The 52,878-nt window shown below is 69.2% G+C and carries 59 protein-coding genes (2 of these 59 running past the window's edge); 19 read left to right on the forward strand and 40 right to left on the reverse strand.

Annotated elements, in window-relative coordinates; genetic code table 11:
- A protein-coding gene (locus B043_RS0101225) for a S1C family serine protease (RefSeq protein WP_018460648.1) crosses the window boundary here: on the forward strand, window positions 1-142 show its 3' end. 1,076 nt of this gene lie to the left of the window's left edge; the window shows 142 of its 1,218 coding nt (coding positions 1,077-1,218); its start codon lies off the left edge, out of view; it ends in the stop codon at window positions 140-142.
- 32 nt (window positions 143-174) lie between these two features.
- Here B043_RS0101225 and B043_RS0101230 read toward each other — a convergent pair whose 3' ends face one another.
- From B043_RS0101230 to B043_RS0101245, 4 genes are read right to left on the reverse strand one after another with little or no spacing between them, the layout of a single operon-like run.
- On the reverse strand, window positions 175-567 hold the full coding sequence (locus B043_RS0101230; RefSeq protein ID WP_018460649.1) for a hypothetical protein: 393 nt from the start codon (window positions 565-567) through the stop codon (window positions 175-177).
- Window positions 568-572: 5 nt separating this feature from the next.
- Window positions 573-1,550 (reverse strand): TAXI family TRAP transporter solute-binding subunit, encoded by a 978-nt coding sequence (locus B043_RS0101235; RefSeq protein ID WP_016328785.1) that lies wholly within the window; start codon window positions 1,548-1,550, stop codon window positions 573-575.
- Between the two features lie 28 nt (window positions 1,551-1,578).
- Window positions 1,579-3,699 (reverse strand): TRAP transporter permease, encoded by a 2,121-nt coding sequence (locus B043_RS0101240; protein ID WP_026234069.1) that lies wholly within the window; start codon window positions 3,697-3,699, stop codon window positions 1,579-1,581.
- Window positions 3,700-3,754: 55 nt separating this feature from the next.
- A complete protein-coding gene (locus B043_RS0101245) occupies window positions 3,755-4,744 on the reverse strand; it encodes a TAXI family TRAP transporter solute-binding subunit (protein WP_018460652.1) in 990 nt (329 codons plus the stop codon).
- Window positions 4,745-4,841: 97 nt separating this feature from the next.
- Between B043_RS0101245 and B043_RS0101250 the strand changes: the two genes are divergently transcribed.
- Complete coding sequence (locus B043_RS0101250; RefSeq protein WP_018460653.1) at window positions 4,842-6,041, forward strand: MFS transporter; 1,200 nt, start codon at window positions 4,842-4,844, stop codon at window positions 6,039-6,041.
- Here B043_RS0101250 and wecB read toward each other — a convergent pair.
- The 4 genes from wecB to B043_RS0101270 are packed head-to-tail and all read right to left on the reverse strand — an operon-like array spanning window position 6,016 to window position 9,672.
- A complete protein-coding gene (gene wecB / locus B043_RS0101255; RefSeq protein ID WP_018460654.1) occupies window positions 6,016-7,134 on the reverse strand; it encodes a non-hydrolyzing UDP-N-acetylglucosamine 2-epimerase in 1,119 nt (372 codons plus the stop codon). The two genes, B043_RS0101250 and wecB, sit on opposite strands and share 26 nt — an antisense overlap.
- A gap of 3 nt (window positions 7,135-7,137) precedes the next feature.
- Entirely contained in the window at window positions 7,138-8,220 is a 1,083-nt protein-coding gene (locus B043_RS0101260) for a glycosyltransferase family 4 protein (protein WP_016328790.1), read from the reverse strand.
- Window positions 8,217-8,843 carry a uracil phosphoribosyltransferase gene (gene upp, locus B043_RS0101265; protein ID WP_018460655.1) on the reverse strand — a complete coding sequence of 209 codons (627 nt, stop codon included), beginning with the start codon at window positions 8,841-8,843 and terminating at the stop codon, window positions 8,217-8,219. Before upp ends, B043_RS0101260 begins: the two co-directional genes overlap by 4 nt.
- 10 nt (window positions 8,844-8,853) lie before the next feature.
- On the reverse strand, window positions 8,854-9,672 hold the full coding sequence (locus B043_RS0101270) for a phosphotransferase family protein (protein ID WP_155987377.1): 819 nt from the start codon (window positions 9,670-9,672) through the stop codon (window positions 8,854-8,856).
- 18 nt (window positions 9,673-9,690) lie between these two features.
- Between B043_RS0101270 and B043_RS0101275 the strand changes: the two genes are divergently transcribed.
- On the forward strand, window positions 9,691-10,764 hold the full coding sequence (locus B043_RS0101275) for a radical SAM protein (protein WP_018460657.1): 1,074 nt from the start codon (window positions 9,691-9,693) through the stop codon (window positions 10,762-10,764).
- On the opposite strand, the gene B043_RS0101280 is transcribed toward B043_RS0101275, so the two are convergent.
- Entirely contained in the window at window positions 10,717-10,959 is a 243-nt protein-coding gene (locus B043_RS0101280) for a CDGSH iron-sulfur domain-containing protein (RefSeq protein ID WP_016328794.1), read from the reverse strand. The genes B043_RS0101275 and B043_RS0101280 overlap by 48 nt on opposite strands.
- Window positions 10,960-11,027: 68 nt before the next feature.
- Between B043_RS0101280 and miaB the strand changes: the two genes are divergently transcribed.
- The 5 genes from miaB to B043_RS0101305 all read left to right on the forward strand — a co-directional run bounded on the left by miaB (window position 11,028) and on the right by B043_RS0101305 (window position 16,169).
- The gene (gene miaB / locus B043_RS0101285) at window positions 11,028-12,350 is read left to right on the forward strand and encodes a tRNA (N6-isopentenyl adenosine(37)-C2)-methylthiotransferase MiaB (protein WP_026234071.1); all 1,323 of its coding nucleotides are present in this window, start codon (window positions 11,028-11,030) and stop codon (window positions 12,348-12,350) included.
- Complete coding sequence (locus tag B043_RS0101290; RefSeq protein WP_018460659.1) at window positions 12,347-12,679, forward strand: hypothetical protein; 333 nt, start codon at window positions 12,347-12,349, stop codon at window positions 12,677-12,679. Before miaB ends, B043_RS0101290 begins: the two co-directional genes overlap by 4 nt.
- 48 nt (window positions 12,680-12,727) lie before the next feature.
- Window positions 12,728-13,594, forward strand: coding sequence for an FAD-dependent oxidoreductase (locus B043_RS0101295; RefSeq protein WP_026234072.1), 867 nt, complete (start codon window positions 12,728-12,730; stop codon window positions 13,592-13,594).
- A 4-nt stretch (window positions 13,595-13,598) separates the two neighbouring features.
- Window positions 13,599-14,156: a molybdenum cofactor guanylyltransferase gene (locus tag B043_RS0101300; RefSeq protein WP_018460661.1), complete on the forward strand. Its 558-nt coding sequence runs from the start codon at window positions 13,599-13,601 to the stop codon at window positions 14,154-14,156.
- Between the two features lie 231 nt (window positions 14,157-14,387).
- Window positions 14,388-16,169 carry a hypothetical protein gene (locus tag B043_RS0101305; protein ID WP_018460662.1) on the forward strand — a complete coding sequence of 594 codons (1,782 nt, stop codon included), beginning with the start codon at window positions 14,388-14,390 and terminating at the stop codon, window positions 16,167-16,169.
- Here the strand turns inward: B043_RS0101305 and lon are convergent.
- Together lon and B043_RS0101315 are read right to left on the reverse strand one after the other, a co-directional pair.
- Window positions 16,095-18,476, reverse strand: a complete 2,382-nt coding sequence (lon, locus tag B043_RS0101310) for an endopeptidase La (RefSeq protein ID WP_018460663.1) — start codon at window positions 18,474-18,476, stop codon at window positions 16,095-16,097. The genes B043_RS0101305 and lon overlap by 75 nt on opposite strands.
- Window positions 18,477-18,535: 59 nt before the next feature.
- Window positions 18,536-19,042 carry a hypothetical protein gene (locus B043_RS0101315; protein WP_018460664.1) on the reverse strand — a complete coding sequence of 169 codons (507 nt, stop codon included), beginning with the start codon at window positions 19,040-19,042 and terminating at the stop codon, window positions 18,536-18,538.
- Between the two features lie 23 nt (window positions 19,043-19,065).
- Between B043_RS0101315 and B043_RS0101320 the strand changes: the two genes are divergently transcribed.
- Window positions 19,066-20,106 (forward strand): quinone-dependent dihydroorotate dehydrogenase, encoded by a 1,041-nt coding sequence (locus B043_RS0101320; protein ID WP_026234073.1) that lies wholly within the window; start codon window positions 19,066-19,068, stop codon window positions 20,104-20,106.
- Here B043_RS0101320 and B043_RS0101325 read toward each other — a convergent pair.
- The 16 genes from B043_RS0101325 to B043_RS0101400 all read right to left on the reverse strand — a co-directional run bounded on the left by B043_RS0101325 (window position 20,096) and on the right by B043_RS0101400 (window position 32,399).
- Entirely contained in the window at window positions 20,096-20,572 is a 477-nt protein-coding gene (locus B043_RS0101325; RefSeq protein WP_018460666.1) for a Uma2 family endonuclease, read from the reverse strand. The two genes, B043_RS0101320 and B043_RS0101325, sit on opposite strands and share 11 nt — an antisense overlap.
- A 4-nt stretch (window positions 20,573-20,576) precedes the next feature.
- Window positions 20,577-21,860, reverse strand: a complete 1,284-nt coding sequence (locus B043_RS0101330) for a dihydroorotase (RefSeq protein WP_018460667.1) — start codon at window positions 21,858-21,860, stop codon at window positions 20,577-20,579.
- 12 nt (window positions 21,861-21,872) lie between these two features.
- A complete protein-coding gene (locus B043_RS0101335) occupies window positions 21,873-22,349 on the reverse strand; it encodes a PIN domain-containing protein (protein WP_018460668.1) in 477 nt (158 codons plus the stop codon).
- Window positions 22,321-22,470: a hypothetical protein gene (locus B043_RS12880; protein WP_016328812.1), complete on the reverse strand. Its 150-nt coding sequence runs from the start codon at window positions 22,468-22,470 to the stop codon at window positions 22,321-22,323. Before B043_RS12880 ends, B043_RS0101335 begins: the two co-directional genes overlap by 29 nt.
- Window positions 22,471-22,484: 14 nt before the next feature.
- Window positions 22,485-23,390 (reverse strand): aspartate carbamoyltransferase catalytic subunit, encoded by a 906-nt coding sequence (locus tag B043_RS0101345; protein ID WP_018460669.1) that lies wholly within the window; start codon window positions 23,388-23,390, stop codon window positions 22,485-22,487.
- Window positions 23,387-23,932, reverse strand: a complete 546-nt coding sequence (gene pyrR / locus B043_RS0101350; protein ID WP_026234074.1) for a bifunctional pyr operon transcriptional regulator/uracil phosphoribosyltransferase PyrR — start codon at window positions 23,930-23,932, stop codon at window positions 23,387-23,389. The genes B043_RS0101345 and pyrR overlap by 4 nt, the downstream gene beginning before the upstream one ends.
- Before the next feature lie 162 nt (window positions 23,933-24,094).
- Window positions 24,095-24,424, reverse strand: coding sequence for an SPW repeat protein (locus B043_RS0101355; protein ID WP_016328815.1), 330 nt, complete (start codon window positions 24,422-24,424; stop codon window positions 24,095-24,097).
- Between the two features lie 64 nt (window positions 24,425-24,488).
- Complete coding sequence (locus B043_RS0101360) at window positions 24,489-25,226, reverse strand: sulfite exporter TauE/SafE family protein (RefSeq protein ID WP_026234075.1); 738 nt, start codon at window positions 25,224-25,226, stop codon at window positions 24,489-24,491.
- Between the two features lie 5 nt (window positions 25,227-25,231).
- Window positions 25,232-26,170 carry a 2-hydroxyacid dehydrogenase gene (locus tag B043_RS0101365; RefSeq protein ID WP_018460672.1) on the reverse strand — a complete coding sequence of 313 codons (939 nt, stop codon included), beginning with the start codon at window positions 26,168-26,170 and terminating at the stop codon, window positions 25,232-25,234.
- Window positions 26,167-26,565: a type II toxin-antitoxin system VapC family toxin gene (locus B043_RS0101370; protein ID WP_016328818.1), complete on the reverse strand. Its 399-nt coding sequence runs from the start codon at window positions 26,563-26,565 to the stop codon at window positions 26,167-26,169. Before B043_RS0101370 ends, B043_RS0101365 begins: the two co-directional genes overlap by 4 nt.
- Window positions 26,562-26,816, reverse strand: a complete 255-nt coding sequence (locus B043_RS0101375; protein ID WP_016328819.1) for an AbrB/MazE/SpoVT family DNA-binding domain-containing protein — start codon at window positions 26,814-26,816, stop codon at window positions 26,562-26,564. Before B043_RS0101375 ends, B043_RS0101370 begins: the two co-directional genes overlap by 4 nt.
- A gap of 28 nt (window positions 26,817-26,844) precedes the next feature.
- Complete coding sequence (locus B043_RS0101380) at window positions 26,845-28,155, reverse strand: TldD/PmbA family protein (RefSeq protein ID WP_018460673.1); 1,311 nt, start codon at window positions 28,153-28,155, stop codon at window positions 26,845-26,847.
- Window positions 28,152-29,546, reverse strand: a complete 1,395-nt coding sequence (locus tag B043_RS0101385; RefSeq protein ID WP_018460674.1) for a TldD/PmbA family protein — start codon at window positions 29,544-29,546, stop codon at window positions 28,152-28,154. Before B043_RS0101385 ends, B043_RS0101380 begins: the two co-directional genes overlap by 4 nt.
- A gap of 9 nt (window positions 29,547-29,555) precedes the next feature.
- Complete coding sequence (holA, locus tag B043_RS0101390) at window positions 29,556-30,452, reverse strand: DNA polymerase III subunit delta (protein WP_018460675.1); 897 nt, start codon at window positions 30,450-30,452, stop codon at window positions 29,556-29,558.
- 122 nt (window positions 30,453-30,574) lie between these two features.
- Window positions 30,575-31,732 (reverse strand): acyl-CoA dehydrogenase family protein, encoded by a 1,158-nt coding sequence (locus B043_RS0101395; RefSeq protein ID WP_018460676.1) that lies wholly within the window; start codon window positions 31,730-31,732, stop codon window positions 30,575-30,577.
- Window positions 31,733-31,775: 43 nt separating this feature from the next.
- A complete protein-coding gene (locus B043_RS0101400; protein ID WP_018460677.1) occupies window positions 31,776-32,399 on the reverse strand; it encodes a GNAT family N-acetyltransferase in 624 nt (207 codons plus the stop codon).
- Window positions 32,400-32,420: 21 nt separating this feature from the next.
- On the opposite strand from B043_RS0101400, the gene B043_RS0101405 reads away from it, so the two are divergent.
- Window positions 32,421-33,491 carry a PIG-L deacetylase family protein gene (locus B043_RS0101405; RefSeq protein ID WP_018460678.1) on the forward strand — a complete coding sequence of 357 codons (1,071 nt, stop codon included), beginning with the start codon at window positions 32,421-32,423 and terminating at the stop codon, window positions 33,489-33,491.
- Here the strand turns inward: B043_RS0101405 and scpB are convergent.
- Both scpB and B043_RS0101415 read right to left on the reverse strand, forming a co-directional pair.
- Window positions 33,438-33,965 (reverse strand): SMC-Scp complex subunit ScpB, encoded by a 528-nt coding sequence (gene scpB, locus B043_RS0101410; protein WP_016328826.1) that lies wholly within the window; start codon window positions 33,963-33,965, stop codon window positions 33,438-33,440. The genes B043_RS0101405 and scpB overlap by 54 nt on opposite strands.
- Window positions 33,953-34,549, reverse strand: a complete 597-nt coding sequence (locus B043_RS0101415) for an L-threonylcarbamoyladenylate synthase (RefSeq protein ID WP_018460679.1) — start codon at window positions 34,547-34,549, stop codon at window positions 33,953-33,955. Before B043_RS0101415 ends, scpB begins: the two co-directional genes overlap by 13 nt.
- Here B043_RS0101415 and pilC point away from each other — a divergent pair.
- On the forward strand, window positions 34,548-35,768 hold the full coding sequence (gene pilC, locus B043_RS0101420; RefSeq protein ID WP_016328828.1) for a type IV pilus assembly protein PilC: 1,221 nt from the start codon (window positions 34,548-34,550) through the stop codon (window positions 35,766-35,768). The genes B043_RS0101415 and pilC overlap by 2 nt on opposite strands.
- Here the strand turns inward: pilC and B043_RS0101425 are convergent.
- Window positions 35,743-36,195, reverse strand: a complete 453-nt coding sequence (locus tag B043_RS0101425; RefSeq protein WP_016328829.1) for an EVE domain-containing protein — start codon at window positions 36,193-36,195, stop codon at window positions 35,743-35,745. The two genes, pilC and B043_RS0101425, sit on opposite strands and share 26 nt — an antisense overlap.
- Before the next feature lie 70 nt (window positions 36,196-36,265).
- Here B043_RS0101425 and B043_RS0101430 point away from each other — a divergent pair, with 70 nt between their 5' ends.
- Genes B043_RS0101430 through B043_RS0101440 form a run of 3 tightly spaced genes read left to right on the forward strand, consistent with a single transcriptional unit; the run spans window position 36,266 to window position 39,062 of the window.
- On the forward strand, window positions 36,266-36,718 hold the full coding sequence (locus B043_RS0101430; RefSeq protein ID WP_018460682.1) for a hypothetical protein: 453 nt from the start codon (window positions 36,266-36,268) through the stop codon (window positions 36,716-36,718).
- 9 nt (window positions 36,719-36,727) lie between these two features.
- Window positions 36,728-38,068: an FAD-binding oxidoreductase gene (locus B043_RS0101435; RefSeq protein WP_018460683.1), complete on the forward strand. Its 1,341-nt coding sequence runs from the start codon at window positions 36,728-36,730 to the stop codon at window positions 38,066-38,068.
- Between the two features lie 52 nt (window positions 38,069-38,120).
- Window positions 38,121-39,062, forward strand: a complete 942-nt coding sequence (locus tag B043_RS0101440; protein WP_018460684.1) for a GGDEF domain-containing protein — start codon at window positions 38,121-38,123, stop codon at window positions 39,060-39,062.
- On the opposite strand, the gene B043_RS0101445 is transcribed toward B043_RS0101440, so the two are convergent.
- The 9 genes from B043_RS0101445 to B043_RS0101485 form a co-directional block, all read right to left on the reverse strand.
- On the reverse strand, window positions 39,059-40,138 hold the full coding sequence (locus B043_RS0101445) for a prephenate dehydrogenase/arogenate dehydrogenase family protein (RefSeq protein WP_018460685.1): 1,080 nt from the start codon (window positions 40,136-40,138) through the stop codon (window positions 39,059-39,061). The genes B043_RS0101440 and B043_RS0101445 overlap by 4 nt on opposite strands.
- Window positions 40,135-41,169, reverse strand: coding sequence for a 3-deoxy-7-phosphoheptulonate synthase (gene aroF / locus B043_RS0101450; RefSeq protein ID WP_016328834.1), 1,035 nt, complete (start codon window positions 41,167-41,169; stop codon window positions 40,135-40,137). Before aroF ends, B043_RS0101445 begins: the two co-directional genes overlap by 4 nt.
- A 141-nt stretch (window positions 41,170-41,310) precedes the next feature.
- Window positions 41,311-42,084 (reverse strand): VOC family protein, encoded by a 774-nt coding sequence (locus B043_RS0101455; RefSeq protein WP_018460686.1) that lies wholly within the window; start codon window positions 42,082-42,084, stop codon window positions 41,311-41,313.
- 3 nt (window positions 42,085-42,087) lie between these two features.
- Window positions 42,088-42,624 (reverse strand): YceI family protein, encoded by a 537-nt coding sequence (locus B043_RS0101460; RefSeq protein WP_018460687.1) that lies wholly within the window; start codon window positions 42,622-42,624, stop codon window positions 42,088-42,090.
- A 58-nt stretch (window positions 42,625-42,682) separates the two neighbouring features.
- On the reverse strand, window positions 42,683-43,495 hold the full coding sequence (locus B043_RS0101465; protein WP_018460688.1) for a menaquinone biosynthetic enzyme MqnA/MqnD family protein: 813 nt from the start codon (window positions 43,493-43,495) through the stop codon (window positions 42,683-42,685).
- Entirely contained in the window at window positions 43,492-44,610 is a 1,119-nt protein-coding gene (gene mqnE, locus B043_RS0101470; protein WP_018460689.1) for an aminofutalosine synthase MqnE, read from the reverse strand. Before mqnE ends, B043_RS0101465 begins: the two co-directional genes overlap by 4 nt.
- A gap of 10 nt (window positions 44,611-44,620) precedes the next feature.
- Complete coding sequence (locus tag B043_RS0101475) at window positions 44,621-45,286, reverse strand: hypothetical protein (RefSeq protein WP_018460690.1); 666 nt, start codon at window positions 45,284-45,286, stop codon at window positions 44,621-44,623.
- Window positions 45,286-45,735, reverse strand: coding sequence for a YqhA family protein (locus tag B043_RS0101480; protein WP_018460691.1), 450 nt, complete (start codon window positions 45,733-45,735; stop codon window positions 45,286-45,288). Before B043_RS0101480 ends, B043_RS0101475 begins: the two co-directional genes overlap by 1 nt.
- Entirely contained in the window at window positions 45,725-46,756 is a 1,032-nt protein-coding gene (locus B043_RS0101485; RefSeq protein WP_016328840.1) for a LacI family DNA-binding transcriptional regulator, read from the reverse strand. Before B043_RS0101485 ends, B043_RS0101480 begins: the two co-directional genes overlap by 11 nt.
- 91 nt (window positions 46,757-46,847) lie before the next feature.
- Here B043_RS0101485 and B043_RS0101490 point away from each other — a divergent pair, with 91 nt between their 5' ends.
- Genes B043_RS0101490 through purD form a run of 5 tightly spaced genes read left to right on the forward strand, consistent with a single transcriptional unit; the run spans window position 46,848 to window position 51,204 of the window.
- Entirely contained in the window at window positions 46,848-47,378 is a 531-nt protein-coding gene (locus tag B043_RS0101490) for a glycerol-3-phosphate acyltransferase (RefSeq protein WP_018460692.1), read from the forward strand.
- 9 nt (window positions 47,379-47,387) lie between these two features.
- Entirely contained in the window at window positions 47,388-48,173 is a 786-nt protein-coding gene (locus B043_RS0101495) for a fumarylacetoacetate hydrolase family protein (RefSeq protein ID WP_018460693.1), read from the forward strand.
- A gap of 3 nt (window positions 48,174-48,176) precedes the next feature.
- A complete protein-coding gene (locus tag B043_RS0101500; protein ID WP_018460694.1) occupies window positions 48,177-49,073 on the forward strand; it encodes an MBL fold metallo-hydrolase in 897 nt (298 codons plus the stop codon).
- Window positions 49,070-49,957, forward strand: coding sequence for a phosphoribosylglycinamide formyltransferase (purN, locus tag B043_RS0101505; protein WP_018460695.1), 888 nt, complete (start codon window positions 49,070-49,072; stop codon window positions 49,955-49,957). The genes B043_RS0101500 and purN overlap by 4 nt, the downstream gene beginning before the upstream one ends.
- Complete coding sequence (gene purD, locus B043_RS0101510; protein ID WP_018460696.1) at window positions 49,954-51,204, forward strand: phosphoribosylamine--glycine ligase; 1,251 nt, start codon at window positions 49,954-49,956, stop codon at window positions 51,202-51,204. The genes purN and purD overlap by 4 nt, the downstream gene beginning before the upstream one ends.
- Here the strand turns inward: purD and B043_RS0101515 are convergent.
- Window positions 51,194-52,878, reverse strand: the 3' portion of a protein-coding gene (locus B043_RS0101515) for a 3'-5' exonuclease (RefSeq protein WP_018460697.1). The gene runs 199 nt beyond the window's last position; only the last 1,685 of its 1,884 coding nucleotides appear in the window; the start codon falls outside the window, past its right edge; its stop codon occupies window positions 51,194-51,196. The genes purD and B043_RS0101515 overlap by 11 nt on opposite strands.

The following is a 52,878-nucleotide window of genomic DNA, read 5'->3' on the forward strand; positions in this document are numbered from 1 at the left end:
GGCGGACGGGGTGCCCCTTACCTCCATCGCCAGCCTCCGGCAGGTGCTCTACCGCAAGAAGCCGGGGGAGGCGGTGACCCTAAAGGTCTTCCGGGGTGGGCGCACCCTCACCCTCCGGGTGGTACCCCAGGTGATCCGGTAAGTGCCCCACCCGGAGCCTGCGCTTCGGTGGGGCTAGGGGGGAAAAAGGAGGCGGGCCCGGAGGCACCCCTTTTCCACCCGGAACCACCTCCCCCCAAGCCTTAGGGCCAGGCCCGCCTCCGAGCAGTAAAGGAGCGCTTTACGCCTTTCCCGGGCCAGGGCCTCGTTCCAGGGGTAGGCCCCTCCGGTGTAGTAGGCCTCCGTTTCCGGGTCGGTGTAGGCCTGAAAGCCTTGGAAGCGCCAGAGGGGCCTAAACTCCAGGAGGACGGGCTTTCCCGTCACCGAGTTTAAGAACTCCACCCGGGCCTCCTGGAAGGGGAGGAGGAAGAGGAGGACCCTTTCCCCTTCCCCCTCCACCTCCACCACCCGCAGGAAGGAAAGAAGAAGCCCGGCCCCTAAGAGGAGGAGGAGCCGGGCCTTGGCCATGTCCCCTACTTCAAAGCGCCCGCTTCCCGGAAGTAGCGCAGGGCCCCCTCGTGGTAGGGGATGGTGCCCCCCACGAAGCGCACGGCGTTCTGCAGGGTGGTGTCCCGGGCCGCGGCCACCGCGGCGCGGAGGGCCTCGAGGCCCTCAAAGGTGGCCTTGGTGAGGGCGTAGGCCGCTTCCTCCGGGAGGCTTGCTGGGCAGACGAAGAGGTTCCAGAAGGTGAGGGTGGGGGTGTCGGCCCGGGCCCCGTAGACCGCCTTGGGGATGACCCCGGGGCCCGCGAGGCCGGGGAAGCGCTTCTGGAAGGTCTGGACCACGGTGCTCTTGGGGTCTAGGGGCACCAGGTAGATCCGCTGCCCCTTGCGGGCCAAGGCGGCGGAGAGCTCGGTGATGGCCCCCGTGGGCAGGCCCCCAGACCAGAAGAAGGCGTCTATGGTGCCCTCGGAGAGGGCGTTGGCGCTTTCCTGGGCCCCCAGGCGCTCCTGCTTGGCGAAGTCCTTGGGGGAAAGCCCCGCGGCCTGGAGGACGAGGAGGGCCTCCACCTCCGTGCCCGAGCCCGGGGCCCCGGTGGAGACCCGCTTGCCCTTAAGGTCCTGCACCACCCGGATCCCCGCCCCCTCCCGGGTGACGATGTGGAGGTAGTTGGGGTACATGGCGAAGAGGATGCGCACGTTCTTGGCGGGCTTGTCCTTGAAGCGCTCGTGCCCTCCGGTGTAGGCCAGGTAGGCGGAGTCGGGGAGCACCGTGCCGCAGTAGTAGGTGCCCCCGCCCGTGCGGTTTTCCAGGAGGAGGAGGTTGTCTATGGAGGCCGCGGTCTGGGTGGCCTGGGCCTCCGCCACCCCCGCCTTGTTCCAGATCTCCGCCAGGGCGGTGCCGTAGTAGAAGTAGACCCCGCCCACCCCCCCGGTGGCGATGACCACCCGGGGCTTCTGGGCCAGGGCCAGGCCAAAGAGGGCCAGCAGGGCGAGCAACCAGGGTCTCATAGGAGCCTCCTTTCCTTTCAGGCCTACCCTAAGCCCCTTGCCCCTTTCCCGTCAAGCCCTTCTTGAGGAAGAAGGGGAGGCCCAGGAGGAAGGCCACCAGGTTGAGGGTGCTTTGGGGGACGAAGAGGAGGAGGGCGAGGAGGCCCAGGAGCCAGGACTCGAGGCGGGCCAGGGGCCTTCTGGTGTAGCCCGCGGTGGCGGCGGAGAGGTAGACGATGCCTGCGGCCACGGCCAGGAAGCGCTCCAGGATGATGGGCCAGGCCTCCCCTGGGGGGGCGGTTTCCAGCAAGGGGAGGATGAGGAGGCCGGTGCCGGTGTAGGAGAGGAGGAAGAAGAAGCCGATGAGGTATTTGGAGAGGGCCACCCGGGCGGCGTAGACCCCCGTGGGCAGGGGGTGGGTGCCGAAGACGCTGGCCGCGGCGTAGGCGGAAAGGGCCACGGGGGGCGTCACGTCCGCCAGGACGGCGTAGTAGAAGAGGAACATGTGGGTGGCGTAGACCGCGGCCTGGTCGGGGATGCCGTTTTCCCTGGCCAGGGCGATGATGGCCGGGGCGGTGAGGGCGGAGGTGAGCACGTAGGTGGCCGTGGGGGGCACCCCCATGCCCAGGACCAGGCTGAAGATAGCGGTGATGAGGGTGGCCAGGAGGAGGCTTTCCCCCGAAACCTGCTGCAGGAGCTGGCTGAACTTGGAGGGCAGGCCGGAGATGACCATCATGGCGAAGATGAGGTTGGCCGAGGTCACCGCGGTGCCGATGGGAAGGAGGCTACGGAAGCCTTCCTCCAGGCCCTGGAAGAGGGGGCCCACCCCTTTGGGCCTCAAGGTGGGGTCCAGGTAAGCGAGGAGGATGAAGCCCACGAGGGCCAGGCTGGCCGCGGTGCGCACCTCGTAGCCCAGGTAGAGGAGGACCACGATGAGGAGGATGGGGAGGAAGATGGGGCTATACCGTAGGGCGTAGGCCCGCCGCCCCATCCCCAGCTCCACCGCCACCGCCTTCAGGCCCGCCTTGCGGGCGTAGAACTCGTTGAAGGCCAGGATGGCGAGAAGGTAGAGGAGGGCCGGCCCCAGGGCCATGATCATCACCTTCAGGTAGGGGATCTCCAGGATCTCCACCATGATGAAGGCGATGCTGCCCATGATGGGGGGCATGATGAGGGCGATGGTCCCCGCGGTGGCGGCGATCCCTGCGGCCACCAGGCGGTCGTAGCCGGACTTCTCGTAAAGGGGCTTGGTGAGGGCGGAGACGAACTGGGTGTCCGCGGCCCCCGAGCCGGAGAACATGCCCATGAAGACCCCGGCCAGGCCCGTGACCCGGCCCGGGGTGGCGGGGCTTTTGCCCACCAGGGCCAGGGCCAGGTTGGCCACCACCCGGCCGAGGCCTAAGGCGGTGATCATCCCCGAAAGGAGGGTGAAGTAGACCAGGTACTTGGCGGAAACCCCCGTGATGAGGCCGTAGATGCCGGCCTCCGTCTCGTTGAAGGTCTTGCCCAGGAGGAGGTCTATGGGTTGGGGGGTGCCCCGGAAGGGCCCGGGGAAGGCCTGGGCGTGGAGGTTGTAGCTGAAGAAGAAGAGGACCAGAACCGGCATTACCGGGCCCAATAGGCGGTAGACCACCCCGAGGAGGAGGAGGATGAGGGAGAGGCTCATCCCCGCGTCCCAGGCCTCGGGGATCACCGCCCGGTACACCAGCTCCTCAAAGTAGCGGGCCTGGTACCAGGCGGGAAGGAGGGCTAAAAGGGCCCCGAGGAGGGCGGTGGGGCGCTGGAGCGGGGGCGCCACCGCGGGCAGGACGGACACGGCCCAGACGAAAAGCCCAAAGAGCCGCACCTCCAGGGGGAGGGCCATGGCGGGGGGCTTGGGGAAGAGGAAGGCGTAGAGGGGCACCAGGCTGAAGAGGAGGAAGGCCCAAGACCCCAAGGTGGCCTTCCGGGGCGGGGCGAAGAAGCTCACCAAATAGGCCCCGAGGAGGAGGAAGAGGACGTGGGTGCTCCGCTGGAGCTGGACGATGTCCAGGAGGTTGATGTGGGCCTGGGCCAGGGGGGTGAAGGGGTGGAGGACCAGGTAGAGGCTGTAGAGGGAACCCAGGATAAGAATCCCTCGGGTAAGCCGCCCTAGGGGGCTTGGGGGTAGGGAAGCGTGGACTTCGGCCATCTTGACCTCCAAAAGGGCCCGGGGGTCCTCCCCGGGCCCCGAGGGCACCTTGCCCTTACTTCACCGCGCCTACTTCCTTCAGGTACCGCTCAGCCCCGGGGTGGAAGGGGATGATGAACTTCCCGTAAAGCTTGGCGGTGTTGGCCACGGAGGTGTCCTTGGCCGCGGCCACCGCGCTTCTCAGGGTCTGGAGGTTGTCAAAGGTGGCCTTCATCATGGCGTGGGCCACCTCCTGGGGCAGGCTTTCCGGGCAGACCAGGATGTTGCCGGTGTTCAGGCCGGGCACGTCCGTGCGGGTGCCGTAGACGCTCTTGGGGACCACCGTGGGGTCTAAAAGGCCCGGGAAGCGCTTCAGGGCCACCTGGGCGGTGGTGCTCTTGGGGTCAATGGGGATGAGGTAGACCCGGTCCCCCTTGCGGGCCAGGGTCTGGCCCAGCTCCACGATGGAGCCCGTGGGCACCCCGCCCACCCAGAAGAAGGCGTCCAGGGTGCCCTCCGCCAGGGCCTTGGCCCCCTCGGCCACCGGGAGGCGCTCCCGCTTGGCGAAGCTTTCGGGCTTCACCCCTGCGGCCTGGAGGACGAGGAGGGCCAGGTTCTCCGTGCTGGAGCCGGGCTGGCCGGTGGAGACCCGCTTGCCCTTGAGGTCCTGGAGGACCTTGATGCCGCTTTTTTCGCTGGTGACGATGTGGATGAAGGAGGGGTACATGTAGAAGAGAACCCGCTGTTCCTTGGCGGGCTTGGCCTTGAAGCGGGGTTCCTCCCCGGTGTAGGCCACGTAGGCGGAGTCGGTGGTGGTGAGGGCGCAGTAGTAGGTGTTGGCCTTGGGGTCCGTCCGGTCGCGGAGGAGGAGGAGGTTGTCGTAGGAGCCCCCGGTCTGGACGGGTTGGAACTCCGCCACCCCGGCCTTGTTGTAGATGTCCGCCAAGGCGGTGCCGTAGTAGAAGAAGACCCCGCCCGTGCTCCCCGTGCCGATGACCACCTTGGGCTTCTGCGCAAGCCCGGCGCCAAGCACCAGGGCCACCCCTAAGATAAGCGCGCTTCTCATGCTCACCTCCGCATAAGTTTGCGCCTTTACCCTACTCGGGCTTCCCCGGGCTGTCAAGGCAGGATAATGACCGGTCAGTCAGGAGTAGGATAGGGGGGTGCTGGCCCTCCGTCTCCTCCAGGACCCCCTCTACCGGCGCTACTGGCTGGCCCTCTTCGTCTCCCAGCTCGGCACCTGGATGCAGGCCGCCTCCATGGGGTGGCTGGTCCTCCTCCTCACGGGGAGCGCCGAAAGGCTGGGGCTGGTGGTGGCCTTCCAGTTCCTGCCCTCCCTCCTCTTTTCCCTGCCCGCGGGGGTCTTGGCGGACCGCTACCCCAAGCGCACCCTCCTCCTCCTAACCCAGGGGGGGATGGCCCTGCTCGCCCTCCTCATGGCCCTGGGGATCTTCGCGGGGGTCCTCCGCTACCCCCATGTGCTCCTCTTCGCCCTCCTCTACGGGGCCCTGAACGCCATGGACCAGCCCGTGCGCCAGAGCTTCACCGTGGAGCTGGCGGGGCGGGAGCGCTACCCCGGGGCCATCGCCCTGAACTCCTTTGGCTTCAACACCAGCCGCCTGGTGGGCCCCGCGCTAGCGGGCCTCCTCATCGCCCGGTATGGGGTGGGGGCCTCCTTTCTGGCCAACGCCCTTTCCTTCCTGCCTCTCCTCCTGGTCCTCCTGCGCCTGCCGGGAGGGAGGGGGAACGGGGGGGAGGACCTCCCCTGGTGGCGGGAGGCCGGGGAGGGGCTGGCCTTCGTCCGGGGCCACCCCGTGGTGCGGCGGGTGGTGGGGCTCGTCCTCTTCGCAAGCCTCTTGGGGATGAACTTCCAGACCCTGGTGCCGGCCTACGCCCGGCTGGTCCTTGGCCTCGAGGCCCAAGGCTTCGGCCTCCTCCTCTCCAGCGTGGGGGTGGGGGCGGTGCTGGCCGCCCTGGTCATGGCCTTCACGGGGAGGCCCAGGCCCCACCGGCTCCTCCTCGGGGTCTTCTTCCTGGCCCTGGCCCACCTAGGGCTTTTCTTCAAGCCCTTCCCCCTCATCCCCCTTTTCCTCGCCCTGGGGGGTTTTGGGATGATCTCCGTGCTCATCAACGCCAACACCCTGGTGCAGCTTTCCGTCCCCGACCGCCTAAGGGGCCGGGTCATGGCCGTCTACACCCTGGTCATGCTGGGTACGGGGCCCCTCGGGGCCTACCTCACGGGCCTCCTCTTTGAGCTTTTAGGGGGGGAGAAGGCGGCCCTCCTCCTGGGGGGAAGCCTCCTCCTTCTTGGGGCCCACCAGCTCCGGCGGGGCTGGCCTAGGGAGTCCAGTCCTCCGGCCTAGGGCCAAGCCCAAGCCGCCAGGCCACCCCTCTCGCCACCCTGACCCCTGCCTTCCCGTCCCCGTAGGGGTTTTTGGCCCGGCGCATCCCCGCTAGGGCCTCAGGGTCTTTGAGGAGGCCCGCCACGGTGGCGTAGACCCCTTCGGGGTCCGTGCCCGCAAGCTTCAGGATCCCGGCCTGAAGGCCCTCCGGCCTCTCCGTGACGTTCCTCAGGACCACCACCGGCACCCCCAGGGCCGCGCCCTCCTCCTGAAGTCCCCCGGAGTCCGTGACCAAAAGCAGGCTTTCCTTCATGAGGGCGGCCATGGGGCCGTACTCCAGGGGGTCCAGGAGGACGAAGTTCTTTACCCCTTTCAGCACGGGGAAGACCGCCTCCCGCACCACGGGGTTCAGGTGCACGGGGTAGACGAAGGTGAGGTGGGGGAAGTCCTGGGCCACCCGCTTGAGGGCCCGGGCGAGCTCGGGAAGAAGGGGCCAGTTCTCCCGCCGGTGCATGGTCACGGTCACGTAGGGCCCCGGGGGGAGCCCCTCGGGGAGGCGGCCCAGCCTTGATGCGAGGAGCACCGCGTCCACCCCCGTCTGGCCGGTGACCAGGATGCCCTCCGGCTTTTTCCCTTCCCGCAGGAGGTTTTCCCGGGCCAGGGGCGTGGGGGCGAAGTCCAGGTCGGTGAGGGCGTCCGTGAGGCGGCGGTTGGCCTCTTCCGGGAAGGGCTCTTTCAGGTTCCCGCTCCTTAGGCCCGCCTCCACGTGCCCCACGGGGAGGCCCTCCAGGAAGGCCGCCCAGGCCACGGCGAAGGTGGTGAGGGTGTCCCCGTGCACCAGGACGTAGTCCGCCCGCATCTCCTTAAGGGCCCGGGCCGCCTGGGGCAGGATGCGGGCCGCGAGGTCCGGCAGGGCCTGGCGCTCCTGCATCACGTCCAGGTTGCGGTCCTCCACTATCCCGAAGAGGCTTAGGGCCTGCCTTAGCTGCTCCCGGTGCTGTCCGGTGAGGAGGACCAGGGGCTTGAGGTGGGGGATCTCCTTGAGGGCCAGGTAGACCGGGGCCATTTTGGTGGCCTCGGGCCGGGTTCCGAAGGCGAGGACCACGCGCTTCATGGGCTATTCTACCTCCCGCAGAAGGGCCCTAAGCCGCCGGTAGGTGACCCAGCCCAGGCCCAGGAGGATGGCCAGCAGGGTGGCCAGGATGGCCTCCCAGGGCATCCTTAGGTAGGCCATGGCCAGGAGGTTGAAGAGGAGGGCCAGCCCCCAAAGGAGGAAGGCCACCCGCCTTTGGGAAAGCCCCCGGGCCAGGAGGCGGTGGTGCAGGTGGTCCTTCCCCGGGGTGGAAAGGGGGTTTTTGCCCTCTAAAAGCCTTCGCACCACCACCTGGGCGGTGTCCAGGATGGGGAGGAGGAGGAAGAGGGCTGGGGGAAGGAGGCCTAAGAAGGTGGTGAGCTTGAGGTTCCCGAGGAGGGCCGTGGCCGCCAGGGTGTAGCCCAGGAAGTAGGCCCCCGCGTCCCCCAGGATGATGCGGCTCGGGTGGAGGTTGTGCCTCAGGAAGCCCAAGGCGCCCCCCGCCAAGGCGGCGAGGAGGAGGGTCCCCGCGGCCCAGTAGGGGAACTGGGCGCTCACCGCCAGGAGGCTCATGGCGCTGATGAAGGCGATGCCCCCCGCAAGCCCGTCCAGGCCGTCCATGAGGTTTAAGGCGTTGGTGATCCCCACCACCCAAAGCCAGGTGAGGAAGACCCCCAGGAGGGGGTCCAGGGGGGTGCCGAAGGCGGTCTCAAAGCGCACGCCCACCGCCACCAGGAGGAGGGCGGAAAGGGTCTGCACCAGGAGGCGGAAGAGGGGCGGCAGGCCGAACTGGTCGTCGATAAAGCCCACCAGGACGAGCCACGCCCCCCCCAGGAGGATGGCCAGGACCTGGATGAGGACCCCCTCCACCAGGATGGGCCTTAGGGCCGCGGCCAGGACCAGGGCCACCACCACCCCGGCGTAGACCGCAAGCCCCCCGGCGTTGGGCAGGGGCTCCTTGTTCAGGCGCCGCTCATTGGGCTGGTCCGCCCAGCCCACCTTCAGGGCGAAGCGGCGCACGGGGGGGATGAAGCGCCAGGTGGTGAGGAGGGCCACCAGGAAGACGAAGAGCACGGAAAGCCAGCCCGTACCCGCCGGCTCCGCGATCCCCAGGCGTTCCCAGATCATTTCGTCCCGTAGATGCGGTCCCCCGCGTCCCCCAGCCCCGGCACGATGTAGCCGTGCTCGTTGAGCCTCTCGTCAATGGCCGCCACCACCACCTCGGTCTCGGGGTGGTCCTTGGCGATGCGCTCCAGGCCCTCCGGGGCGGCGATGAGGCACATGAGCTTGACCCCCGTGGCCCCCTTGTCCTTGAGGAGCCTTAGGGCGTGGCTGGCGCTTCCCCCCGTGGCCAGCATGGGGTCTAAGAGGAAGACCCGACGCTCGGCGATGTCCGGGGGGAGCTTGGCGTAGTACTGCACCGGGCTTAGGGACTCGGGGTCCCGGTAGAGGCCGATGTGCCCCACCCGGGCGTGGGGCACCAGCTTGAGGATCCCCTCCACCATGACAAGCCCCGCCCGCAGGATGGCCACCAGGGCGAGCTTCTTCCCCGAGAGCACCCGCACCCGGGCCGGGGCCACGGGGGTTTCCACCACCCGTTCCTCTAGCTCCAGGTCCCGCATGGCCTCGTAGGCCATGAGCATGGCGATCTCCTCGGCCAGCTCCCGGAAGTCCTTGGGGCCTGTGCTCTTGTCCCGGAGGTGGGCCAGCTTGTGTTGGACCAGGGGGTGGTCCACCAGGGTGATCTTCATCCAGTAGAGGCTAACACGCCCCCTTTCTAAAGGCCAAGCCTTCCCGGTAGAAGGCCTGGGCGCGGGGGAGCTTTTCCCTTAGGGCCTCCAAAAAGCCCCCCGGGGCCTTGGTCTTGAACCAGTAGAGGTCGTGGAGGTAGGTGAGGGGCACGTAGAAGAAAAGCCGCTCCCGCACCTCCTTAGGGTAAAAGCGGGCGATGCGGAAGAGGGCCTCCCGGGCCCTATCCTCCCCCAAGAGGTCCAGGCTTCCCGTCTTCAGGAGGGCCAGGTCGCGGGCGGGGTCGTCCCCCCCGGCCCGGGCCCAGTCCACCAGCATCACCAAAGGCCCCTGGGCCCCGGGCTGCTTTAGGAGGAGGTTTCCCGCCCAGGCGTCCCGGTGGCAGAAGCGCTTCTCCACCCCCGCCACGGAGGCCACCTCCTTCTTCAGGTCCCGGATGAGCCCTCTAGCCTCCGGGTGGAGGCTTAGGGCCTCCTCAAAGCGCTCCAGGCGCTCTAGGAGGTCTTCCGCCCGCACCACCCCCGGCTCGGGCAGGCGGTGGAGGTGGAGGAAGAGGTGGGCCAAGGCGGCCAGGGTCTCGGGGCGGAAAAGCTCGGGTCGGAAGGGCTCGCCGGGAAAGCGGCGGAGGATGAGGAGGCCGTGGCCCTCCACCTCCTCCACCCCCAGGACGAAGGACCCAAGCCCGGCGCGGGCCAGGTTCCTGGCCTCGAGGCGGGCCAAGGCCTTCTCCCTGGGGCTATAGACCTTGTACACCCGCGTTTCGTCCCCGTAGACCCGGGCCTCAAAGCCGCCCAAGGGGGTGAGCCGGGCGAGGAGGGCGGAAAGCGCCACGGGGCTTATTCTAAGGGCGTGGAGCTCCTCCGGCCCGAGGCCACCCTCCTCTCCTTGGAGGATCGGGTCCTCTCCTTTGACCGGGAGGGGCGGCCCTACCACTACTTCCGCCGGGGGCTTACCTTTAAGCGCGCCCTGGACGGCACCCTCCACCTCCGCTTCCGGGAAGGGGAGAGGAGGAGGGCTGTTCTCGCCCGGGAGGAGGCCCTTGCGGTCTACGGGGAGATCCTGGCCCTGGCGGAGGCCCACCTACGGGACGGGGAAAGGCGAAAGGAGGTCCTCCGCTGGACCCCGGAGGCCCTGGCCGACCCCACGCCCTACCGCCGGGCCTACCCCCATCCGGTGAGCATCCTCCCCCCGGACGCGTACCTCTCCGTGGTCCTCCAGGCCACCACGGGGTGCACCTGGAACCGGTGCGCCTTTTGCGCCTTCTACCAGGACCGCCCTTTCAGAAAAAAGAGCCTCCCCGAGTTCCGGGAACACCTGGAGGCCGTCCTCCGCCTCCTCGGCCGGGGGCGGGCCCTGAGGCGGGGGGTGTTCCTGGCGGACGGGAACGCCCTGGCCCTTTCCGAGCCCCTCCTGCCCCTTATGGAGGAGGTAAAAAGGCGCTTCCCCGGGGAGGAGGTGTACGGGTTTTTGGACCTCTGGACGGGGCTTAAGAAGGACCCCAGGTGGTGGGAAAGGCTCCGGGGCCTGGGCCTTAAGCGGGTCCACCTGGGCCTGGAGACGGGGCACGCCCCCCTCCTCGCCCTCCTCCACAAGCCCGGCCACCCGGAGGAGGCCCTCTCCTTGGTGCGGGCCTTGAAGGAGGCGGGGCTCTCCTTGGGCCTCATCTTCCTGGTGGGGGTGGGGGGGGAGGCCTACCGGGAGGCCCACTTCCGGGACACCCTGGCCCTCCTTGCCCGCCTGCCCCTGGACGGGGAGGACCTGGTCTACCTCTCCCCCTTCCAGGTGGAGGAGAACACCCCCTACGCCCGCATGGGCCTGGGGGTGGTGGGGGACCTCGAGGGGGAGCTCCGCCGCTTCGCCCAGGCGGTGCGCCGCTTAGGGCTCAAGGCCGCCCGGTACGATATCCGGGAGTTCATCTATTAAAAGCGCCCCCTCTTCCGCCCGGAAGCCCAGGCGCTTGTGGCTCCCGTCGCAGAAGGGCTTGTCCTGGGACCCCCCGCAGCGGCAGAGGGCGAGCTTGGCCCTTTCCAAGCGCCTTTCCTCCCCGTTGTAGCGGAAGGTGCTCCCCTCGGGCAGGTCCAGGACGTAGGGGCCGTCTTGGCGGAAGCGGAGCTTCATGCCCTAAGTTTAAGGTGCTATCTTGGGAAGGATGGGCCCGGGATCCCCCCGGTCGCCCGGGAGGAAGCATGCGCGCACACCTCATCACCTACGGTTGCCAGATGAACGAGTACGACTCCCACCTGGTGGCGAGCGAGCTGGTGAGCCTCGGGTGGGAGCTGGTGGACTCCGTTGAGGAGGCGGACTTCGTCTTGGTGAACACCTGCGCGGTGCGGGGCAAGCCCGTGGAGAAGGTGCGGGCCCTGTTGGGGCAACTGCGCAAGGAGAAGGAGCGCCGGGGCCTCCTCGTGGGGATGATGGGCTGCCTGGCCCAGCTGGACGAGGGCCAGCAGATGGCGAGGAAGTTCGGGGTGGACATCCTCCTGGGCCCCGGAGCGCTTACCTCCCTCCCTGAGGCCTTGAAGAAGCACGAGCGCTTCTTTGACCTCACCTTCCGCCAGGACCTCCTGGACTACATCCCCCCGCCCCCCAAGGGGGCCCTTTCCGCCCACGTGACCATCATCCGGGGGTGCAACCACCACTGCACCTACTGCATCGTCCCCACCACCCGGGGCCCGGAGGTCTCCCGCCACCCCGACCTCATCCTGAAGGAGATCGAGATGCTCAAGGCCGCGGGGGTGGTGGAGGTCACCCTCCTGGGGCAGAACGTGAACTCCTACGGCAAGGACCAGCCGGGCTTCCCCTCCTTCGCCGAGCTCCTAAGGATGGTGGGCCGGATGGGGATCCCCCGGGTGCGCTTCCTCACCAGCCACCCCGTGAACTTCACCGACGACATCATCGAGGCCATCGCGGAGACCCCGGCCATCTGCCGCTACATCCACCTTCCCGTGCAGTCGGGCTCGGACCGGATCCTAAGGCGCATGGCCCGGGAGTACCGCCGGGCGCACTATCTGGAAAGAATACGCAAGATTCGGGAAGCCCTCCCGGATGCGGTGCTTTCCACGGACATCATCGTGGGCTTCCCCGGGGAGACGGAGGAGGACTTCCAGGAGACCCTCTCCCTCTACGACGAGGTGGGCTACGACCAGGCCTACATGTTCATCTACTCCCCCCGCCCCGGCACCCCCGCCTACAAGCACTTCCAGGACCTGCCCCGGGAGGTGAAGGTGGAGCGGCTCATGCGCCTCATTGAGAAGCAGAAGGAGTGGAGCTACCGCCGGAACCAGGCCTGGGTGGGGAAGACCGTGGAGGTCCTGGTGCGGGGGGAGGCCAAGGAGGAGGGGTACGTCCAGGGCCACGACCGGGGGAACCACCCCGTCCTCCTCCCCGCCCACCAGGCCCCCACCCCTGGGCTTTACCAGGTGGAGATCAAGCAGGCCACGCCCCACCTCCTCTTCGGGGAGGTGGTGGGGGCAGAGGCCCCTGCCCCCATTCCCCTGCCGGTGGCATGAGGCCCCTTTTGCCCCTTTCCGGCGCGCTGGGGCTTTTCCTCCTCCTCTTCGCCGCGTTCCGCTTCACCCTAGGGGGGCTTCTCCTGGCCCTTCTCCTTTCCGCCTTCCTCTTCCTCCTCCTGGACCGCTGGCAGGGGGGGTTCCTCCGAAGGGGGCCTTCCCCCTGGGCCAGGGAGCGCCTGGCCATGAAGGAGGCCTGGCGGCGGGGGGGGTTCCTGCGCCCCGAGGACCTTAGCCCCTACATGCCCCTTTCCGAGGCCCAGGCCCTTCTCCAGGCCCTGGCGGGGCGGGGGATTTGCCGGAGGGAAGGGGAAGGGTACCGCTTTTAGCCCCATCGCGGCTTGCGCTGCGATGGGGGCCCCAAAGATGGGGTGGATATGGGGGGTGTAGTGGTGGTGGGCGCGGGGGTGGCGGGGGCCGCGGCCGCCTTGGCCCTGAAGGGGGCGGGCCTTCCCGTCCTCTGGGTGGCGGAGGGGGTGGGGGATGCGAGCCGCGTCCCCGTGGCCCTGGTGAACCCCGTGCGGGGGAAGCGGGGGACCTTGGTGCCGGAAGGCGCTTTGGCCCTCGAGGCCGCCCTCGCCCTCTATAGCCGCTACGTGCCCCTCCACAAGGGCCTCCTCCGCCCCGTCCCCGAGGGGGAGCGGGCGGCCTGGGAGAGGCGCCTTGGGGCAAGCGGCCTCCCCTACCGCTGGACCCGGGAGGGGCTTTTCCTGCCCGAGGCCTTCTGGCTGGAGCCCCGGCCCTTTTTGGAAAGGGTTTGGGCCGAGCTCGGAGGCCTCAGGGATCGGGTGGTGGCCTACGCCCCGGGGGAGGTGGGGTTGGAGGGGGGAAGGCGGCTAAGGCCCGAGCTCGTGGTCTGGGCGGGGGGGGCCCGGGGGGCCGGGGTCTTGGGCCTCGAGGGGCGGATGGTGGCGGGGCTGGAGCTCCTCCTTCTGGAGTACCGGGAGGTGGCCCTGAGCTATAGGGTCTTCCTAGCGGGGCCGGCCCTTGGGGGGAGCTACCTGGACCTCCCCGGCTACGCCGAGCCGCCCCCTTCGGAGGGGGAGGCGGAGTGGCTCCTTAGGGGGGCGGAGGCCCTTCTGGGCTACCGGCCCCGGGTAGCCGGGGCCTGGCGGGGGGTGCGCTTCCGCAGGCCCCACCCCCTCACCCCCATCCCCGGGGGGTACGCCCTCACGGGCTTCGGCTCCACGGGCTTTCTCCTGGTCCCCCTTTGGGCCAGGCGGCTGGTGGAGGCCTTAGGCTAAGGGTATGTACACCGGCGCGGTGCTGGCGGGGGGGCTTTCCAAGCGCTTCGGGGAGGACAAGGCCCTTTACCCCTACCGGGGGAAGCCCCTCCTCCTTTGGGTTCTGGAAAGCCTTTCGGGGGCGGGGGAACGGTTCATCGTGGCGAACCGCCCCTACGAGGGGTTCGGGGTGCCCGTCTACCCCGACCTCCTGCCGGGGGGGGATAGCCTCTCGGGGCTCCACACCGCTCTGGTCCAGGCCCGCTTCCCCTGGGTGGCCGTGGCCGCCACGGACCTTCCCTTCCTCACCCGGGCCTACTGGGACTACCTCTACGAGAGGGCCCTGGCCTCCCCCCACCCCGTGGTGGTGCCCCTAAACCCCGAGGGCCACCTGGAGCCCCTCATGGCCCTTTACCACAAAGACTGCCTGCCCCAGGTGGAGCGCCAGCTCCGGGAGGGGGATTTCCTCCTTAGGCGGGTGATGGAGGCCTTGGGGGCCACCTACCTCCCCGCGGAGGAGGTGGTGGCCCGCTTTGGGCGGGAGGTTTTCCTCAACGCCAACCGCAAGGAGGAGTTGCCCTAGTCTCGCACCCGGAGCCAGCTAAGGGCTAGGAAGGCTCGATTCCCGGAGGGCAAGGGGGCGTTAAGGGTTTGTTAAGGGGGGATCTCCTATGCTGCTGGTCAAACTTGCCCCCTCCGTTAAACCCAGGGGGTAAGATGGGACCGAGCTTAACGCCTCCATAGCGCCTCTGGTTAACGCCTAGGGAAGGATGGCACTCATGGTGTGCATGGAACGTATAGGAGGTGGAAAGCCGTGCCGGTGCGGTATGAAGGAAGGTTCCGGCTGGTCCTCTCTGGCCCCGCCCGCCTGGAGCGGGGGGGACAAGCGGTGCGGGTCCGGCGGAAGGCCCTCGCCCTCCTCTACTACCTGGCCCTGGAGGGCCCCGCGCGCCGGGCCCTTCTGGCCGATCTCCTTTGGGGCCACGGGGCCGCGTTGCAAAACCTTCGGGTGGAGCTTCACCACCTGAACGAGGTTTTGGGGGGTGCTTTCTTTAGGGGGCAGGACCCCTTGAGCCTGCCCCCGGTGGTGGAGCTGGCGGAGGGGACGGGGGAGGTGCCCTTGGAGGGCCTCGAGGGCCTCTCCCCCGAGTGGGACGGGTGGCTCCAGGGCCTGAGGGCCCGGTTGGGCTCGAGGCCCCAGCTCCAACCCCTTCCCGAACGCCTCCGGGGCGTGGGCCCGCCCCACTTGCTCCTCCTCATCTCCCCTTTGGGGTCGGACCCCGAGGGGGTGGCCCGGGCCCTGGCCCGCCACCTGGGCCTTCCCTTCCGGATGGGCCTGGGGCGGGGGCGTGGGGTTTTCTACCTCTCCGAACCCTTCCCCCCGGCGGAGCGGGCCGCGCAGATGGCGGAGAACCGGGAGGGGGTGTACGTGCTGGCCCGGAGCGCCCTGGGCGAGGATCCCCCTTTTTTCCTCGCCGCCCGGGTCCAGTACCCCCCCGCCCGGACCCGGGTGGTGACCCTGGAGCCCCTTTCCTGGCTCGAGGCCCGACGGGGGCCCCTAAAGGGGATGCCCTTTGAGGAGGCCGCCCGCTACTACCTCCATAGCGGGGGGTGGCCCCTTTTTCTGGCGGAGCTCCTGGCGGTGGGGAACCCCGAGGCCCTGCCCCAAAGGGTGCGGGCCGCGGTCATGCTGGAGGCGAGCCGCCTTACGCCCGAGGAGCGCCTGGCTTTGGAGCGGCTTTCCGTGCACCCTGGGCCTCTAGAAGAGGGCCTGGTGGAGGCCCTAGGGGCTTCGGAGGTGCTGGAGCGGCTGGAGGCCCTGCACTGGCTTTCCTACCGGGAAGGGGGGTGGGTTTTCGCGGACGAGGTGGTGCGCCGGGTGTTCTGCTCGGCCCTGGAGCCGGGGGTGAAAAGACGCCTCCACCGTCTGGCGGCGGAGTGGCTGGAGGCCAAGGGGAGGCTTTGGGCCGCCTTCTACCACCGGATGCAGCTGGGGGAAGGCCCCCAGGACCCTCCTCCCCTGCCCCCCTTCCTGGAACCCCTCTTCTTCCCGGAAGGGCGGCTGGTGCTGGACTCCTGGCCCCAGGAAGGGGTGGGCCGGGGAAGGAGGCTCCACCCCGAGCTCCTTCCCCAGGGCCCCGTGGTTTTAGAGGGGGAGGAGGCGGCCTGGACCCAGCGGGATGGGGTTCCCTCGGCCCTTTCCTGGAGCCTCGAGGCCCCCGCCCTCCTGGAGCTGGAAGCCCGGGTCTTCCTGGCGAGCCCCCTCCGGGTGGGGCTTAGCGGGGCGGGGTGGCCCCTGGTCCTGCAACACCCCTTGGGGGCGGTGTACTTCCTCCCCTACGGGCAGGCGGGCAGGAGGGGCAACCAGGGGGTTTTGCCCCTGGAAGGGGGCCCTTTCCGGCTCTTCCTTCCCCCCGGGTTTTACCAACTCCAAAGCCATGCGGAGAGGGCGTTGGTGGAGCTCCGCTTGAGGTTCTACGAGGCCCAGCCGGGGGAGGAGGCCGCCTTCAGCCTCGAGGCCCTAAGCCCCAGCCCCGGGCTGGGGCCGGTCGGGGCGGGCCAAGGGCGGGGGCGGGGGCAGGAGGAGGAGCTTTAGGACCTCCCCCACCTCCTCCACCAGGAGGATCTCCAGGTCCTTCAGGATCTCCTCCGGCACCTCCTTGAGCTCGGCGGCGTTTTCCTTGGGGAGGATGACCTTGTGGATCCCCGCCTGGTGGGCCGCGAGGAGCTTCTCCTTGACCCCACCGATGGGGAGGACCTTGCCCCTTAGGGTGATCTCCCCGGTCATGGCGATGTCCATGCGCACCGGGCGGCCGGTGAGGGCGCTGGCCAGGGCGGTGGCCATGGTGATCCCGGCGGAGGGGCCGTCTTTGGGCGTGGCCCCCTCGGGGACATGGATGTGCAGGTCAAAGTCCTTGTGGAAGCCCTCGGGAAGCCCCCACTCCTCCCGGTGGGCCCGGAGGTAGGTGAGGGCGGCCTGGGCGGACTCCTTCATGACCTCCCCCAGGTTCCCCGTGAGGTTCACCTTGCCCGTGCCGGGGACGGCCATGGCCTCGATGGTGAGGAGGGCGCCCCCATAGGGGGTCCAGGCCAGGCCCTGGGCCAGGCCCACCTGGGGCTCCTTCTCCGCCCGGTCGGGCCGGTACCTGGGCACGCCCAGGTAGTGTTCCAGATCCCCCTCGTCCACCACCCGCACCCCCTCCCAGGGGGCCTCCAGGTACTCCTTGGCCGCCTTGCGGGCCACCTTGGAAAGCTCCCGGTCCAGGTTCCGCACCCCGGACTCCCGGGTGTACTCCTGGACGATGCGGTCAATGGCCCGGTCGGTGATCTCCAGCTTGCCCTCGAGCCCCGCCTCCTTCACCTGGTAGGGCCAGCGGAAGTGGCGGGCGATGGCCCGCTTCTCGGGGAGGGTGTAGCCGGGGATCTCAATGACCTCCATCCGGTCCAAGAGGGGCCTCGGGATGGTGGAGAGGGTGTTGGCGGTGGTGATGAAGAAGACCCGGGAGAGGTCGTAGGGCACGTCCAGGTAGTGGTCGGTGAAGGTGTGGTTCTGCTCGGGGTCCAGGACCTCCAGAAGGGCCGCCGCCGGGTCCCCCCGCCAGTCGGAGGAGAGCTTGTCGATCTCGTCCAGGAGGAAGACGGGGTTCACCACCCCCACCTGCTTCATCCCCTGGATGATCTTCCCCGGAAGGGCCCCGATGTAGGTGCGGCGGTGGCCCCTGATCTCCGCCTCGTCCCGCACGCCCCCTAGGGAGATGCGGTGGAACTTGCGGTTCATGCTCCTGGCGATGCTCTTGCCCAAGGAGGTCTTGCCCACCCCAGGGGGCCCCACGAAGCAGAGGATGGGGGCGTGGCCCCGCACCTCCTGGCCCTGGGTGAGCTGGCGCACCGCCAGGTACTCCAGGATCCGTTCCTTCACGTCCTTGAGGCCGTAGTGGTCCTCGTCCAGGACGCGGCGGGTCACGGCGATGTCCAGGACCTCGGGGTCGGCCTCCTGCCAGGGGACCTCCAGGAGCCAGTCCAGGTAGGTGCGGCTTACCGTGGCCTCGGGGGAGCCGGGCTGCATCCTCTCCAGGCGCTTAAGCTCCTTCAGGGCTTTTTCCTTCACCCCTTCCGGCATCCCCTTCTTCTCGATGCGCTCGCGGAGCTCCTCAATCTCCGAGAGGAAGTCCTCCCCGCCCCCCAGCTCCTTCTGGATGGCCTTCATCTGCTCCCGGAGGTAGTACTCCCGCTGGTTCTGGTCCATCTGCTCCTTGACCCGGGCGGCGATCTTTTTGTCCAGCTCAAAGCGCTCCAGGTCCCGAAGCAGAAGGGCCAGGACCTTCTTAAGCCGCTCCTCCACCCCGGGGGTTTCCAGGAGGTCCTGCTTTTCCTCCAGGGACCAGGTGGCGTGGTGGGCCACCAGGTCGGTGAGGATGGCCGGGTCCAGGGTGCCCTTCACCGCTTCCTGCTGGTAGCGGTCCAGGCGCAGGGTCTTGTGGGCCTGCACGTAGCGCTCAAAGGCCTCCTGCACCTCCCCCACCAGGACCCGGGCCAGGCTGGGGTCCTCGAGGGGGGGTTCGGGGAGCACCTCCCCGAGGGCCCGGAGGTAGGGGGCGGCCACGTAGGGCCCGATGCGGGCCCGGTTCCGGGCCTCCACCATCACCTGCAGGGTGCCGTCGGGAAGGCGCATGGCCTGCTTGACCACCGCCAGGGTGCCCACGGGGAAGAGGTCTTCCGGGGTGGGGTCGTCCACCTCGGGGTCCTTTTGGGCCACCAGGAAGATGAGCCGGTCGGCGGCGAGGGCCTCCTCCACCGCCTTCTTGCTCTTGGGGCGCCCCACGTCCACCCCGGTGGTGGTGTGGGGGAGGATGACCGTGTTCCGTAGGGGAAGAACGGGAAGTTCCAGGCGAAGCTCCTTCATCTACCCCCATGATACGGGATGCCCCGGGGCCAAAGGCACCCGGGGGCACAAAAGGGCCCTTAGAAGCCCACGGTGACCGTGGCCTTCATGCCCTTGAAGGTCAGGGTGAGGGGGGTGGAGGGGAGGCCCTGGTATTTCAGACCAAGCCAGAGCCTTCCCTGCCGGATGCCCTGCGCGAGGGTTTCCCCTTGAAGGGTGAAGGCGGTGCGGCTGGTACCGCTGAAGGTGGCTTCCCCTACCTTTTCGTCGTCCGGCCCAATGGCGCAGAGGTAGACCGAAGGGGCCACGGGGGGGACGGGGTCGCAGTCGCCAGGGTCTTCCGTGCGGGCGTAGAACTCCAGGGTGGCGGTGAGGAGTTGGGAAGCCTCCAGGATCCCATCCACCCTAACCCCCCTCACCACATCCACGGGGGGCGGGGTGAAGGAGAGGCCCTCCTGGGGGTAGACCACCCTCCCGCCGGTGTCCCCAAGGCCAGGAAGGTTTAGGGTCTGGTCGGGCAGAACCACGGTGAGGGAAAGGGAGCAGGCGGAGAGGAGAAGCCCGAGGAGGAAAAGGGCACGCCGCATGGGAAAACGATACCATGGAAAGGATGCACCGCGCCCTCTTCCTCCTGGAGCCGGAAACCGCCCACGAGCTTACCCTGGAGGCCTTGCGCCTCTGGTCGGGGTGCGGGCCCCTCCTGGAGGTGCCGGCCCGTTTGCTCCGGGTGGAGGACCCGCGCCTTAGGGTGGAGGCCTTGGGGCTTTCCTTCCCCAACCCCTTGGGCCTCGCCGCGGGGATGGACAAGGACGCCCGGGCCCTGGGGGCCTGGTGGGCCTTGGGCTTCGGCTTCGCCGAGGTGGGGACCCTCACCCCAAGGCCCCAAGGGGGAAACCCGAGGCCGAGGCTTTTCCGCCTCCCCGAGGACGGGGCCCTCATCAACCGCATGGGCTTCAACAACGAGGGGGCCTTAAGGGCGGCGGAGCGCCTAAAGGCCTTCCGGGCCCGGGGGCTTCCTTTGCCGGTGGGGGTGAACCTGGGCAAGAACTGGGACACCCCTTTGGAGCGGGCGGCGGAGGACTACCTGGAGGCCCTGAGGATCCTCGAGGCCCACGGGGACTACTTCGTCCTGAACGTGAGCTCCCCCAACACCCCCGGGCTTCGCACCCTCCAGGAGGGGCCTTTTCTGGACGAGCTCCTTTCCCGCCTCCGCCCGGCCACGGAAAAGCCCCTCCTTCTGAAAGTGGCCCCGGACCTCTCTCCGGAGGCCCTGGACAGCGTCTTGGAGCTCGCCCTCAAGCACCGCCTCCAGGGCCTGGTGGCGGTGAACACCACCCTGGGCCGGGAAGGGCTCAAAAGCCCCCTCGCCCGGGAGGCCGGGGGGCTTTCCGGCCGCCCCTTGAAGGGGAGGGCCTTGGAGGTCCTCCGCCACCTGGCCCAAGGGGGAAAGGGCCTCACCCTGGTCTCCGTGGGGGGGGTGGAGACCCCGGAGGACCTCTGGGCGAGGCTTAGGGCGGGGGCTCGGCTGGTCCAGGCCTACACCGGCTTCGTCTACGGGGGGCCTCTTTTCCCGAGGAGGATGCTGAAGGGGCTTTTGCGGATTCTGGAGGCCGAGGGGGTGGCCCGGCTTCAGGACCTCTTCACACCGTAAGGGTGCACCCGCAAAGGAGGGGGATCTCCACCGGGGAGACGAGCCGTTCCGCCCGGTCTTGGCGCAGGTGGAGGACGAGGAGGGTGTGGGGGTCGAAGACCACCACGTCCTTCACCCCTTGGGAGAGGTAAAAGCGGGGGGCGATCTCCAGGTCCTTAGCCTCGTAGCCCCGGCTCACCACCTCCACCACCGCCTCGGGGAGGAGGGTGATGGCCTCGTCCAGCTCCTCGGGCTCCCGGCAGAAGAGGGCGATGTCGGGCCTCTTATAGGACCCGTCGGGAAAGCGCACGTAGACGTTGGCCACGTGGACGCACCCGCAGGCCCCCTCCTCCTTGCGGATGCTCTGCCGGATGCGGTCCACGGCCTTCTGGTGGCGGTAGGTGGGGTGGGCCTCCCACAGGGGAAGCCCGCCCACCCACTCCAGCCTTAGGCCGAGCTCGTCCGCCTTGAGGAGGGTTTCCAGCACCCCCTTATCCTACCGCCCGGTGCACGGCCCGCCCCGCCACCAGGGTGAGCACCGGCCAGCCCGAAAGGCTCTGGCCTGCCCAAGGGGAGTAGCGGGCCTTGGAGGCGAAGCGGCTTGGGTCCACGGGGCGCGCCTTGGGGCTTAAGAGCACCAGGCTCGCCTCCGCCCCTACCTCCAGGTGGAGGGGGGGAAGCCCCAGGACCCGCCTGGGCCCGTCGGTGAAGAGCTCTATAAGCCTCGGGAGGGGGAAGCCCCGCTTGAGGTGGAGCTCGGTGTAGAGGAGGGGGAAGGCCACCTCTAGGCTCGGGATCCCGAAGGGGGCCCTTAGGAGGTCCATCTCCTTCTCTGCCAGGGTGTGGGGGGCGTGGTCGGTGGCGATGGCGTCTACCGTTCCGTCCAGAAGTCCTTCCAGGAGGGCCTCCCGGTCGGCCTCCGTCCGGAGGGGCGGGGCCACCTTGAAGAGGGGGTCCAGGCCCCTTAGGGCCTCCTCCGTGAGGGTGAGGTGGTGGGGGGTGGCCTCCGCGGTCACGGGGAGGCCCAACCGCTTGGCCTCCCGGAGGAGCCCCAGGCCCCTTTCCGTGGAGAGGTGCTGGACGTGAAGGCGGGGGGTGCCCCCCTGGGCCCGCCTTAGGGCGTAGCGGAGGACCTCGAGGTCGCGGGCGATGCGGGCCGCCTCGGCCTCCGGGGGGTTCCCAGGGAGGCCCAGGGCGTCCGCAAGGGGCCCGTCGTTCATGACCCCGCCCCGCCTCAAGGAGGCGTCCTCCGCGTGCACGGCCACGGGGACCCCTAAGGCCCCGGCCTGGAGGAGGCCTAGGGCCAGGGTCCCGGCGTCCTCGTTGGTCCGCCCGTCGTCCGTGAAGAGGATGGCCCCAGCTGCCTTAAGGAGGCCCAAGGGGGCGAGGGCCTTCCCCTCCTGCCCTTGGGTGAGGGCCGCGGCGGGGTGGAGGCGGGCGAGGCCCAGGCCCTCGGCCTTTTCCCGTAGGGCCCTCACCGTCTCCGGCTGGTCCACGGGGGGCGCGGTGTTGGGCATGGAGACCACGTCCGTATACCCGCCCCGGGCCGCGGCGAGAAGCCCCGTGAAGAGGTCCTCCTTCACCTCCTGCCCGGGCTCGCGCAGGTGGGCGTGGAGGTCCAAAAACCCAGGGGCCAGGAGGAGCTCCGTGCCGTCTATGACCTCCCGGGCCTCCCCCCCTTCCAGGGAGAGGATCCGGCCCTCGCCGATGAGGACGTCCGCGGGGCCCCGTTGGCCCTGGGCGTCCACCAAAAGGACGTTCTTGATCAGCAGCATGGTTCTCCTTTCCTATGGGTTTTCCTCAAACTCCGGAATAGGGTAGACCTCGAGGAACCCCTTGGCCACCCGGTACTGGGCCCGATCCAGGGTGAAGAAGCGGATGGGGAAAGGTCCTCGGCGGGCAAAGGCCAGGGCCGCCGCCAGGTGAACGGCATCGGCCCCTTTGAGGGGATGGCGCTGGGCAAGAAGGCCTGCGGCCCGCATGAGGGCGGGGACGCTTTCCACCAAGTAGAGGCTGGACCAGAGGTCCTCTAGCCCCCGAAGCGCCTGGAGAAACCCTTTTTGGGTGAGCCGTTGTTGGTCTTTGCGCGCCCTAAGGGCTGCGATGGCCTCGGGGTAGAAGAGGTCGCAGGCGGCCAAGGGTGCGCTTTCCAGAATCTCCTTCACCCAAGCAAAGGGCTCTCCCGGATGGTCGGCCACCAGGTAGAGGAGGGCGCTGGTGTCGGCGAAAAAGCCGCTAGCGCCGTTCTTGGATGAGGAGCTCATGGAGGTAGGGCTTTTCCCCCTTTAGGAGTACCCGCTTACCCCGTCGCTTTCGCCTGGGGGGGCGGATGGGCACCCTTTCCAAAAGGATTTCCAGGTTCTCCCCTTCCTTGGCCCGAGGCATACCCTAAGGATACCTTAACCCTCCCTCCCCACCAGCACGTGGTAGAGCACGGCCATGCGCACCGCCACCCCGTTTTGCACCTGGCGCTGGACCAGGCTTCTAGGGGAGTCCGCCAGGTGGCCCTCCAGCTCCACGTCCCGGTTCATGGGGCCGGGGTGGAGGAGGGGGGCCTGGGGCTTGGCCCTCCCTAGGCGGGCCTCCGTCACCTGGTAGTGGGCAATGTAGTCCTCCAGCTGGACAAGCCCCGCCTCCATCCGCTCCTTTTGGAGCCTCAAGACCATGACCGCGTCCGCTTCCTCCAAGGCCTCGTCCAGACGCGGGGTGAGCCGGGCTCCGGGGAGGGCCTGGGGGAGGAGGCTTGGGGGCCCCGCGCACCACACCTCGGCCCCCAAGAGGCTAAGAAGCTCCGCGTTGGAGCGGGCCACCCGGGAGTGGAGGATGTCCCCCACGATGGCGATCTTCTTGCCCTCCAGGCCCCCTAAGGCCTCCAGAAGGGTGTAGGCGTCCAGGAGGGCCTGGGTGGGGTGGGCCCGGCGGCCGTCGCCGGCGTTCACCACCGCCCCCTTCACCCAGCGGGTGGCCTGGTGGGGGACCCCGGCGCTGTCCGCGCGGAGGATGTAGGCGTCCACCCCCATGGCCTCGAGGGTGAGGAGGGTGTCCTTGTAGCTTTCCCCCTTCTGGAGGGAGCTCGTGGCCGCGGTGAAGGAGACCACGTCCGCGGACATGCGCCGGGCCGCCAGCTCAAAGGAGATGCGGGTGCGGGTGGAGGGCTCAAAGAAGACCGTGGCCACGGTGAAGCCCTGGAGGGCGGGGACCTTCTTCACGGGCCTCTCCAAAACCTCCCGCATCACCTTGGCGGTGTCCAGGAGGTTTTCCACCTCGCCCCTCGTCCAGCCCTGGAAGTCCAGGAGGTGCCTCATGCCTCCTCCCTTTCCCAAAGCTCCACCCGGTCCTCCCCGTCCACCTCCGCCACCTTGACCTTCACCACCTCGGCCCTCGAGGTGGGCACGTTCTTCCCCACGAAGTCCGCCCGGATGGGGAGCTCCCGGTGCCCCCGGTCCACCAGCACCGCAAGGTAGATCCTCCGGGGGCGGCCCAGGTCCATGAGGGCATCCAAGGCAGCCCGGGCGGTGCGGCCGGTGTAGAGCACGTCGTCCACCAGGACCACGGCCTTCCCCTGAAGGTCAAAGGGGATGCGGGTTTCCCGCACCTGGGGCTTGAGGCCGATCTCCGTGAGGTCGTCCCGGTAGAGGGTGATGTCCAGCATCCCCACCGGCACCTCCTTCCCCTCAAAGGAGCGGATGAAGTCCGCGATCCTTTTCGCCAGGGGAATGCCCCGGGTGTGGATGCCCACCAGGACAAGCCCCTCCACCCCCTTGTTGGCCTCCACGATCTCGTGGGCGATGCGGTAGAGGGCCCGCCGCATCTCCTCCCCGCTCATGAGCTCCGCTTTAAAGCGCACGCCCCACCCCCAAAAAAAGCGGGGCCGAAGCCCCGCACCCCATTCCTTTTGCCTTTTCCTCTGCCACTTTTGCCCTCCTTTCCGGCCTCGCGGGACCGGTTTAAAGGCCAGGCTCACCTTACCTGAAGACCCCCTGGGGCGCAAGGCCCCAGGGGGAAGACCTTAGGCCGCCTTGGGCTTCTCCCGGGCCACGCTTAGGGCCAGGGCGCCCACCAAGAGGCCCACCACCACCGCGTTCCAGGTGGCGTTCCCTTGGGCGCTAAAGCCCAGGATCCAGGGGGAGAGGATGAGCCAGACCCCCAGGACCACGTTCACCCATTCCTCCCAGAGGGGGCCGTTTTGGAGGTGCAAGAAGGCCATAAGCCCCACCACCACCCCCACGATGAGGGCGTTCCAGAGCGCGGCGGAGGTGGCGCTGTACCCCAGGATCCAGGGGGAGAGGATGAGCCAAATCCCCAAGACCAGGTTGGCCCAGTCCTGCCAGCGCCGCATCGCTCTTCACCTCCTTTCCGCCCTTACCCTTAAACCTTTTGCGCGCGGGAAAATGTAATAAAAGTTACCTTTTAGGCCCCACGTACCGCCACCCCGTCCAGAGGAGCACCGCGGCGAACACCAGCCTCAGCGCCCCCTCGGGGAGGAGGTGGGCGGCCTCCCCCCCCAGGAAGGTCCCCAGGAGGACCCCCGGCACCAGGGCCCGGGCCAGGGGGAGGTCCACGTTGCCCAGGCGGAGGTGGGTGTAGGCCCCCACCAGGCTGGCGGGCACCATGGCGAGAAGGCTCGTCCCCTGGGCGGTGTGCTGGGGCAGGCCCAGGAGGAGGACCATGGCGGGGACCATGACCGTCCCCCCGCCCACCCCCATCATCCCCGAGAGGAAGCCGGTGAAGGCCCCGGCGAGGAGGAGGGCGAGGTCCTGCGCCGCCTCCCCCCGCACCAGGCCCAGGGGGGCCAGGTAGGGCCTCAGGAGGAGAAGGAGGCTTACCGCGATGAGAAACCAGCCAAAGGCCCGTTTCAGGCCGCGCTCGGAAAGGCCATGGGCGTAGCGGGCCCCGAAGCGGGCGGTGAGGATGGCGCTCGCCGCCAGGAAAAAGGCGGCCTTCAGGCTAAGGGAGCCCTGGAGGGCGTAGGTGAGGGCCCCCACGAGGCCGGTGAAGAAGACCGCCACCAGGCTGGTGCCGTGGGCCCGGTGCTGGGAGAGCTTTAGGACCCCCACCATGAGGGGGATCATCACCGTGCCCCCGCCCAGGCCCACCAGCCCGCCGAAGGCCCCGCCCAGGAAACCCACCAGGAAGTTCATGGGGCTCATGCTACCGGGTTTGGGGGCTCCTCGCCCTTTAGGACCGCCAGGAGGTTTTCCACCGCCACCTCCGCCATGCGCGCCCGGGTCCTCACGCCGGCCGAGCCGATGTGGGGGGTGATCACCGCGTTGGGCAGGGCGTAGAGGGGGTGGCCTGGGGGCAGGGGCTCGGGGTCCGTCACGTCCAGCCCCGCCCCGAAGAGGTGGCCCCTCAGGGCCTCCACCAGGGCCTCGGTGTCCACCAGGGCCCCGCGGGCGGTGTTCAGGAGGATGGCCCCCTTCTTCATGGAAAAAAGCCGCCTCCGGTCCATCAGGCGGTGGGTTTCCGGGGTGAGGGGGGTGTGGAGGCTTAGGATGTCCGCTTCCCGGATGAGGTCCTCCAGGGGAAGGAAGGGGTAGGGGAGGGGCTTTGCCTCTTTGCTGGTGTAGGCGATGCGGAGGCCGAAGGCCTCGGCCCTTTGCGCCACGGCCTGGCCGATGCGCCCCATGCCCACGATCCCCAGGGTGAGCCCCTTTAGGTCCAGCCCCAGGAGGAGCTCGGGGTGCCAGGCCCGCCAGCGCCCCCTTCGGGCGTAGTCCACCCCCTCCACCACCCGCCGGGCCACGGCGAGGAGGAGGGCGAAGGTGAGGTCCGCGGTGGCCTCGGTGAGGACGTCCGGGGTGTGGGTGACCCGGATGCCCCGCTTCCGGGCGGCCTTTAGGTCCACGTGGTCCACCCCCACGCTGTAGCAGGCGATGACCTTAAGGCTAGGCCCCGCGCGGTCCATGACCTCGGCGTCTATCCGGTCCTCCACCGTGGGGATGAGGCCAAAGGCCCCTTCCACCTTCCGCAAGAGCTCCTCCCGGGGGAGGAAGAGGCCCTCGTGGACCAAAACCTCGAGGCCCTCCTCCTTAAGCCGATCCAGGGCTTTTCCCGGAAGGGTGCGGGTAACGAGGACCTTCACGGCAATACCTCCAGTTCGGGAAAGGCCACGCGGTAGTGAACGGGGTCAAAGGTGGCTAGGGCCAGGTGGTGATGAAGAGCATGGGCTCCGATTAAAAAGTCCGCAAGGATGCGGCGGGGAAGACCGGTGGTGCGCCTTTTCCGGGCGTACTGGCCAAAGCGTTCCCCAGCTAACTCCCAAACGGCCATGGGCATTTCTCCGTGAAGTTGGACATGCAAGCCCTTCAAAAAGGCCTCCACCGCGGGCCAACCCTCGCCTGCCCTAAGCTCGGCGTAGACCGGCAAGGAAACGCACAGATTGGATGAGGTGGCCTCAAGAAAAGAGAGCGCGTCCTCGTGACGGATGTCTTTCGGGTCCAAGGCCGCTAGGATCAGGTTGGTGTCCAGGCTGATCATCCTTCCCTAAGGCCCCGCACGTACCGTACGGCGTCGTGCTCCGTGGCTCTGCCCAGAGCCTCGAGCTCCTTTGGGTAGGTTTTCTGGAGGTTCTTCAGGAGCTCCCTAACCGAAGGGCGTAGAGGGCGAAGGCGGATCTCCCCCTCCACCAACTCCACCTGGAGCTTCTCCCCGGGTCGGAGGCCGAGGGCCTGGCGCACCTCCTTGGGAAGGGTGATCTGGAACTTGGAGCGTACGGTAACCTCGGCCATGGGTTTATTTTAGCCCCTTGGGGTTCGCTTACGCCCCCGCGAAGGAAAGCTCCGCCACCGCCACGGTGGGGCTCCCGAAGGCCGAACCCCAGAAGACCCAGTCCAGGTCGCTTCCCACGCCCTCTATCCCCTGGAGGAGTTCCAGGAGGTTCCCGGACACGGCGAAGTTCTCCACCGCGTACCGCACCCCCCCCTCCTCCACCCAAAGGCCCAAGGCCTGGAGGGAGAAGTCCAGGGAGACGGGGTTGGCCCCTGCGTGGAGGCCCATGAACTCGGTGATGAGGACCCCTTCGGTGAAGGCCAGGTTGCCCAGGGGCTCCAGGTACAGGTTGCTCGGGGCCACCCCCAGGACCCCCCGGTAGTTCCGGGCCCCGTGGCCGGTGTTCTCCTGGCCCAGGGCCTCTGCGGTCTCCCGGTTGTGGAGGAAGGTCTTGAAGACCCCCTTTTCCACCACCACCGTTCGTCTCGCGGGGGTGCCCTCGTCGTCAAAGGGGCGGCGGAGGAGGCCCCCTTCCAAAAGGGGGTCGTCCACCAGGGTCACGAGGGGGCTCGCGATCCGTTCCCCAAGCCGGCCAAGGAGGCGGCTTTTCCCCTCCAGGGCGTTTTTCCCGGAAAGGGCCTGGGCGAAGACCATGAGGAGGCTTCCCATGGCCTCGGGCTCCAGGTAGGCCCGGTAGCGCCCGGTCCTTAAGGGCTTGGCGTTGAGGAGCCTCGCCGTCTTCTCCCGGAACTCCAAAGCGGTGCGCCCGGGCTCCAGGGCGTGGAACTCCCGGCTCGGTTTAAAATCCCAGCCCTGCTTGACGCTCTCCCCCTCGGCCATGACGAAGCTGCCCATGAGGGCGGCAAACCCCGTGCGGTAGGCCCCTTCCAGGCCCTTCGTGCTCGCCAGGAGGGCCTGGGCCTCCCGCTCCATGTACCCCCCCATGAGGACCGCCCGCACCTTGGGGTCTTCCCGGAGGGCCTTCTCCAGCTCCAGGGCCTTGGCCTTCTTGGCCTCTAAGGGGGCGGAAAGCCCCTCGCCCAGGAGGTCATGGCTTCCCAAGGGGCGCCCTTCCGGGAGGCTGCCCCTTTTCCCCGAAAGGAGGGCGTTCTCCCGGGCCTCCTCCAGGGCCCAGTCCAGGGCCCTGGGGGAGAGCTCCTCCGTGTAGGCGTAGCCCACCCGGCCCTCCGCCACCACCCTCAGGCCCACCCCCCGTTGCCGGGCCTCCTTGATCTCCTCCAAGGCCCCGTTCCTGGCCCTCAAGGAGAGCTCCCTCTCCTCCTGGAAGAGGAGCTCGGCCTCCACCCCGAGGGCCCTGGCCCGCTCTAAGAGGTACCGCTTGGCCTCTTCCCTGGTCATGCCCTTCCCCCCACCACGATCTCCGAGACCAGCACGTGGGGCTGGCCCACCTCCACGGGCACCGCCCCGGAGAGGCTTCCGCACATGCCGGGGGCGTTTTCCCAGTCGTCCGCCACCGCCACCACCTTTTTCAGGGTCTCGGGGCCCTTGCCCACCAGCATGGCCCCCCGCACGGGCTCCTCGATGCGCCCCTTGCGGATGATGTACCCCTCCTGCACCGCGAAGTTGTACTCCCCGCTCCCCGGCTTCACCTGCCCGCCCCCCATCTCCTTGGCGTAGAGGCCGAACTCAATGCCCTCAAAGAGCTCCTCGGGCTTCTTGTCCCCAGGGGCGATGAAGGTGTTGCGCATCCTCGAGGTGGGGGCGAAGGTGTAGTCCTGCCGCCTGCCCGAGCCCGAGAGGGGGTAGCCCGTGAGGAGGTGGCCCAGCCGGTCCACCATGTAGGCCTTGAGGATGCCCCCTTCTATGAGCACGGTGCGCTCCGTGGGCCGGCCCTCGTCGTCTATCTCCGTGGAGCCCCAGGCGTGGGGCAGGGTGCCGTCGTCGATGTAGGTGACCGCGGGGCTGGCGATGGCCTCCCCCAGCTTGTCCGCAAGGACGCTCGCCTTCTTGGCCACGCTGGTGGTCTCCAGGAGGTGGCCCACCGCCTCGTGGAAGAGCACCCCGCCAAACCCAGGGCCCACCACCACCGGGAAGGTGCCCGCGGGGGCGGGGCGGGCCTTTAGGTTGGTGAGGGCCTGCCTGGCCGCCTTTTCCCCCACGGCCTTAGGGGGGTAAAGCTCAAAGAGCTCCAGGCCCACGCTCTTCCCGGGGCCGGCGTAGCCGGTTTGGACCTCGCCCCCGTCCTCGGCCACCGCCAGGACGAAAAGCCGGGTGCGGACCCGCTTCTCCTCCGCCCACACCCCTTCCGTGTTGGCGATGAGGACCTCCTGCTCCCACTCCAGGAGGCTAGATTCCACCTGGCGGATCTCGGGGGCGATTTTGGCCCCGGCCTCGGCCTCCAAGAGCCTTTCCAGGCGGTAGCGCTTGTCCTTTTGGGAAAGGGGCACCTTGGGGGCGTGGAGGCCCTTAGGGGCCTCTTTGCGGAAGTCCAGCCCCCCCCTTCCCCCCTCGTCCACCCGCCCCAGGGCCCCCTTGGCCCTTAGGAGGGTTTCCAGGGCTTCCATAAGGCCTTCTTTGCTCAGGTCGTTGGTGTAGGCGTAGACCACCTCGTGCCCGAAGAAGAGCCTTATCCCCGCCCCGTAGTCCAGGCCGCTCAGGGCTTCCTCCAGCCTCCCCGAAAGGACCTTCATCCGCCGCCTTAGGGAGCGCTCGGCGTAGACCTCGGCGAAGTCGGCCCCGCCGGAAAGCGCCCGCTTTAAGACGGCCTCCACCGCCTCCGGTTCTAGCATGCCCCCACTCTACCCGGCGCTGACCCGCGGGTCAATAAGCCCCAGCACCGCCTCCTCCAGGGCGAGCCAGGGGTCTTTCCCCCCTTTGGCCCTTTCCTCCGCGGCCATGAGGAGGTCCAGGGCCCTTTTGAGCTCCTCCAGCCCCAGCCCCTTCGCCCGCTCCAGGGCCTTCCTGGCCGCGAAGGGGTGGGCCTCGAGGCGGGCGAGGTCCTCCTCCTTTGGCCTTGGGTTCTCCTTGAGGAGCATCCAGGCCCGGGCCAGGAGGGCGTACTGCCAGGAAAGGGCCCCAAGGACCCTTAAGGGCTCCTCCCCCTCCTCCCTTAGGGCCCTCAGGCGGCGGAAGGCCTCCTTGGCGTTCCCCTCCAGGACCGCCCCCACCAGCTGGAACCCGGTCACGGGGGGCCTTAGGGCCACCACCCGTTCCACCTTCTCCAGGGTGAGGGGGGGCTCCAGGAGGGCGAGCTTCTCCAGCTCCCTTTCCAGGGCCTCCAGGTCGGGCTCGAGGCCCGCCAGGTGCTGGGCCACCCCCGCGGGGAGGCGAAAGCCCAGGCGCTTAGCCCGGTGTTCCAGGTGGCGCACCAGGTCCTTCCCCTTGGGGGTGGGGAAGTCCCGCCGCTCCCGGGCGCGGTAGAAGGCGGCCCGGGCGGGGGTGGGCTTGGGGTCCAGGAGGAGGACCGGGACCTCCTCCGGAACCCCCTCCAGAAGGGGCTTCAGGGTCTTCCACTCCGCCTCCCCCACCTCCCTCAGGTCCAGCATGGCCCCAGCCCCCCCGAAAAGCCCCGGGCTCAGGGCCTGGGCCAGGGCCTCCGGGGTGGGCTCGGTGAAGCGGGTAAGGCCCCGGAGCCGGGCCTCCTCCAAAAGGGCCTCCCGGGCCAGGAAGGGGTCGCCGGTGAAGGCCACGACCATGCCTTTAGCCTAGAGGGTTCCGAGTGCCACCGCGGTGAGAAGGCCCCGTTAGGCCTGTGGCAAAGCAGGCCATGGGCTTCCCCTCTGGGGCCCCCGCCGAAGCGAAAGCTTCGGCGGGGTACTCAGAAGGCGTTCTCCCCCGTGGCCTCCCGGCCCAGGACCAGGGTGTGCACGTCGTGGGTGCCCTCGTAGGTGTAGACCGTTTCCAGGTTCAGGAGGTGGCGGATGGCGTGGTACTCCAGGGTGATGCCGCTCCCCCCCAAGAGCTCCCGGGCGAGGCGGGCCCCTTGGAGGGCCTTCCAGGTGTTCTGCCGCTTGGCCAGGGAGACCTGCACCGGGCTGAGCTTCCCCTCGTCCTTAAGCCGGGCAAGCCGCCAGGCCAGGAGGAGCCCCTCCGTGTGCCAGGCGAGCATCTCCGCAAGCTTCTCCTGCACCAGCTGCTTCCGGGCCAAAGGCTCGCCGAAGCTAAACCGTTCCTTCACGAAGGCCCTCGCCTCCTCGTAGACCGCCTCCAGGGCCCCCAAAACCCCCCAGGCGATGCCGAAGCGGGCCTGGGTGAGGCAGGAAAGGGGCGCTTTTAGCCCTTCCGCCTTGGGGAGGCGCAGGTGCTCCGGCACGCGCACGTCCTCCAAGATGAGCTCGCTCGTGGCCGAGGCCCTCAGGCTCATCTTCCGCTTCACCTCCACCGCCTTGAAGCCCGGGGTGTCCGTGGGGACGATGAAGCCCCGCACCACCCCTTCCTCGTCCTTGGCCCAAAGGATGGCGATCTGGGCCAGGTGGCCGTTGGTGATCCACATCTTGGTGCCGTTTAGGACCCAGGTGTCCCCCTCCCTTCGGGCCCGGGTCTTCATGTTCCCGTAGGGGTCCGAGCCCCCGTCGGGCTCGGTGAGGCCGAAGCACCCCACCATCTCCCCCCGGGCAAGCCTCGGGAGGAACTCCCGTTTTTGCTCCTCGCTCCCGAAGGCGAAGATGGGGTACATGACCAGGGAGCTCTGCACGCTGACGAAGCTCCTAAGCCCCGAGTCCACCCGCTCCAGTTCGTAGGCGATGAGGCCGTAGGCGGCGCTACTCACCCCTGCCCCCCCGTACTCCGGGGGCAGGGTGGGGCCTAGGAAGCCGAGCTCGGCGAAGCGGGGGATGAGGTGGGTGGGGAAGGTCCCCGCCTCCCACCAGTCGCGGATATAGGGCAGGGCCTCGGCCTCCAGAAAGCGCCGGGCGGCCTGGCGGATGGCCCTTTCCTCCGGGGTCAGGAGATCCTCCACTCTGTAAAGGTCCAGCATGGCGTGCCTCCGCCCTTAGCCTAAGGGCCTTTGGGGGGCGCGTCTATAGCTCCTTCACCCAGACCTCGTGGATCACCGGCCGGCCCCGGTAGGGGGCCCAGAAGGGGCTCGCCCGCTTGGCCCAGAGGCGGAAGCCCAGGGCCCGGTAAAGCCCCCGGGCGGCCCGGTTGGCCCGGGTGGTGGAAAGCTGCACCCCCCGCACCCCCTTGGCCTGTAGGCAGTTCAAAAAAGCTTCCAGAAGGGCTTTTCCCAGGCCCTTTCCTTGCGCCTTGGGGTCCACCCCGATGTGCAGGTGGGCGGGGAAGCGCTTCCCGGGGGCGTGGGGCCCAGGGAAGAGGAGGAGCCTCAGGAGGTAGCGGAGGTGGGGCCAGGGGGGGCCGTAGCGGAAGAGGAGGAGCTTAAGGAGGATAAGGGGCAGCCGGGGGAGGAGGTAAAGGAGGAGGGGGAGGCGGCCGCAGGCCCCCAGGATGTACCCCACCACCTCCCCGTCCACCTCCGCCACCAGGCTGCAGCACCCCCGGTGGAGGTAAGGGGCCACGAAGAGCTCCCCCCAAAGGGCCTGGCTGGGGAAGACCTCCGGGCCCGGACCCCCCAGGAGGAGGGTGGCGTGGGCGATGCGGGCGATGGCCGGGAGGTCCTCCTTTCGGGCGGGGCGGAGGCGGGCCATCCTGCCCCTACAATAGCCCTTGTGCGCCGGTTGGCCCCCTGGCAGTGGCTTCTCCTCCTCCTGGCCCTTTCGGTGGCCCTGGTGGAGGGCTTCCGGCTCTGGCTGGGCCTGGTCTGGGCGGAGCGGGTGGCCCTTCTCCTCCTGGCCCTCACCCTTTGGGCCTTCATCAACGGCCGCTTCGTCTTCGCCTACTACCACGCCCTCCTCACCTCCTGGCGCACCCAGGACCTGCCCCTCTGGCCGGAGCCCAAGGGGGAGCACCTCCTCCTCCTCGCCCCCCACCCCGACGACGAGGTCCTGGCCGCGGCCGGCCTCATCCAGAGGACCCTCCAGGCGGGGGGCCGGGTGAGCGTGGTCTACCTCACCTCGGGGGACGCCTTTGACCTGGCCGCGGGGGGGCCCCTGCCCTCCAAGGCGGCCATGCGCCGCCTGGCCCTGAGGCGCATGGTGGAGGCCCGGCGGGGGATGGAGGCCCTGGGGGTGGGGCGGGAGAGCCTTTACTTTTTGGGCTTCCCCGACCAGGGGCTTTTCCCCCTCTTCACCACCCACTACTACCTCCCCTACGAGAGCCCCTACACGGGCCTAAGGGCCGTGGCCTACCCGGGGTGCTACCGGGTGGGCCTCCCCTACACGGGGAAGGCCCTGGAGGAGACCCTTTTGGCCCTTTTCCGGGCCCTTAGGCCGAGCCGGATCCTCCTCCCAAGCCCCCTGGACGCCCACCGGGACCACCAGGCCACGGCCTACTTCGGCATGCAGGCCGCGGCGGCCTTGGGCCTCGAGGACTGCCTTCTTTACTACCTCATCCACGGGGGATACCAGTACCCCCTGCCCAAGGGCCTCCACCCCCGCCTGCCCCTTTACCCCCCGCCTAGGGGCCGGGGGCTTCCCTGGCACCGGTTTCCCCTTACGCCCGAGGAGGTGGCCTTGAAGGAGAAGGCCATCCGCGCCCACCGGAGCCAGGTGCGGCTTCTCGGGCGGTTCCTCCTGGCCTTTGTGCGGCGGAACGAGCTCTTTAGCCCCCTCCCCATCCCCGCCCGGCTACCCCCGGAGGAGGAGGGGTGGGCCGTCCTCGAGGGGGGGGAGGTCTTCTAGGCTCTCCAGGCCGAAGACCTCCAGGAAGCGCTCCGTGGTGCCGTAGAGCTTGGGGCGGCCGGGGGCCTCCTTCTCCCCCACCACCCGGATGAGCCCCCGTTCCAAAAGGCCCTCCAGAAGCCCTTCCACGCTCTTCCCCCGCATGGCCTCCAGCTCTGCCCGGGTCACGGGCTGGTGGTAGGCCACCAGGGCCAGGACCTCTAAAGCGGCCTTGGAGAGCCTGGGCGGGGTGGGCTTGAGCACCCGCTCCACCGCGGGGAGGGCCCGCTCGTGCACGATGAGGCGCCACCCCCCCGCCACCCGCTCCAGGCCCACCCCCAGGTGGCCCTCCGCCAGGTCGGCTTCCAAGGCCTTAAGGGCCCTTAAGAGGGCCTCCTCGGGGTAGCCCAGGGCCCGTAGCTCCTTCAGGGCCACGGGCCGGCCCGCGGCGAAGAGGACGGCCAGGATCTGGGCCTTGAGGCTTAAGGGTTCCATTGGAGGTAGGGGAGGAGGGCTTCTTTAGGGATGGCCCCTTCCCTAAGCACCTCCCCCGTGCGCAGGTCCACCACGCTGGAGGCCAGGCCCAGGGCCTCCCCTGGGAAGACGTAGTCCACGGGGAAGGCCCGGGCCTCCTCCTCCGAGCGCACGGGGGGCTCGCCGCTCCGGTTTAGGCTGGTGGCCGCCGCGTACCCCCCCACCCGGCGGAGGAGCTCCCGCAGGAGGTCGTGGGCGGGCATCCTTAGGCCCACGGAGCCGTCCTGGCTGATCCAGGGGGGGATGTTCCGCCCGGGGACCACCACGGTGAGCCCCCCGGGCCAGAAGGCCTCCACGAGCCTCAGGAAGCGCGCTTCCAGGGGGCCGAGCTCCGCCAGGCCTAGGGCGCTTTCCAGGTCCGCCACCAGGACCTGGAGGGGCTTCTTCTCCTCCCGCCCTTTGAGGGCGTAGATCCTCCGGCAGGCGGCCTCGTCCTCCATCCGGGCCAGGACCCCCCAGACGGTGTCGGTGGGAAAGGCCACCAGGCCCCCTTCCTTCAAGGTTTTCGCCGCCTCCTCCAGGGCCTTGGCGTATACTTCTACCATGCCGGTCTACCAGTATAAGGCCCGCGACCGTCAGGGCCGCTTGGTGGAGGCCACCATCGAGGCCGAGGACCTGCGCACCGCGGCCCGCCTCCTCCGGGACCGGGGGCTTTTCGTGGCGGAGATCAAGGAGCCGGGGCGGGGCCTCCGGGCGGAGGTGCGGATCCCCGCCCTGGAGCGGGGGCCTGGGCTAAAAGACCTCGCCATCTTCTCCCGCCAGCTCGCCACCATGCTCTCCGCGGGGCTCACCCTCCTCCAGTCCCTTTCCATCCTGGAGCGGCAGACGGAGAACAAGAAGTTCCGGGAGATCATCAAAAAGGTCCGCACGGACGTGGAAGGGGGTAGCGCCCTCTCCGAGGCCCTTTCCAAGCACAAGCTCTTCTCCCGGCTTTACGTGAACCTGGTGCGGGCGGGGGAGACCTCGGGGGGGATGGACGTCATCCTGGACCGCCTGGCCACCTTCTTGGAGAAGGAGCTGGAGCTTCGGGGGAAGATCCGGAGCGCCATGACCTACCCCACCATCGTCTTCGTCTTCGCGGTGGGCGTGGCCTACTTCCTCCTCACGGGGATCGTGCCCCAGTTCGCCCAGATCCTCACCGACCTAGGCTCGGAGCTCCCCCTCCTCACCCGCTTCCTCATCGCCCTCTCTAACCTCCTCCGGGTGGCCACCCTGCCCCTCCTCCTCCTCCTGGTGGTCCTCTACTTCGTCTACCGCTCCTACTACCGCACCCCCCAGGGAAGGCGGGTCATCGACCGCATCAAGCTCCGGATGCCCGTCTTTGGCAACCTGAACCGCAAGACGGCCATCGCCCGCTTCGCCCGCACCCTGGCCCTCCTCCTCCAGAGCGGGGTGAACATCCTGGAGTCCTTGGACATCACCAAGGGCACCGCGGGGAACGCCATCGTGGAGGACCTGGTGGAGACCGCCAAAAACAAGGTCCAGCAGGGGGAGCCCCTGAACCTCACCCTGGCCCAGAACCCCCTGGTCTTCCCTCCCATGGTGAGCTCCATGGTGGCCATCGGCGAGGAGACGGGGGCTTTGGACACCCTCCTTTCCAAGATCGCCGACTTCTACGAGCGGGAGGTGGACGAGGCGGTGGCCAGCCTCACCGCGGCCATCGAGCCCCTCATGATCATCTTCCTGGGCGTCATCGTGGGCATGATCGTGGCGGGGATGTTCCTGCCCCTCTTCAAGATCATCGGGACCCTCTCCGTGCAATAAGGGCCTCCGCCACCTCTGGGGGAACCGGCATCACGGAAAGCCGGTTCCCCCGTTTTACCAGGGGGTGGTCTTTGGGAAAAAGGGCCTTCAGCGCCTCCAGGGGGATGAGGGGCCAGGCCTCGAGGAACTCCACCTCCACCGTGAACCAGCGGGGCCTTTCCGGGGTGGCCTTGGGGTCAAAGTAGGGGCTTTGGGGGTCAAACTGCGTGGGGTCGGGGAGTAGGGTGCGCACCACCCGGCAGAGCCCGGCGATCCCGGGGGGGAGGGCGCGGGAGTGGTAGAAGAAGCAGAGGTCCCCTTCTTGCATCTGCATCAGGTAGTTCCGGGCCTGGTAGTTCCGCACCCCGTCCCAAAGGGCCCGCCCTTCCCGCTTGAGGTCCTCAATGCTGTACACCTCCGGCTCGGACTTTAAAAGCCAGTAGGCCATGCCCTGGAGTCTAAAGGCCGCTTTAGCCCGGGCCAAGTCCCCTTAAGGTCCTTTCCCCTACCCTTAGGGTATGCGCGCCCTGGCCCTCCTTGCCCTTTTCCTTTCCGCCTGCACCCTCACCCTGGAGATCGCCCCCGGCCCCGTCTTGGGCCTTTCCACCCAGGCCACCTACTGCCAGGACCGCCCCACCCGGCTGGACTACCGCCTCTTCCTGGAGGGGCGGGTGGACCGCCTGGAGTTCTTCTGGGTGCCGGAAGGGGTCCACCCCTCTCGGGCCCGGCCGGAGGAGACCTGGGCCCTTACCGGGCCTTTTTGGGGCCCCGAGGTGGCGGGCTACCTCGAGGCGGCCCCCACGGGGGAGATCTGGGCCGTTTACCTTGTTCCCCAGGGCATCCGGGTGGACCCCCTCCCCACAAGGCGCCTTTGGGCGCGGGGGGCGGTGGACGGGGTTTTAGGGCCCTACGTGCGGGCCCAGGACCCGGTGCGGCCTGAGGCCTCTCCCTCCTGCGACCCCGGCTGGTAGCCTAGGGGCATGGGGGTTCGGGAGGAGCTAAGGCGGCGTTTCGGCCCCCGGGCCCTTCTGGCCCGGGCGGAGAAGGAGGTCTACCGCTACGACGCCATCCTGGTGGGGGAAAGCCCCCTGGCGGTGGTCCTGCCGGAGACGCGGGAGGAGGTCCAGACCCTGGTGCGCTTGGCCCGCCGCTATGGCCTCCCCCTGGTGCCCCGGGGGGCAGGGAGCGGCCTCTCCGGGGGGGCGGTGCCGGAGGAGGGGGCCATCGTGGTGGCCTTCACCCGCATGACCCGCCTGGAGCTCTTCCCCGAGGCCCGCACGGCCTGGGCCGAGCCCGGGGTGACCACGGCCCGCCTTTCCGAGGCCGCCCGGCCCTTTGGCCTCTTCTACCCCCCAGACCCCGCCTCCTACCGCACCAGCACCCTGGGGGGGAACCTGGGGGAGAACGCCGGGGGGCCCCTTTGCTTCAAGTACGGGGTCACGGGGGATTACGTCCTGGAGGTGGAGTTCGTGGACGCGGAAGGGGAGGTGCACCGCCTGGACCGCAGGGCCTACGACCTCCCGGGCCTCCTCATCGGCTCCGAGGGCACCTTGGGCCTACTTACCGGGGCCAGGCTCCGCCTCCTCCCCCTCCCCCCCCACCGGGCCACCCTCATGGCCGCCTTTCCCGGCGTGGAGCCCCTGGCGGAGGCCGTTTCCCAGGCCATCGCCTTGGGGGCGGTGCCGGCCCGCATGGAGTTCATGGACCCCGCCTGCGTGAACGCGGTGGAGGACTACCTGGGCATGGGCCTCCCCCGGGGGGAGGCCCTCCTCCTGGTGGAGACGGACGGGGAGGAGCGGGAGGAGGTGGAGGCGGAGCTTGCCCTTTTGCAGGAAACCGCCCTCCGTTTCGGGGCCCGGGTGCGGCGGGCAAAAGACGGGGCGGAGGCGGAGGCCCTCTGGCGGGCCCGGCGGGCGGTGAGCCCGGCCTTAGGCCGCATCCGCCCCAAGCGGGTGAACGAGGACATCGCCGTGCCCCGCTCCGCCCTCCCTAAGGTGGTGGCGGAGATCGCCGAGCTGGGCCGGGCCTTTGGCCTCATCGTGGTCCAGTTCGGCCACATCGGGGACGGGAACCTGCACCCCAACATCCTCTTTGACCCAAAAAGGGAGAGCGAGGAGAGGGTCTGGGAGCTGGCCCACGAGATCGCCCGGGTGGCCCTAAAGCACGGGGGCGTGCTTTCCGGGGAGCACGGCATCGGCCTCATGAAGCGGGCCTTCCTGGCCGAGGCCCTGGACGGGGAGACCCTTAAGGCCCTCCGGGCGGTCAAAGGGGCTTTGGACCCCCACGGGCTTTTCAACCCCGGGAAGGTGCTCCCCCCCTAGGGCCCGGGTCATTTTTCACGGCGTTTTCTTAGGTGTGGTGGAAGATGGGCCCATGGACTGGGGGCGCGTGCTCTACACCGTGGCCTGGGTGGGCCTGCCCATGGGGATAGGGGTCCAGCTCCTCCACAACCCTCCCAAGGACCCCCGCCTGTACCTGGCCTACCCCCTCTTCGGCCTCCTCTTCGCCTGGGCCCTCCTCCAGGAACCGAGGAAAGCCCCAAAACTCCTCACCCATGCCCTGGGGGCCTACCTCGTCTTTGAGGCCTGGCGGGCGGGGAGGGAGTACTTCGTGGTGGGCTTCTGGAGCCCCGCCCTCTACCTCCTGGCGGCCTTCGCCTACCCCCTCCCCTATGCCCTTGCCGCAGGTGCCTTCTGGGGTGGGCTCCTGGTCCTCCTGCCCCTCCTTCTGGGCCAGGGGGGCTTCCCCTTCCCCCACTACGCCCTGGCCCAGCCGGTGCTCCTGGCCCTGAGCCTCCTCCTTGCCCGCTTCCGGGAGTACTACGGCCAGGTGCGCTTCTGGCGGGAGCAGGCCCTCACCTGCCCCCTCACGGGCCTCCCCAACCGCCGCGCCTTGGAGATGGCCCTGGAGCGGGAGGCGGCCCGGGTGGAGCGGGGGGAGAGGCCCTTCAGCCTGGTCCTCATGGACCTGGACGACTTCAAGAAGTTCAACGACGAGCGGGGCCATCCGGAGGGGGACCGCCTTTTGAAGGAGGTGGCCCGCTACCTGAAAGAGCACGTGCGCCAGGGGGACCTGGTGGGCCGCTGGGGTGGGGAGGAGTTCGCCCTCCTCCTCCCCGCCACGGACCCCCTCCAGGCCGAGCGCCTTTCGGAGCGCTTGCGGGAGGGGCTCAAGGCCTTGGGGGTGAGCGCCAGCTTCGGGGTGGCGGGCTACCGGGGGGACCTCGAGGAGCTCTACCGCCGGGCGGACGAGGCCCTGTACCGGGCCAAAGAAAAGGGCAAGGACCGGGTGATGCGCGCCACCCGGGAGGGTTAAGGCAGCCGGTAGCCCGCCTTCTGGAGGACCTGCCGGGCCGCTTCCTTCTCCTCCCGGGTGGCGAAGCCGAGCCTCAAGGCCCCCGCCGCCTCGCGGATGGTGAGGACCTCGATGTCCTTGATGTTGACCCCCGCTTCCCCCAAGGCGGTGGCGATGCGGGCGATCTCCCCGGGGCGGTCGGGCACCTGGACCACCAGGTCGTGCATCTCCGGGAGGAGGCTTCGGCGGACGATGGGGAGGCTGTCCCGGGTGCGCTTGGCCGCCTCCGCCGCCTTCAGGAGCTCTTCTGGTTCGTCCAGAAGCCCTTCCAGCTCTAGAAGGACCGCCCTCAGCTCCTCTATGGCCCCTTTCAGGGCCTCCTTGTTCTCCACCACCATGTCCCGGCTCATCCTGGGGCTCCCCGAGGCCACCCGGGTGAGGTCCCGGAACCCCCCCGCGGCCAGGAACATGAGGAGGTCCCGGTGGGGGTGGCCGGCCACCAGGCGGTTTAAGGCCACGGCCAGGAGGTAGGGGAGGTGGGAGACCCGGGCCACCAGCTCGTCGTGGAGGAGGGGGGGCATCTCCAGGGGGTAGGCCCCCAGGGCCTCCACCAGCCCCCTGATCCCCTCCCTGGCCTTGGGGCTCGTCCTTTCCGTGGGGGTGAGGACCCAGACCGCGTTCTGGAGGAGGCCGGCGTGGGCGTTTTCCACCCCGGCCCGCTCGCTCCCCGCCATGGGGTGCCCCCCCAGGAAGTGGGGGAGGAGGCCCTCCAGCGTCCCCACCACCTTCCCCTTCACGCTCCCCACGTCCGTCCAGAGGCTTTCCGGGTGGGCGAAGGGGGCGATGGCCCCCCCGAGCCCCGCCAACGCCCCCACGGGGGCGGCCAGGACCCCAAGCTCCAGCTCCCCCACCCAGGGCCCCACCTCCGGGTGCACCCGGTCCGCCGCCCCCAGGAAGAGGGCCTTTTCCAGGGCCTTTGGGTCCCGGTCGTAGGCGTGGACCTCCTCGGCCAGGAAGCGCTCCTTAAGCCCCAGGGCCACGCTGCCCCCGAGGAGGCCCATCCCGAAGATGCCCACCTTGCGGAAGAGGGGCTTCATCCCAGCACGGGGCGGGAAAGGGTCTTGCCCAGGGCCTGGCTCAGGCGGCGCACCTTCTCCATGAGCTCGGCGAACTCGTGCTCGTGGAGCTGTTGCGCGGCGTCGGAAAGGGCCCGTTCCGGCTCGGGGTGGGTTTCCACGATGAGCCCGTCCGCCCCCGCGGCGAGCCCCGCCAGGGCCAAGGGCGTGACCCACTCCCGCTTCCCCGCAGGGTGGGAGGGGTCAACCCAGACGGGGAGGTGGGTCCAGCTCTTGAGGACGGGCACCGCGGAGACGTCCAGGGTGAAGCGGGTGGCCCGCTCAAAGGTGCGGATGCCCCGCTCCACCAGGATCACCTGCATGTTGCCCCGGCCCAGGATGTACTCCGCGCTCATGAGAAGCTCCTCCAGGGTCATGCTCATGCCCCGCTTGAGGAGCACGGGCTTTCTGGCCTCCCCCACCGCCTGCAGGAGGGCAAAGTTCTGGGCGTTCCTGGCCCCGATCTGGAAGGCGTCCGCGTACTCCGCCACCAGCTCCACCTGTTCTGGGGAGAGGACCTCGGTGACCACGGGGAGGCCCGTTTCCTTTCTGGCCTCGGCCAGGATCTTAAGCCCCTCCACCCCCAGGCCCTGGAAGGCGTAGGGGCTGGTGCGGGGCTTGAAGGCGCCCCCCCGGAGCATGTGGGCCCCGTGGGCCTTCACGTAGTGGGCCGCGGTGAGGGTCTGCTCCCGGCTTTCCACCCCGCAGGGCCCCGCGGCCACCATCACGTGCCCGCCCCCCGTCTTCCCCGTGGGGAACTCCAGCACCGTGGGGAAGGGCTGGACATCGGTGCTGGCCAGCTTCCAGGGCTTGGAGATGGGGATGACCTCGGCCACGCCGGGCAGGGCCCGGAAGTGCTCCATGAGCTCCGGGGTGGGCCCCCGGCCGATGGCCCCCACCAGGGTGGTTTCCACCCCTTGGGAGACGTGGGGCCGGTAGCCCACCTTCTCAATCTCCCGGATCACGTCCTGAAGCTCCTTTTCCGTGTGGTCCTTGCGCATCACGATCAGCATGCCGCCCTCCTCTAAAGCGCGGGGCGCCCCCGATTGGGGGCGCCCTTCCTTGCGGTGAAACCCTATGCGGGCCGCAGGGCGCCCCCGCCGGGACGATAAAAGCCGAAGGGGCACCCTAGGGTCCGCATATTGCCCCCAAGTTTAGGGGACGCCCCCTCCTTCCGTCAAGACCTCCACCCGCGCCCCCGTGGGGTCCAGTAGGCGCCCCGGGGCCACCCCCCTGGGCGCCAGGAGGGTATAGGAGAGAAGGCCCGTGGCCCCGGGCGGCGCCTTCCCCTGCCCGGCCCAGGTGTTGGCCCCCATGTGGTGGTGGTAGCCGTCCCAGGCGAAGAAGAGGGCCCCGGGGTAGGTGCGCAGGGTCACGGCCATGCCGAGCCTGCCCGCAAAGAAGGCCTCCGCCTCCTCCAGGCGTTCCACGTGCAGGTGGAGGTGGCCAAGGCGGGTCTCGGGGGGAAGGGGGGCGGGGTGGGGGGCTTCCAGGAGGAGCCTTTCCAGGTTTAGGGGGGCGGTGAACATCAGGGGGCCTTTGGGCCAGGCCCCTTCCGGCCGGTCCCGGTAGAGCTCGAGGCCACTCCCCTCCGGGTCGCGGAAGTAGAGGGCCTCGGAGACCCCGTGGTCCGCGGCCCCCTCAAAGTGGGCCCCCGCTTCCCAAAGCCTCCGGAAGACCCCCGCCAGGGCCTTCCGGTGGGGCAGGAGGAGGGCCACGTGGTAAAGGCCCACGCTGGGGTAGGGCCTTAGGGGGGCTTGGGGGTCGTGGAGGAGGAAGAGGCTAAAGGCCCCGCCTTCGGGGAAGAGGCGGTGGCGGGGCGGGTCCGCCTCGTGCTTTAGGCCCAGGAGGTCCCGGTAGAAGGCGAGCATGGGCTCCAGGGCCCGCACCCTTAGGGTGAGGCTCTGGAGCCTTAGGGGGAAGCCCACGGCTTAGCGCGAAACCGCCTCCTGGGCCTTCACCGCCTCCGTGTCCACGCTGAAGCGGACCTCCTCCCCCACGAGAAGCCCCCCCATCTCCAGGGGCACGTTCCAGGTGAGGCCGAAGTCCTTACGGTTCAGCTTCCCTTCAAAGTGGGCGGCCATGCGCTCGTTCCCCCAGGGGTCCTTGGCGGGGCCATAGGTTTCCACCTCAAAGCCGAGGGGCCGGGTCACCCCGCGGAGGGTGAGGTGCCCCTCCACCCGGTAGCGCCCCTCCCCCAAAGGGGTGATCCTCTCGCTCTGGAAGACGATCTCCGGGTGGTTCTCCGCGTCTAGGAAGTCGGGGGAACGGAGGTGGTGGTCCCGGTCGGCCACCCCGGTGTGGATGCTCTGGGCGTCCAGGCGGGCCTCCACCCGGATGGGCCTGCCCGCCTCGTCCGTTTCCACGTAGCCCTCCTTGAGGTTCAGGGTGCCCTTCACCGTGGCGATCATCATATGGCGCACCGCGAACTCCACGCTGGTGTGGGTGGGGTCCAGGTTCCACCGCATAGGCTCTCCTTTCTGGCCCTAGGGCCAGTTGCTACATTAAGCCAAGCGCTTTTAAAAGTCAAGCGCTATAAAAAGAAGGCCGGAAGGGAAGCCCCAGGGCCTCCGCAAAGGCCTTAAGCCCCAGGCGGTCGGGCTCTTCCAGGTGGTAGCGGAAGTTCCAGAGGTAGTGCTCCAGAAGGGCGGGGTGCACCCCTAAGCGCTCCGCTTCCCCCCGGGCCACCTCTCCCAGCTGGGCCAGGCCCTTCCGCCGGGCCCGCCTCAGGGCCTGGACCACGGCCTTGGGGGGCGGGTCCTCGAGGCGGTAGGCCCAGACGGCGAAGACGAAGGGGAGGCGGGTGCGGCGGAACCAGGCCATGGCGAGGTCCGTCACCCTAAGCGCCCCGAAGGCGCTGGGGAGGGCGTGGGGGGTTTCGGGCAGAGCCTTCAGGAGCCCCGCGTAGGCCCTAATGGCCCGGTCCCCGATGAGGAGGACCCCGTCGTAGGCCTCCAGGAGTTCCAGCCCCCCTTCCTCCCGCCGGTACTCGGGCTTTCCTCCCGCCTCCTTCAGAAGGAGCTTCAGAAGGGCCACGCTGGTGGCGCTTTCCGTGGTGAGGGCCACGCGGTGGAGCTCCGAGAGGGGCTTTTTATGGAATAGATTCACTGAATACACGGGCCCCAGCACCGCCACGGAGAAGTCGGGGAGGAGGCCTAAGGCCTCCTGGTGGGTGAGGTAAAAGAAGCTGGAGGCCAAGGAGAGCCCGATCTCCCCTTCCAGGAGGAGCCGGTTCAGGGCGGTGGGGGGGGCGTGGACCACCTCGAGGCCCTCCCCTTCCAAAAAGCGCACCAAGGGGGCCACGTTGGCGTAGGGGGGGAAGCCCAGGCGGTAGCTCATGCCTCCACGGCGTCCCAGACCCGGACCTCCCGGTAGAGGGCGTCCCGCTCCACGGGGATGCGGCCCGCCCGCAGGATGATGCGGGCCAGCTCCCCCTTGGTGAGGCCCTTAGGGGTGGGGCTTCCCGCCATGTGGACGATCCGTTCCTCAATGAGGGTGCCGTCGATGTCCGTCACCCCCCAGTCCAGGGACACCTGGGCCAGCTCGGGGGTCAGGGTGGCCCAGTAGCCCTTGATGTGGGGGAAGTTGTCCAGGTAGATGCGGGCCACGGCGAGGTTTTTCAGGTCGTCCACCCCGGTGGTGAACCCCTTCTTCCCAAGCTCCCGGGCAAGCGGGTTCCCGTCGGGCTGGAAGGCCAGGGGGATGAAGCTCATGAACCCACCGGTCTCGTCCTGGAGCCGCCTTAAGCGCTCCATGTGGTCCAGGCGCTCCTCCAGGGTCTCGATGTGCCCGTAGAGCATGGTGGCGTTGGTGGGGAGGCCCAGGGCGTGGGCCGTGCGGTGCACCTCCAGCCACCCCTCCGCGCTCACCTTGGCCCGGGCTATGCGCTTCCGCACCCGCTCGGCGAAGATCTCCGCCCCGCCCCCCGGCATGGCGTCCAGGCCCGCCTCCTTCAGGGCCTGGAGCACCTCCCGGTAGGGGAGGCGGGCGATCTTGGAGAAGTGGTGGATCTCCGCCGCGGTCCAGGCCTTCACCTGGGCTTCGGGGAAGTTCGCTTTGAGGGCCCGCACCAGGTCCAGGTAGTACTGGAAGGGCCTCTTGGGGTGGTGCCCCGCGGTGAGGTGGATCTCCTTTAACCCCGGCTGGTAGCGGGCCTTGATCCAGGCCACCACCTCCTCCACGTCCCAGTCCCAGGCCCCTTCCTCCCCGAACCTTCGCTGGAAGGCGCAGAAGGTGCACCCCACGTAGCAGATGTTGGTCTGGGAGACCCGTATGGAGTGGACGAAGTAGGTCTTGTGCCCGTGCTTCCTTTCCCGCACCCAGTTGGCCAGGCGCATGAGGGTGGGGAGGTCTTGGGTCTGGTAGAGGACGAGGCCCTCCTCAAAGCTGACCCGTTCGCCCGCCAGGACCTTTTCGGCGATGGGGACGAGACGGGGGTCTTGGATCCCCTTCATCCCCCCGAGTCTACTCCCCCTCGAGGCTTCGGGCTAGGGCCTCCACCTCCTTTTTCCTTCCCCCCACCGCCCGCTCCTGGAGGAGGTTTTTCAGGTAGCGGTCCGTGAGGAGGAGGTCCACGTAGGGGTGGACCGTGGCCGCCATGACGAAGTCCAGGAGGTCCGAGGGGCGGGGCCTGCGGGTGGGGTCCTTGCGGCTTCGGGCGACGAGGCGGGCGAGAAGCCGCACGAAGGGGACCTCCTTAAGCCCGGTGCGCCGCCTGATCTCCTCCCGCACCCAGGCCTCGAGGGCCCGTTCGGGAAGAGGGGGCAGGCCTTCCAGGAGGCCTTGGAAAGGGGAGAGGTCGGCCGGGGCCTCCCAGCTTCCCCCCCGCCAGAGGAAGTCCTCCCGGTAAAGCCCCCGCGCCTGCTTCCAGGCGATCTCCTCCCAGGGGCGCACCCAGTAGCCTCCGGAGAGGGCGGCGAAGACCTCCTGGAGGGCTGGGAGAAGGTAGCCCGCCTTCTCCTCCGGCCCCCGTACCGGGTGGAGGGTCTCCAGCACGTGGAAGGGGCTTGGGGGGGCGAGGGCCTTCCCCTTTAGGGCCCGGAAGAGGCGGCCGAAGGCCTCGTGCCCCTTCTGGCCCAGGAGGTGCTTGGCCATGCGGCTGGCGTAGTTCTGGTCCAGGTAGAGGAGCACTACTTGCGGGTAAGCCAAAGGGCCAGGGCCAGAAGGGCCACCCCGGCGGCGAAGAGGAGGAAGTCCAGGGCTTCTTGGGGCTTGAAGACCAGGGCCTTCTCAAAGAACTTCACCACCAGGATCATGACCACCACCTGGCCCAGCTTCTCCTTGAGGTCCGAAAGGCTTTCCACCGCCAGGACGTTCTCCAGGGGGAGGTCCAGCTTCCTCAGGAAAAGCTCAAAAAGCCCCAGGCCGAAAAGGAGGAAGACCGCCGCCAAAAGGGCCAGGTCCACCGCCCCCACCATCTTGGGGAGGGCGGCCTCGAGGCCTAGGGGAAGGGCCAGGAGGACCTCCTTGAGGGCATGGTAGGCGAAGTAGAGCGCCCCTAGGAGGAGGCCCGCCACGGGCAGGAGCATGCTCCAGCGGGCCAGGTGGGCCAGGGTCTCCCAGCGGAGCCTAGGGGACATAGGGGGCCTCCTTGGAGGGGGCGGTGGAGGAGCGCTCGATGAGGGTGGGCTCAAAGCGCACCGCCCTCGGGGGCCCCGCGTAGCCCTGCATCCTCTCCAAAAGGAGCTGGGCCGCCCGGGCCCCCATGGCCTCCACGGGCTGGGCCACGGTGGAAAGCCCGAGCTCCTCCGTGAAGGGGTGGCCGTCGTACCCCAGGACCCGCACCTCCTTCCCCGGGGTGAGGCCCAGGCGCTGGGCCTCCTCCAGGACCCCTAGGGCCACCTGGTCCGCCCCGGCGAAGACGTTGATGGGCGGGGAGGCCTTTTCCAGGAAGTGGCGCAGGGCGAGCCTGCCCCCTTCTGGGGAGAGCCGGGTGACGTAGAGGTGGTCTTCGGGGAAGGGCCGGCCCGCCTCCAGGAGGGCTTCCCGGAAGCCCGCCATGCGCTCGCTGAAGACGGTGTGGCGGAAGACCCGGTCGGGCTCCTCCTCCACCTTGATGGCGAAGACGGCCCCGGGGAAGCGGGCCAGGTACGCCCCCGCCATCCTCCCCCCTAGGCGGTTGTCCAGGTAGACGGAGTCGTACTGGGGGTTCTTGGCGTCCACCAGGACCACGGGCCGGTCGGTGGGCAGGCGCCCCCCTTCAAAGCGCTCGGAGAGGTCGTAGGAGGCCAGGATGAGGCCGTCCGTGAGGTAGGCCAGGGTGGTGCTCTCCAGGTAGCGCTCCAGCCGGGCCAGGGAGAGGATGGGGAAGAGGGCCAGGTCGTAGCGCTTTTCCAAAAGGACCCCCTCCAGGCCTTCCAGAAGCCTCCGGTAGAACTCCGTGGCCACGAAGGGGAGGAGGACGGAAACCGTGTAGCTCCTTCCCCCGGCGATGCGGCGGGCGTGGGGGTTTGGGGTGTAGCCCAGCTCCTCCATGGCCTTAAGCACCCGGGCCCGGGTTTCGGGCCGCACGGCGGGGTGGTTGTTCAGCACCCGGCTCACGGTGCCGATGCCCACCCCCGCCCGCTCGGCCACCTCGTGGATGGTGGGTTTCCGCTTCATGGCTGGGAGTGGAAGCCCTTCATGGAAACTTCCACGCTTCCAGGATAGGGCCTTTTCCGCCTTTCCGCCAGCCCCCTGGCAGAATGGGCCTATGGGCTACCTCCTCCTGGCCTACCTCCTGGGCTCCTTGGTGGGGGGGCTCCTCTTCTTCCCGGAGGTGCGGGGGAAGGACCTGCCCGGGGGGTCCGGGGTCTTTCGGAAAAAGGGCCCTTGGGCGGCCCTCCTGGTGGTGCTTTGGGACGTGGGGAAGGGGGTGTTGGCCCTCCTCCTCACCCCCGAGCCCCTCCGCCCCTACGCGGGGGCGGCCCTGGTGGCCGGGCACACCTGGCCCCTCTTCTTCCGCTTCCGGGGGGGTGGGGGGATCGCGCCCTCCTTGGGCTACTTCCTGGCCTGGTACCCCCGGGAGACCCTCCTGGCCTCGGCCCTGGCCCTCGGGGTGGCGGGGGCCTACCACCTCCTTTGGTGGCGGAAAAGGCGGGGGGTTTACCCCATCCCCTTTGGGGCCATCTTCGGCTACCTGGCCCTTCTCTTCCTCCTGCCCTCCCCGGGGCGGCTTGGGGCCTTGTGGGTGGCCGGGGTGGTCCTCCTTCGGGGTTTGGAAATCCTAAGGGGCAGGTGGTAGGTTAGGGCCATGAAGATCCTACGGTTCAACGAAGGGCGCTGGGGCATCTTGGAAGGGGAGATGGTTCTGGAAACGGACGCCCCCGGGGGGAACCCCACGGGGAGGCGGTACGACCTGGCCTCGGTGACCCTCCTCCCCCCGGCCACCCCCAGCAAGATCGTCTGCGTGGGGCGGAACTACCGGGAGCACATCCGGGAGATGGGGTACGATTTCGGCCACGACCTCCCCAAGGAGCCGGGCCTTTTCCTCAAGGCCCCCAACACCCTGGCCCGCCCCGGGAACCCCAGGGACCCCTGGGGGAGCGCGGAGCCCGTGCCCTACCCCGCCTTCACGCAGGAGCTCCACTACGAGGGGGAGCTCGCCGTGGTCATCGGGGACCGGATGCGGAGGGTCCCGCCCGAACGGGCCCTGGACCACGTGCTGGGCTACACCATCGGCCTAGACATCACCGCCCGGGACGTGCAGAAGAAGGACCTCCAGTGGGTCCGGGCCAAGAGCGCGGACGGGTTCCTCCCCCTAGGCCCCTGGATTGAGACCGACCTGGACCCCCAGGCCACCTGGGTGCGCACCTGGGTGAACGGGGAGCTCCGCCAGGAGGCCCCCACCTCGGCCATGATCTTCACCGTGGCCGAGATCCTCTCCTACATCTCCTCCTTCATGACCTTGGAGCCTTTGGACGTGGTCCTCACCGGGACCCCCGAGGGGGTGGGGCCTTTGAGCCCGGGGGACCGCCTCGAGGTGGGGGTGGAGGGCATCGGGACGCTTTTCAGCGTCATCGGGCCCAGGGAGGGGTAGGCCATGGAGGTCCGGGTGCTGGACTGCCGCTTCCAGGGGGCAGAAGGGGTCATCGCGAGCTTCCTCCTGAAGACGGAGGCGGGGCCCATTCTGATTGAAACCGGCCCCGAGCGCACCTTCCCCGCCCTGGTGGAGGCCTTGGGGAGGGAAGGGGTGGCCCCGGAGGAGGTGGGCCACGTCTTCGTCACCCACATCCACCTGGACCACGCGGGGGCCGCCTGGCGCTTTGCGGAGCTTGGGGCCACGGTCTACGTCCACCCCAAGGGGGCCCCGCACCTTATAGACCCTTCCAGGCTCCTCGCCTCCGCGGAGCGGATCTACGGGGACCTCCTGAAGCCCCTTTGGGGGGAGGTGAGGCCCATCCCTGAGGGAAGGGTCCGGGCCCTCACGGACGGGGAGGAGGTACGGATCGGCGGGGTCACGGTCCAGGCCCTGGAGACCTTGGGCCACGCGGTCCACCACCACGCCTACCGGGTGGGGGAGGCCCTCTTCGCGGGGGACATCGCCGGGGTGCGCATCGCCCCGGGGCCCGTCCTTCCCCCCACCCCGCCCCCCGACATCCACCTGGAAAGCTGGTACGCCTCCCTAGACCGCCTCAAGGCCCTCCGCCCGGAGGTCCTCTACCTCACCCACTTCGGCCCCTACACCGATGTGGAGGCCCACCTGGAGGCCCTGAGGGCAAGGCTTAGGGCCTGGGCGGACTGGGTCCTGGCCCGGCTTAGGGAGGGGAGGGACCCCCAAAGCCTCACCCCCGAGTTTGAAGCCTACTGGCGGCAGGGGCTGGAGGAGGAAGGGGTGGACGGGGCCCTGGCCCGGCTCTACGAGCTCGCCGACCCCCCCTACATGAACCTCCAGGGCCTCGTGCGCTACTGGCAGAAGCACCACCCCGAGGCCCTATGACCCCCTTTCCCCTGGGCCGCCCGGCCCGCATCGCCGTCCTCGCCTCCGGGCGGGGGACGAACCTGAAGGCCCTCATGGAGGCCTTCCCCAAGGGCCACCCCCTGGGGGAGGTGGCCCTGGTCCTTTCGGACAACCCCGAGGCCCTAGCCCTCCGGCGGGCCCAGGAGGGGGGGGTGGAGGCGGTGGCCCTCCCCTGGCGGGGGCGGCGGGCCTTTGAGGAGGAGGCCTTGGCCCTTTTGGAGGCGAAGGGCATAGACCTGGTGGCCCTGGCGGGCTTCATGCGCCTCCTCTCCCCCCGGTTCGTGGACCCCTGGTACGGCCGCCTCCTGAACCTCCACCCCTCCCTCCTCCCCGACTACCCCGGCCTAAACGTTCACCGGCGGGTCCTGGAGGCGGGGGAGGCCTGGACGGGGACCACGGTGCACTTCGTGGACCGGGGGATGGACACCGGGCCCATCCTCCTCCAGGCCCGGGTGCCCGTCCTGCCCACGGACACCCCGGAGGCCCTGGAAGCCCGGGTCCTCAGGCGGGAGCACCGCCTCTACCCCAAAGCCCTCCGCCTGGTCCTCCTGGGCTACGGCTTCCCGCCAGAAGGCCTAAGGCCCCTTGTGGGGGAGGAGGCCTGGGCCCGCCTCCAGGCCCTTTCCCCCCGGGTGCGCCCCTTCCACCTCCTGGCCTCGGGCTTCCTCCTCCAGGCCGGGAAGGCCCACCTGGCCCCCGAAGCCCTCTTGGGAAGAGGGGGCCCCTGGGCCCGGGGGGCCTTCCTCTTCGCCCGGCTTGTGACCGAGGAGGACCCCCTTCTTAGGGAAGAGCTCCTGGAGCTCCCCGAGGAGGTGGGGCGGGCGGTGGCGGAGGCCCTCTTCCGGGTAGAATCCCCCTTATGAAGGTCCTGGTGGTGGGTTCGGGGGGGCGGGAGCACGCCCTCCTCTGGAAGGCGGCCCAAAGCCCCCTGGTGGAACGGCTCTACGCCGCCCCCGGCAACGCGGGGATGGCGGAGCTCGCCGAGCTCGTCCCCTGGAACGGGGAGGTGGAGGCCCTGGCGGACTGGGCCCTAGGGGAGGGGATTGACCTCACCCTGGTGGGCCCGGAGGCCCCCCTGGTGGAGGGGATTGCGGATGCCTTCCAGGAGCGGGGCCTTAAGATCTTCGGTCCCACCCAGAAGGCGGCCATGATTGAGGGCTCCAAGGCCTTCGCCAAGGCCCTCATGGAGCGCTACGGCATCCCCACCGCCCGCCACCGCACCTTCCAGGACCCCCTTCTGGCCCTGGAGTACCTGGAGGAGGTGGGGGTGCCCATCGTGGTGAAGGACTCGGGCCTGGCCGCGGGGAAGGGGGTCACGGTGGCCTTTGACCTGCACACCGCCAAGCAGGCGGTGGCCAACATCCTGAACCGGGCAGAGGGGGGGGAGGTGGTCATCGAGGAGTACCTGGAAGGGGAGGAGGCCACGGTCCTGGCCCTCACCGACGGAAAGACCATCCTCCCCCTCCTCCCCTCCCAGGACCACAAGCGCCTCCTGGACGGGGACCAGGGCCCCATGACCGGGGGGATGGGGGCCATCGCCCCCTACCCCATGGACCCCGCCACCCTAAAGGCGGTGGAGGAGAGGATCCTTAGGCCGCTCCTCGAGGGCCTTGAGGCGGAAGGGGTGGTCTACCGGGGGGTGGTCTACGCGGGCCTCATGCTCACGAAGGAGGGCCCCAAGGTTCTGGAGTTCAACGCCCGCTTCGGCGACCCCGAGGCCCAGGCCCTCCTGCCCCTCTTGGAGAATGACCTGGTGGAGCTGGCCCTAAGGGTGGCCGAGGGGCGGCTTGCCGGCACCCGGCTCTCCTGGAAGGAGGGGGCCTCGGCCTGCGTGGTCCTGGCCGCCCCCGGCTACCCGGAAAGCCCCAGGAAGGGCATCCCCCTCCACCTCCCCGAGCCCCCGGAAGGGGTCCTCCTCTTCCACGCGGGGACCCGGAGGGAGAAAGGGCGGCTTGTGAGCGCCGGGGGGCGGGTCCTCAACGTGGTGGGCCTCGGGGCCACCCTGGAGGAGGCCCTGGAAAGGGCCTACGGCTTCATCCCCAGGATCGGCTTCCCGGGGGCGGTCTACCGGAAGGACATCGGGGCCCGGGCCCTCAAGGCTAGTACCTGAGCCGGGCCAAGGGGAGCCCGGCGCAGGCCCGGAGCACCGCCCCCAGGGTCCGGTACCCCTTCCCCTCTAGGAGGGGGATCATCTTGGCGAAGACCTCCGCGGTCATGAGGGCGTCCCCGAGGGCGGTGTGCCGCCCCAGAACGGGCACCCCAAACCGCTCCGCTAAGGCCTCGAGGCGGTGGTCCTCCAGGTCGGGGAAGAGGAGGTGGGAGAGGAGGAGGGTGTCCACCAGGGGGGTCTTCTCCACGCCCGCCTGCCTCAGGAAGGCCATGTCAAAGGCCCCGTTGTGGGCCACCAGGACGGTTTCCTCTATGAAGGCCATGAAGGCGGGCAGGACCTCCTCCAGCCTGGGCTTGCCCTTAAGCATCTCCCAGGTGAGGCCGTGGACCTCGGTGGAGGCCTTGGGGATGGGCCGGCCCGGGTCCAGAAGGGCCTCAAAGGTTTCCCCCTTGAGGACCCGCCTTCCCAGGAGGTGCACCGCCCCCAGGGCGATGATCCGGTCCTCCCTGGGGTTAAGCCCCGTGGTCTCCAGGTCAAAGGCCGTGTAGAGGAGGCCCCCCAGGGGGGCCTCCTCCAGGGCCTTGGGGGCTTGCAGAAGGCTTAGGTCAAAGACCTCCGCCCTAGGGGGCGGGCCCTCTTCCCGCACCCGCTTAGGCACGGGGCGGGCGGGAAGGAGGAGGACCAGGCGGGTTCCTTCCCGCCACAGGCTCCCCCCCGCCTCCCCCACCGCCTTCCCCAGGAGGGGGGTGGGGGTGGGGGCTTCCTCGGCCAGGACCTCGAGGCGGAAAAGCCCCCCCATGGCCTCCCCCCGGAGCCAGACCGCCTCCCCCAGGGGCTTCAGGCCCTCCAAAAGCCCCCGGGCCAGGGCGAAGGTGTCCACCCGCACCAACAGCCCCCGGGCCTCCTCCGCCAGGGACTGCCCCGGGGCGTAGCCCAGGCCCCGCTCTATGGCCTCCGAGAGGAGGCGGAGGAGGTCTTCCGAAAGCACCTCCTCCGCCCTCGGGGGTGGGGCGAGGGCCTCCGCGAGCCCCGCCACCTCCTCCGCGGCGGCCCGGGCCGCCCGTAGAAGGGGGGTGAGCCCTGGGGGCACCTCCCCCTCCAGGGCCTCCACCAACGCCTTGAGCCCCGCCGCCTTGTCCTTCAGGCGGAAGAGGAGGTCCTCGGGGAGGGCGGCCCCCTCCTCCTCAGGTTCCAGGAGAAGCAAAAACCCCTCCTCCAGGGGCAGGGCCTGGAGCCTCAAGGCCCCCTTGGGCCCCTGCGCCAGGAAGCGCTCCCCGGGCAGGGCCAGGGCGTGGACCAGAAGGGCCCGGTCCAATAGGCCAAAGAGGCTTTTCCCCGCCCCAAGCCCCTCCCCCAGAAGGGTCCGGGCCTTGGGGTTGTAGAGGAGGACCTGCCCCCGGGCGTTGGCCACCACCACCCCCTGGGGCAGGTGGCCGATGAGGGCGGAAAGCTTCTCCCGCTCTTCCTCCAGGAGGGCCCTCGCCTCCTTAGCCCGGGCCTCGGCCTCCTGGAGGAGGCGTTCCTTTTCCTCCGCCAGGCGGTTGATGAGGTCCGCCAGGGCCTGAAGCTCCAAGGGCCCCCTTAGCTTCAGGCGGTGCCCGGGGTTCGTGAGGAGGACCGCCCCCTCCTGCCCCAGGGCCCGGGCCGCGGCCAGGTAGCCCAGGAAGAGGGGGC

Source organism: Thermus oshimai DSM 12092, assembly GCF_000373145.1.
In the GTDB taxonomy this organism is placed as follows: domain Bacteria; phylum Deinococcota; class Deinococci; order Deinococcales; family Thermaceae; genus Thermus; species Thermus oshimai.

Excerpts from the sequence above, each read along its gene's own strand:
- B043_RS0101240 (WP_026234069.1), bottom strand. The coding sequence starts at position 3,699 with ATGGCCGAAGTCCACGCTTCCCTACCCCCAAGCCCCCTAGGGCGGCTT.
- B043_RS0101500 (WP_018460694.1), top strand. The coding sequence starts at position 48,177 with ATGGAGGTCCGGGTGCTGGACTGCCGCTTCCAGGGGGCAGAAGGGGTC.
- B043_RS0101330 (WP_018460667.1), bottom strand. The coding sequence starts at position 21,860 with ATGCTGCTGATCAAGAACGTCCTTTTGGTGGACGCCCAGGGCCAACGG.
- B043_RS0101260 (WP_016328790.1), bottom strand. The coding sequence starts at position 8,220 with ATGATCTGGGAACGCCTGGGGATCGCGGAGCCGGCGGGTACGGGCTGG.
- B043_RS0101460 (WP_018460687.1), bottom strand. The coding sequence starts at position 42,624 with ATGCGGTGGAACCTGGACCCCACCCACACCAGCGTGGAGTTCGCGGTG.
- lon (WP_018460663.1), bottom strand. The coding sequence starts at position 18,476 with ATGAAGGAGCTTCGCCTGGAACTTCCCGTTCTTCCCCTACGGAACACG.
- wecB (WP_018460654.1), bottom strand. The coding sequence starts at position 7,134 with ATGAAGCGCGTGGTCCTCGCCTTCGGAACCCGGCCCGAGGCCACCAAA.
- B043_RS0101425 (WP_016328829.1), bottom strand. The coding sequence starts at position 36,195 with ATGGCCTACTGGCTTTTAAAGTCCGAGCCGGAGGTGTACAGCATTGAG.
- B043_RS0101415 (WP_018460679.1), bottom strand. The coding sequence starts at position 34,549 with ATGGTAGAAGTATACGCCAAGGCCCTGGAGGAGGCGGCGAAAACCTTG.
- B043_RS0101235 (WP_016328785.1), bottom strand. The coding sequence starts at position 1,550 with ATGAGACCCTGGTTGCTCGCCCTGCTGGCCCTCTTTGGCCTGGCCCTG.
- holA (WP_018460675.1), bottom strand. The coding sequence starts at position 30,452 with ATGGTCGTGGCCTTCACCGGCGACCCCTTCCTGGCCCGGGAGGCCCTT.
- B043_RS0101295 (WP_026234072.1), top strand. The coding sequence starts at position 12,728 with ATGGGGGGTGTAGTGGTGGTGGGCGCGGGGGTGGCGGGGGCCGCGGCC.
- B043_RS0101355 (WP_016328815.1), bottom strand. The coding sequence starts at position 24,424 with ATGCGGCGCTGGCAGGACTGGGCCAACCTGGTCTTGGGGATTTGGCTC.
- B043_RS0101445 (WP_018460685.1), bottom strand. The coding sequence starts at position 40,138 with ATGAAGCCCCTCTTCCGCAAGGTGGGCATCTTCGGGATGGGCCTCCTC.
- scpB (WP_016328826.1), bottom strand. The coding sequence starts at position 33,965 with ATGGAACCCTTAAGCCTCAAGGCCCAGATCCTGGCCGTCCTCTTCGCC.
- B043_RS0101430 (WP_018460682.1), top strand. The coding sequence starts at position 36,266 with ATGCGCGCCCTGGCCCTCCTTGCCCTTTTCCTTTCCGCCTGCACCCTC.
- purD (WP_018460696.1), top strand. The coding sequence starts at position 49,954 with ATGAAGGTCCTGGTGGTGGGTTCGGGGGGGCGGGAGCACGCCCTCCTC.
- B043_RS0101230 (WP_018460649.1), bottom strand. The coding sequence starts at position 567 with ATGGCCAAGGCCCGGCTCCTCCTCCTCTTAGGGGCCGGGCTTCTTCTT.
- purN (WP_018460695.1), top strand. The coding sequence starts at position 49,070 with ATGACCCCCTTTCCCCTGGGCCGCCCGGCCCGCATCGCCGTCCTCGCC.
- B043_RS0101490 (WP_018460692.1), top strand. The coding sequence starts at position 46,848 with ATGGGCTACCTCCTCCTGGCCTACCTCCTGGGCTCCTTGGTGGGGGGG.
- B043_RS0101385 (WP_018460674.1), bottom strand. The coding sequence starts at position 29,546 with ATGCTAGAACCGGAGGCGGTGGAGGCCGTCTTAAAGCGGGCGCTTTCC.
- B043_RS0101345 (WP_018460669.1), bottom strand. The coding sequence starts at position 23,390 with ATGAGGCACCTCCTGGACTTCCAGGGCTGGACGAGGGGCGAGGTGGAA.
- B043_RS0101400 (WP_018460677.1), bottom strand. The coding sequence starts at position 32,399 with ATGGCCCGCCTCCGCCCCGCCCGAAAGGAGGACCTCCCGGCCATCGCC.
- B043_RS0101485 (WP_016328840.1), bottom strand. The coding sequence starts at position 46,756 with ATGAAGCGGAAACCCACCATCCACGAGGTGGCCGAGCGGGCGGGGGTG.
- B043_RS0101290 (WP_018460659.1), top strand. The coding sequence starts at position 12,347 with ATGAGGCCCCTTTTGCCCCTTTCCGGCGCGCTGGGGCTTTTCCTCCTC.
- pilC (WP_016328828.1), top strand. The coding sequence starts at position 34,548 with ATGCCGGTCTACCAGTATAAGGCCCGCGACCGTCAGGGCCGCTTGGTG.
- B043_RS0101320 (WP_026234073.1), top strand. The coding sequence starts at position 19,066 with ATGCACCGCGCCCTCTTCCTCCTGGAGCCGGAAACCGCCCACGAGCTT.
- miaB (WP_026234071.1), top strand. The coding sequence starts at position 11,028 with ATGCGCGCACACCTCATCACCTACGGTTGCCAGATGAACGAGTACGAC.
- B043_RS0101380 (WP_018460673.1), bottom strand. The coding sequence starts at position 28,155 with ATGACCAGGGAAGAGGCCAAGCGGTACCTCTTAGAGCGGGCCAGGGCC.
- B043_RS0101440 (WP_018460684.1), top strand. The coding sequence starts at position 38,121 with ATGGACTGGGGGCGCGTGCTCTACACCGTGGCCTGGGTGGGCCTGCCC.
- B043_RS0101245 (WP_018460652.1), bottom strand. The coding sequence starts at position 4,744 with ATGAGAAGCGCGCTTATCTTAGGGGTGGCCCTGGTGCTTGGCGCCGGG.
- B043_RS0101335 (WP_018460668.1), bottom strand. The coding sequence starts at position 22,349 with ATGAGCTCCTCATCCAAGAACGGCGCTAGCGGCTTTTTCGCCGACACC.
- aroF (WP_016328834.1), bottom strand. The coding sequence starts at position 41,169 with ATGCTGATCGTGATGCGCAAGGACCACACGGAAAAGGAGCTTCAGGAC.
- B043_RS0101280 (WP_016328794.1), bottom strand. The coding sequence starts at position 10,959 with ATGAAGCTCCGCTTCCGCCAAGACGGCCCCTACGTCCTGGACCTGCCC.
- B043_RS0101315 (WP_018460664.1), bottom strand. The coding sequence starts at position 19,042 with ATGCGGCGTGCCCTTTTCCTCCTCGGGCTTCTCCTCTCCGCCTGCTCC.
- B043_RS0101435 (WP_018460683.1), top strand. The coding sequence starts at position 36,728 with ATGGGGGTTCGGGAGGAGCTAAGGCGGCGTTTCGGCCCCCGGGCCCTT.
- B043_RS0101395 (WP_018460676.1), bottom strand. The coding sequence starts at position 31,732 with ATGCTGGACCTTTACAGAGTGGAGGATCTCCTGACCCCGGAGGAAAGG.
- upp (WP_018460655.1), bottom strand. The coding sequence starts at position 8,843 with ATGAAGATCACCCTGGTGGACCACCCCCTGGTCCAACACAAGCTGGCC.
- B043_RS0101360 (WP_026234075.1), bottom strand. The coding sequence starts at position 25,226 with ATGAACTTCCTGGTGGGTTTCCTGGGCGGGGCCTTCGGCGGGCTGGTG.
- B043_RS0101300 (WP_018460661.1), top strand. The coding sequence starts at position 13,599 with ATGTACACCGGCGCGGTGCTGGCGGGGGGGCTTTCCAAGCGCTTCGGG.
- mqnE (WP_018460689.1), bottom strand. The coding sequence starts at position 44,610 with ATGAAGGGGATCCAAGACCCCCGTCTCGTCCCCATCGCCGAAAAGGTC.
- B043_RS0101495 (WP_018460693.1), top strand. The coding sequence starts at position 47,388 with ATGAAGATCCTACGGTTCAACGAAGGGCGCTGGGGCATCTTGGAAGGG.
- B043_RS0101370 (WP_016328818.1), bottom strand. The coding sequence starts at position 26,565 with ATGATCAGCCTGGACACCAACCTGATCCTAGCGGCCTTGGACCCGAAA.
- B043_RS0101375 (WP_016328819.1), bottom strand. The coding sequence starts at position 26,816 with ATGGCCGAGGTTACCGTACGCTCCAAGTTCCAGATCACCCTTCCCAAG.
- B043_RS0101480 (WP_018460691.1), bottom strand. The coding sequence starts at position 45,735 with ATGTCCCCTAGGCTCCGCTGGGAGACCCTGGCCCACCTGGCCCGCTGG.
- B043_RS0101465 (WP_018460688.1), bottom strand. The coding sequence starts at position 43,495 with ATGAGCTACCGCCTGGGCTTCCCCCCCTACGCCAACGTGGCCCCCTTG.
- B043_RS12880 (WP_016328812.1), bottom strand. The coding sequence starts at position 22,470 with ATGCCTCGGGCCAAGGAAGGGGAGAACCTGGAAATCCTTTTGGAAAGG.